A 57,671-nucleotide genomic window follows, 5' to 3' on the forward strand; every position below is an offset into this window, starting at 1 on the left:
GTATAACCTGCTTTAAGCATTGTAAATGCACTTCCTGCGAAAAATCTTCATCGCCTCAAATCTGTCCATCGATCTTCCTCGCCCCTAAGAATTGATTTCTCATGTCGAAAGTCCTCAAACTCCTATTTATCCGCCACGCTCAATCGATCGGGAACATCGAAAAACGGATGCAAGGTCACGGCGATTACGAACTCTCTCCGCTGGGTCGGCAACAGTCAGAGAGCCTTGCCAAGACTCTTCGGACTGAATCGTGGCGACCTTCGCACGTTTATACCAGTCCGCTCAAACGGGCAGTGCAAACGACGGAAATTTTACTCTCCTATTTTCAAGTGCCGCATCTACCCGCAGCGGTGAGCGATTTGATCGATCCAGATAGCGAAACCCCAATCGAAGCAGACGAGCCGAGTCCAAAAACAATTCCAGTCGAACACGCAGAAGAATTAAAAGAATTTCAGAACGGAATTTTTCAAGGGTTAACTTGGGCAGAAGCACAGACTCGGTATCCGGATTTGTGTCGAAAACTGGAAAGTTCGCCAGATTGGATTCCGATTCCAGAAGCAGAAACGCTATACGATGCCCGCGATCGCGCGAAACGATTTCTCGATCGAATTATGCAGCGTCATCGCGACGGGGATCAACTTTGGATTGTTAGCCATAGCTGGATTTTGCAACACTTAATCGCTCAATTACTAGGAAGCGATAGATCTTGGCGATTACGGGCGCACAATACTGCCCTGTTTGAGTTTTGGATTGATCGATCGCGATGGGAACTGCAAAATCAGAATCGCTTCAATACAGACTTATGGCAAATTCGTCGGTTTAATGATTCGCGTCATTTACATTAGAAATACTGACGTAAGATATCGGTCAGAATTGCGTTTTTTAGACAAAAAAATGTCCTTTTTGAAAGTTATGCTTGCTCTAATTACCAAAACACGAGATATATTATCGTAGAGCCTTCCGAGTCAGGGTTATTCGTTTACTTACTAATAAATCCTCATGATTGTAAGTCCGGTCAACGATATCTACAGGCAAGCTCATCAAGGGAGCGTTGCAGCGATCATTCAAGTTCTGAATGATAAGCTTTCAGATTCAGGCGTCAGAACTCGTGCGATTTTCGCAAACGGGGTTTTGCAACTGCTCTGTGAAGCGGCGACTGCGGAACAGCTCGATCGAGCCGCCCTTACCGAGCGCATTCGCAAGATTCTCGAGTCGATTTCGCCGCGCAATGTGCGACGAGTCAATATCAACTGTCGAATTGTGCGCGAGCAGCAGTTGCTTTGGTTTGAGGAAATCAATCGCGATCCCGATGGGCAGTTGCTTTGGGCACAAGAGATTGCGCTGCGACGACCGAACCCAATTAAAGGGATGTTTCAAGATTTACGAGAGACGTTCAGTGAGCGCGATGATCTGCCCCGAACGCTTTCTCCCCAAGCTGTACGCGAGAAACGGCAATTCAATCGCGGGATTTTGGGTGGAGTGGTGTTGACGGCAGGCTTGATGTTGGCGGGACTCGGGGTTTATGCCATGACCGGCGGCAAGATTCTGCCGGGGCAGCCTCCACAAGCAGCAGATTCTCCTCAAGCAACCTGGAAAAGCAGTATTAAGCAAGATGGTGACTCCTTTGCAACCGCAGTCCGAGTTGCAGAACGAGCAGCCAAAGCGAGTAAAGATGCCAAAACCCCGGCTCAGTGGCAAGAAGTAGCGGATATGTGGGGAACGGCTTCACGGTTGATGTCTGAAGTTCCGAACAATCATGCTCGTGCGGATGTCGCTAAAAATCGAACTCAGGCTTACCGTAAAAACCAGGAAGTTGCTCTGCGGAACTTAAAATAATTTTGTGTTCGCAATTTATGTGAGGCTGTTGACAATTGCAACAATTGCATACAGTGCCATTTTTGATTGAGATGCTTTGCTCAAGCAATGTTGCGATCGCACTCAATCATTCTTGAGCCAGAGTCTTAATGTAATCTTCCAGGCTACTCTAAGTGCGATCGAGTTACCGTTGAAGGAACGATTGCTTCTGGCTGTTACAGAGTTAGCAGAGAATTTTTATGGCACAAAGTTTTGGTGTAATTGGTCTTGCCGTGATGGGCGAGAACCTCGCGCTCAACGTTGAGCGGAACGGATTCCCAGTTTCGGTCTATAATCGCAGCCGCGAAAAAACCGATGCCTTCATGGCACAGCGGGCAGGCGGCAAGAATGTTCAGGCGACTTATACGATCGAAGAGTTTGTCGCTTCATTAGAACGTCCGCGTAAGATTTTGATCATGGTGAAAGCGGGTGCGCCTGTGGATGCGATGATCGAGCAGTTGAAGCCGCTATTGGATGAAGGAGATATCCTCATCGATGGCGGTAATTCTTTATTTAGCGATACGGCGCGTCGAGCACGCGAACTCGAAGCGGCTAAGTTCACCTTCATCGGGATGGGCGTAAGCGGCGGTGAAGAAGGCGCGTTAAATGGGCCGAGCTTGATGCCAGGTGGAACAAAAACGGCTTATGAATATCTAGAGCCGATTTTGACGAAGATTGCGGCTCAGGTGGATGATGGGGCTTGTGTGACTTACATCGGGCCAGGTGGCGCGGGTCACTACGTCAAAATGGTGCACAACGGCATTGAGTATGGCGATATGCAGTTGATTGCAGAAGCCTATGATTTGCTGAAAAATGTGGGCGGATTGACTCAGGACGAGTTGCATCAGGTCTTCATGGAGTGGAATGAGACTCCTGAGTTGAATTCGTATTTGATTGAAATTACCGCAGATATTTTCAAAGTCTTTGATCCCGATACTCAGAAGCCTTTGGTTGAGTTGATTCTGGATGCTGCCGGGCAGAAGGGAACGGGTCGCTGGACGGTGACGGATGCGTTGGAATTGGGGGTTGCGATTCCGACGATTATTGCTGCGGTGAATGCGCGGATTATGTCGTCTTATAAGACGGAGCGGATGGAAGCTTCGCAGCAGTTGAGCTATGAGAGTCCGAAGTTTGAGGGCGATCGCAAAACGTTTATTGATGCAGTGCGAGATGCGCTGTATTGCTCGAAGATTTGTTCTTACGCGCAAGGGATGGCGTTGCTGAATGTTGCGTCGCAAAACTATGGCTATGAGTTGAATTTGGCGGAATGTGCGCGGATTTGGAAGGGCGGCTGTATTATTCGGGCGGGCTTCCTGGGTAAGATTCAACACGCATTTATCGAAAATCCGACATTGCCGAATTTGCTGTTGGCTCCGGAGTTTAGGCAGACGATTCTCGATCGTCAATCGGCTTGGCGTGAGGTGATTATGGCGGCGGCACGGCATGGAATTGCGGTTCCGGCATTTAGTGCGTCGCTGGATTATTTCGATAGTTATCGTCGCGATCGCTTGCCACAAAATTTAACGCAGGCGCAACGCGATTATTTTGGGGCGCATACTTATCTGCGGACGGACAAAGAAGGCGTATTCCACACGGAATGGACGGCTTTGGCGCAGGAGTCGGCTTCGAGTTTTTCGACTCCGCAGAAGTTGGTTGCGGATCAGCCACGTCCAAGTGCGGATGATGTTGAGATAAAAGAAGTGCAGACTAATCGTTAGTCAGTTACACTGAGTCATCTAGCTTGGGAACGTCTGCAAAAAAGGGTCGATCGAGGTTTCTCGATCGACCTTTTGTTTAGATCATCGGAATTCTTCAAATTCTTCTTCGGTAATTCCAAGCTGTTCAAGAATCTCGTGGAAGAGCCAACCGCCAATTTCGCTGTTTCCATGAACTGGAATGGTGGTTGCTCTACCGTCTGGATGTTTCCAGCGGGCATGGCTTCCTTTCTGCCTAGCCTTTTCAAATCCTAATTTCTTCGCAGCTTTAGCGAGTTCGCTGGCTCTAGCTGGGATGAGCAACAACCAATTTCACATCAGGGGGCAGCACTTTTCCTTCTTCTAGGTATTCTTCTTGAATCATGTCAAATACGCTGATAAGCTCGGCTCTTGCTTCTTCTGAGGTTTGTCCCCAGGCATGACAACCTGAAATTGCAGGAACATAAGCTACAAAAGTCCCGTTGTCTTCGGGGCGGATAACGATCGTATAGTCTTGCAAGTTTTTCATCATACGTTCGCGGTTCTTGCTGAAGTTTGGAAGGAGGTTGGGAGAGGTTCGTAGGGCAGGAATGTGAGAACTTGTTATAAGTGGAGATCGTATACGGGCTATTTAAGTAGGTGTAGATTGATCATACTGGCGAAATTTGCGATCGCGGTTTTGAAAAGAGCGATCGCTGATTTACTTTCTGCGTGGCGCTCTAATGTAAGGTGGAATTCTGCGAGATTGCTCACAGATTGGCAAAGCGGTTTAATCAAGCAATCGGCTCAGTTGTTTATAGACTTCATCATCGTTGCGTTTGCCGACTAAGATCACTTCGACGAGATCTGATTCTGGATCAAAGCGGTAAACAATTCTGTATTCACCGGGGTCTACTCGATAATAACCCTCGTAACCCTTGAGAGCTTTGCTATCCACAGGTAAGGGTTCGAGATTTAACATAAGAACTTTTTTGGAAATTTGAGCCGCGATTTTGGGCTGAAGTCCTTTGATGAATTCGAGAACGGATTCTAGACCATCCAGTTTTGCCATATTTGCTACTGGTTGAGATCGTCTAAGTTCGCAAGTTGCTGAAGTTCGGTGATAAATGCCTCGGTTCCGATCAGGGATGAGTTTTGGAGTGCAGTTTCAGCCTGTTTGCCGAGTGCGCGATCTTCTAGTTCGGTTAATCGATCGATGAGCTGTTGATAATTTTGAACGGATAGCACGACGTAACTGGGTCGAGATTGATTGACTAAAATGACTGGTTCGCTGGTTGCGGAGTCTAGGACATCTTGAGATCGCTCTCGCATTTCTTCGATCGAATATTGCTGCATGGTGCCAAATGATTCACGGCAGATGGGACTATTTTAGGCGATTTGTTGAGGATGGCGGCAAGGGTCAAGGGTTCTCAGACGCTTCTAGACAATCGTTCTTCTCAAATCGTCGATCGCTGCTTCACGTTCTGCGAATCTTCCGGGGAGCGAGGCAACCGTTCTTTATTCTGATGCGCTTTGCAGTTGTTGAAGGAGCGATCGTGTCATCGGATCATCCGAGAGTTCGGAAGCTCGTTCGCTTTGTAGCACTTGAACTAAAAAACCGATAAATCCTTGCCAAGCCTGTTGAGTGTAAGGATGTGCTTCTCCGAGTCGATCGTAGAAGATAGCGATCGCTTGGAGATACAATGGCTCTGCTTCTGCGTAGCGCTCTAGTGTTGTGTAGAGTCCTGCGAGATTGCTCAAGTCAATTGCAAAATCGGGATGCTCTTGCCCTAATGCTTGTTGGTCAATTTGAAACGCTTGAATATAAAGCGGTTCGGCTAGCTCATAGCGTCCTTGCGACTCGTACAACAATGCCAAATTGTTCAAACTCGTTGCCACAGCAGGATGCTGTTCTCCCAGGAGCGATCGTCTTAATTCCAGTGCTTGAATGTAGAGCGGTTCGGCTTCCTCATAGCGTCCTTGCGACTTGTACAACAATGCCAAATTGTTCAAACTCGTTGCCACAGCAGGATGCTGTTCTCCCAGGAGCGTTCGCATTAATTCCAGTGCTTGAATGTAGAGCGGTTCGGCTTCCTCATAGCGTCCTTGCGACCGATACAATCCTGCCACATTGTTCAAACTCGTTGCCACAGCAGGATGCTGTTCTCCCAGGAGCGTTCGCGCCACTGTTAACCCCGCATCAAACCAAGGCTCAGCATCGGCATAGAGTCCTTGTCCCTGATAAAATCGTCCAATTCCAATACATACCCAAGTCAGATCATCATCGTCTGCAATCCCGCATTCTTCCCGACTTTTCAACTTCATCAGGTCTTCTGCCACCGCTTGCAGATGTGGAATTGCTGGAGTAACCGCGCCAATCATTTCCAGCGTCGGACTTTGCGGAATTTGTTTCGCAATGCCGATCATCACCTGCGCCACTGCGCTCTGAATCTGCTTTCGCTCCTCCCGCGTCATCTTCTGAGCAAAAAACTCCCGTAACAACGGATGTACCTGATGCTGTCTCTCTCCAACTCGCTGAAGCAAACTCAATTCGATCAGCCGTCTCCGTCCGAGATCGATCGCTTTTGGCTCTAACAATAAACACCACTGCTGCGGAACCTGCGATCGTGCTTTCCAAAACTTCAAGCGCTCCCATCCTCGCTGTTCCGGAGCCTTCACCCGACAAAACTCGATCGCACCTTCAACCCAACTCCACTGCATCGGAGCCGCCGCAAACGTCCCCAACAGCATCGCCAATTGTCGTTCTGCCTCGCTCAGTTTCTCCCAACTCAACTCAAATACAAGCTCGATGCTTTCACCGCGCTTCGCGTTCGCGCTTAGCCCATCGTGTTTCAGCGCTTCCGCTTCTAGTTCCGCCCACAGTTCCGCCAGCGACAAATCTGGTTCCAGTTTGAGAAACTTTGCCACCAGTTGAATCCCTAGCGGCAAATATCCCAACCACTCACACAGTTTTTCTGCGATCGTTTGCCCTTCCAACAGCCGCCGATCGTCGTTGACAGTTTGATAGAGCAACTGATACGCCGCCAACGGGTTCAGCGTCTCGATCGATAACCGTTCGACCCCGGCTTGATCGATCTGCGATCGCGTCGTAATCAAAACTTTGAACCGTGACTCATCCGGCGGCAAAAACGCTGCGATCTCCTGATAGTCCTGCACATTATCAAACACAATCAGACTTTCATCGGCGGGAAACTGTCGCCAACACCAACCCACCAAACTTTCTGAGTCTGGAAATTCTGGCGGCGTGAGATCCAGACATACTCGCGTAAATCTGACAATCTCGATATCAACTCCTTTCCGCGCATTCAACCAACAAATTGCCCCGCGATCTCTCCCTGTCTTCCAATACTGCAACGCATACCGCAACGCCAATTCCGTCTTGCCAATGCCGCCCATCCCCAACACTGCACAAATCGCCAGCCTCTGTCCTGCCTGAAATCGCTTGTGAATGTCGCTGAGTGCCTCCGCTCGTCCCACAAAGAAATCCGTCGTCGATCGCGGTAAGTTATCCGGTGTATTGTTTTGCAGTTCCCCACCGATAGGAACATCAGGCTTTTTTCCAGTAATAATCCCCCGCACTCGTTGCGCTACCCGCAGCAAAATCGCATCCTGTTCATGCTCCGGAAGCCCTTTCAACGGACGCTTCATATCATTTGATGCCTGAAAATCATTCAGCGATCGCTTCTTTTCTTCCCCATTGCGATCGACATATCGAAACTGCGATTCTGCAACTAGACAAGGACTCAACATGATCGGCAACAATGTTGTCTGCCCCTTATCCTGCTGTTCCAAAATCATCGGCACTTCTTTCGCCCGAATATAAGACGACGCAAAAAACGCCGGACTCAGAAGCGCGATCGCGACTTTTGCCGATTGCAAGTTCGCCAGAATCTCCGGATTCCACTCATCTCCAATCTGCAACGCTCGATCGCACCAAATCAGCACATCATGATCAAACTGTAGTGGCGCTAGATGCATTAAAAGCAGATCGAGACAGCGTTTGCGAACCTCTGCATCGTCATTATCTTTGTGAGCATAGCAAATGAAGATGACAGGTCGAGATGGAGTAGTCTGCGTTTCGTCTGGCATGTTCAACTTTTTAACCGGAAGCTACTTCTTTTATACTCACCAAAGCAAAGTTTTTCCGTAACCCGTCACAGTTCTATTAAAAAGACAGACCAATCAGAGAAAAAGCGCGGTAGCTTCGCTTCACAAAGTGATCGTTCTCACTTTTAGATAAAAATTTCTAATCTGAACCTAAAACGTTCTATCTGGCAGACGGAGCGATCGCTCTTTTAGATAAAAATTTCCGTCTCAATTACTCAACGTTCTATGTCAGAGATAAAACATTCTCACTTTTAGATAAAAATTTCCGTCTCAATTACTCAACGTTCTATCTCGCAGTGAGAACCATGACTGAATTTTATCCAATCGCGACCAAATTCAATGAATTGGGCACGATAACTCTATATTCAGTCATGAGGAGAGTCTCAATGTCCAAACGAATCAGTGCAAAACTGACCTACACCGATCGAGCAGAAATCCTCGAAGCGATTAACTTGATCAAAACCAAAATGCCCTTCCTCACCAACATGACCGCCGAGGAACGCAAAAGCCTAAACAAAATGGGCGATCGTTCACAAGCCTTTGTCACCAAAGCCCTCGAAGTCGCCAGACAAAACCCCGATATCCTCCCCCGCTCATTTGATCTCGAAGAAATGCGCCTCGATATCGAACTGTTTGAAGCCTTATATCCGATCGTTGCTGCCTTCGCCCAACTCGAAGGAATGCTCGACGATACTTATAAACTTGTCGGCAGTGAAGCCTATACTGCCGCACTTAAAGTCTACAACTATGCCAAAGCAAGCGGCGACGAAGCTGGACTCGCACCCGCGATCGAAGAACTCGGACAACGTTTTGCTCGCAGACAGAAAAAAGAAAAACCTCAACCCGCAGCAGTTTAGTGTGATTTGCCAGTCTTGCCCCCTGACTGGCTTTGTTGGGTTGGTTGGGTTCCCGTTTTTGGTCGCGTTGAGCGATCGCACCTCAATTTAATGGGAGTTGCAATGGTTGAAGCAGCAAACGCTTCGTAGAGCAGAGCTACCGCGTTGCTAGACGATCGAAGAGTTTGGTGGGGCGATGCGGTTGGGTGGTTTTTGGGAGGAGCGATGGGTGGTTTTCGCTGCGGTGTGAGTCCGCCCGTGATTGAAAATCCGGGCTTGTATATTGAGGGAGGACTGAATGGTCGATCGCTGTTCCTAAATCGTCGATCGCTCTCCAAATTCTCTAGATCGTTCTACTTTACTCAACGATCGCGCAAAATAATTAAGCTGCATAGCGGACGATTTCAACTTCTGTTCCGTTGCGAACTGCTGCTTCTGCTCGATCGAGGACTTCTCCTGTTACAGATTCACTGAGATAGTATTCTCCACAGTTTTCGCACACTTCAGCAGGTACGCCTTTCAGGATAACAATGCAATTTTCGCGTTCTAGCGTGACAGTTACAATTCCAGGATGGGTCTGCCCATGTTTACAGATCACACATTGCATAAAATTACCTCTTGGTTCTAAAGTCAGGCTGCCAAATATTCGGATCAGGAATATAGGTGGTGACTACATATCCGGTATCGGTTTCTTGATCATAGGAAAAGACGACATGAATCGGTCTGCCTTCAATAAAATCAAGTAACAAATAGCTTGGAAAAGGTTGGTCGTCTGGATATTCTTGAATGATTTCACCCTGAGCGATCGCAGTTTTTACTTCTTCTTGGCTAATTTGTCTCAGGAACATCCTTTGAATGGCATGACTTGAAAAGATAAGGGTCTGATATTTCACACCTTGCCCCGCACGATTGCTCTTAGCGTATTATTCTCCAATTTTTCAATCGCGATCGAAGATTTTCTATCGGTGTTAGATGGGCACTCAATTCTGAATCACGATCGCTCTTTTCAAAACCGCGATCGCGGATGCTCGATCGTGCTTCTAACCCATCTCTTTTCGCACATCTTCCAACCAATCCTGCGCCCCAATGGTATGCGGATGCTGATTTCCCAATCGTTGCTGAAAGACTTCTATGGCTTGAACTAACAATCGCTCTGCTTCAGGCAATCGCCCTTGATTGGCGTAAAGGGCTGCCAAATTCCATCGGCTCACTGCCACATCAGGATGCTGCTCTCCCAACAGCGTTCGATACAATTCCAACGCTTGCAGGTAGAGCGGTTCCGCTGCCTCATACCGTCCTTGCGACTGATACAAGTTTGCCAAATTGTTCAGACTCTGAGCCACAGCAGGATGCTGCTCTCCCAACAGCGTTCGCCTTAATTCCAACGCTTGCACGTACAGCGGTTCCGCTGCCTCATACCGTCCTTGCGACCGATACAATCCTGCCAAATTGTTCAGACTCTGAGCCACAGCAGGATGCTGCTCTCCCAACAGCGTTCGCCTTAATTCCAACGCTTGCACGTACAGCGGTTCCGCTGCCTCATACCGTCCTTGCAACCGATACAATCCTGCCAAATTGTTCAGACTCGTTGCCACAGCAGGATGCTGCTCTCCCAACAGCGTTCGTGCCACTGTTAACCCCGCAGCATACCAAGGCTCAGCATCGGCATAAAGTCCTTGCCCCTCATAAAATCGTCCAATTCCAACAAATACCCAAATTAGATCTTCATCCTCTGCAATGCCGCATTCTTCCCGACTTTTCAACTTCTTCAGGTCTTCTGCCACCGCTTGCAGATGAGGAATCGCCGCAGTCACCGAGCCAATCATCTCCAGCGTCGGACTTTGCGGAATTTGTTTCGCAATGCCAATCATCACCATCGCTACTGCCGTTGTGATCCATCGCTGTTCCTCCTGCGTCATCTTGCTTCTAAAAAACTCCCGCAAGAGCGGATGAATTTGATACTGGTCTTCTCCCGATCGCTGAAGCAAACTCAACTCAATTAACTTTCTCCGTCCTCGCCGCAACGCCTTTGGCTCCAGCAACAACCACGCCGTTTCCTCTCGACAAAATTCCACCGATCGATCGACCAACTCCCAAGCGATCGCTGCTTTCCCAAACGTCCCCAACAGCATCGCCAACTGTCGTTCTGCCGCGTTCAGCCTCTCCCAACTCAACTCAAAGACTGTTTCGATCTGACTAATACCATCCTGCTTCAACCGCTCTGTTTTTAGCTCCGCAAGCAGTTCCGCGATCGACAAATCCGGCTCGACTTTCAGAAACTTCCCGACTAACTTGATCCCCAGTGGCAAATCTCCCACCCATTCACACAGTTCAGCAGCTTGTATTTGCTCTCGCTCAAACCGACGCTCATCCTTAACCGTTTCATATAGCAATCGATACGCCTGCAACGGCAGCAAAGTCTCGATCGACAACACCGAAACCGACTCGCTTTCAATCCGCGATCGCGTCGTCAGCAGCACCTTAAACCGTTCCTCAACAGGCGGCAAAAAATTCTCAATCTCCGCATAGTCCAGCACATTATCAAATACCACCAGACTCGACTCCGTTGGAAAATGTCCCCAACACCAAGCCACCAACTCACTCGAATCCGAAAACTCCGGCAACTGCAACCCCAAACACGATCGAGCAAACCCCAAAATCTGCGACCCAATCTCCTGTTGAGCATTCACCCAACACACCGCCCCCAAATAAATCCCCGCATTGCGATACCGCATTGCATACTGCAACACCAATTCCGTCTTGCCAATGCCCCCCATCCCCGACACCGCAAAAATCGCCAACCGACTTTCATCTTGCACACGATCGTGAATCTCTCGCAGTTCCACCTCCCGCCCCACAAATGTCTCCGTCTGCGATCGCGGTAAATTACTCGGTGTATGTTTTCCCCGTTCCCCACCGATGGGAACCTCAGACTTTTTTCCGCTCACAATCTCCCGCGCCCGTTGTGCCACCCGCAGCAACACCGCATCCTGTTCATGCTCCGGCAAACCGATCAGCGGCTTCTCCATCCCATTCGCCGCCTGAAAATCAATCAGCGATCGCACCTTTTCCTTACCCTGAGCATCCGAGTAGTAAAACTCAGCCGATCCCAAATCAAACGGACTCAACAAAATCGGCAGTAATATCGTCTGCCCTGCATCGACCTGCTGAAAAATCTTCGGCATCTCTTTCTCGCAAATGTAATCCGACGCAAAAAACGAAGGACTCATTAACGCGATCGCCACCTTTGCCGAACTCAGTGCCGTATGAATCTCGTCATCCCACTGCGTTCCCAGATCGATCTTCTTATCACACCAAATCCTCGCCTTTCTCTGACGTTCCAATGGCTTTAAATGGTCGAGAAGTCGATCTAGCGATCGGCGTTTGAAGGCATCATCTTGATTATCTTTGCGAGCATAGCAAATGAAAATCAACGGCGGAGAATCAAGCACAGTCGTCTCATTCTGCATAATCAAACATCCAACCGGGAGACCTCTCTTTTATACTCACAGAATGAAACAATTTCCGCAAAGCAAAGCCGAGCCAATCTCCTGACTCCACCAGTTCAGAAGTACGATAAAAGAACCCTCTTTCTTGCACCAATCTTTGGACTGCAATATGGAACTCACGTCTCCCCTCAAACTCGATTTCAACCATGTTCATCTCACCGACGAGCAGTTTTACCAACTCTGCCTCCACAATCCCGAATGGAACATCGAACAGAATGCAGAAGGAGTCTTAATCGTTATGTCACCCGTCGGCGGAGAAAGCGGTAAACGAGAAGCGGACTATATCATCGATCTCGGCATCTGGAATCGTCAAACCCGACTCGGAGAAATCTTTAGCTCCTCAACGATTTTCAAACTTCCAAAAGGCGGGAAACGCTCTCCCGATGCAGCCTGGGTCGAATCATCTCGATGGCAAGCCCTCACTCCAGACCAACGCAAAAAATTTCCCCCGATCGCGCCCGATTTTGTAATCGAATTACGCTCCGCCACTGATGATCTGAAGACGCTGCAAGAAAAAATGCAGGAATATCTAGAAAGTGGAGTCCGCCTCGGTTGGTTACTCAATCCGCAAGATCAACAAGTCGAAATCTATCGCCAAGGACAAGAGAAAGAAGTGCAACCACTCCCCACAACTCTCTCAGGCGAAGATGTTCTCCCAGGATTTGAATTAAACGTCGATCGCTTCACAGACGACTAACCCACCCCCAATCCCCCAAATCTGCAACAATCGAATCACGATCGCCCCTCTCGCCCCATAACGAGTCACCTTTTCGATCGAGCAAATCGCGCTTAGAGTCCCCACTCCCCACTTCCCCACTCCCCACTGATCGCACCAGATCTCCGTAGAATCCGGGCATCGTGAATCAGAACTGCGCCGTCAAAAAAGTTCGTGAGTATAATTCCAAACACGTAGTACGACCGGAATCGAAGATTTTACTCGAAAAACCGATCGTGAAACCCACGATCGCGGCAAAAAATCGCCTACTGAAAATCGATCCCATTGTTCTGGTTTCCAGAAAGTCCACATATCCGCCCTTGCACTCAAAGCTATGCCTCAAAACATCAGCGGCGCACTCGTTGCAACTCAACCCTCGATTCAAGTCGATGCCTACGCCGATCGACTTATGGATGATTTGTTTGAGGATGTGGAAGATCTCCTCTCCGGCAGCGTTCCCCCACCTGAACCCATTCGGGCGCAACCGCAGAAATCACCCGAAATCGTCATGCCTCCCGCACTTTCCTCGATCGTGCCGCGTTCCACAGCATCCCTGCCCCGCTTACCTCAATGGAATTCGGCAGGTTCCATGCCCGAAATGGATGAACTGATCGCAGCAGAACCGCTCAAGCCTCACAGCAATCGACTTCTGAAATTTCTGACGATCGCATTCGGCTTAACGGCAATCGCTGCCGCTTCAGCGTGGCTGATTCAACGAGGAACAATTCAGCGATGGTTCACAATCGCGACCCAAGAACCCTCTGCGATCGCAACCTCTACCACCATCAAACCACCCGCCAAAGATACAAACGCCCAATTTGCAAAATACATGCAGCGATCGCTTGAAGCCATCGATCGCAAAGCTGCAAATAAGCCGACAAATCTCACACCCCTTAAAAATAGTCTTCCTCCGGTTGCAGTTGCAGGAAATCCCACTGCATCCAAACTCAATTCGCCAGTCGTGATCAATGTTCCTTCTGTTTCCAGTCCGATGCCCGTTGGCACAGCCGTCAGTAAAAATCCGCAAGAACTCAACCAAGTTCTCTCTCGGCTTTCTTCTGCGCTAGAGCGTTTATCGATCAATCCAGCCAGTAATCCCTTAGCAACCAAACCAAACGCTCCAGTGGCTCCAGTCATCCTGCCGAGTCAAGCTCCAGCAGCAGAACCTCAGCGATTATTACGCGGCATCGCGATCGCCACTGACCCCACCCAATCTGCAATTTTATTTGAAATGAATGGTGTGACTCAGCGCTATTACATTGGTGAGAGCATTGGGTCGAGCGGATGGAGCGTCGTCGATATTGACAATAATTACGTCACGGTGCGACGGAATGGCGAGGTTCGATCGCTCTCGATCGGACAAAAACTTTAGAATAGGGCAGGGGAGAATTCTTCCTCTGTCCCTTTCTCTTGGAGCAGTTTATGGGTTTGTTCGACGATCTTGGGCGTTTTCTAGAAACTCGCATCGATGAGTTTTTGAAGAACAATCCGCAGCTTGAATTACAAGCACTCGAAGAGAAGCTGTATGAACAAGAACAGGAAACGCGCCGATTGTTAGCAGATTTGCGGTTGCGAGAAAAACAAGTCGAAGCAGAAATTTTGACGACAGCGCAAGAAATTCAGCGCTGGCATGTGCGAATTGAGAAAGCAAGAACAGCAGGACGCAAGGATTTAGCCGAACCCGCCGAGGCACATGAAGCTTCTCTCTTACGCGAAGGGAATCAGAAATGGGGACAAATGCAAGTTCTCAAAGAACGAATTCAGCAGACAGAAGAGTTACAGAAAAAAATTCAGATTCGCCGACAAGAGTTGCAAGCTGAGATTAAACAGGTAAAAGCAACCCAAGCCGCTCAAGCGTCACAACGCTGGGCCGTCGATGGTTGGAATCAGAGTGCCAGTAAGATCGATGACCCATTAGAACAGAAGTTTCAGCAGTGGGAAACGCAGGAAGAGTTGGAGGAGATGAAGCGGAAGATGGGAAGGTAGGGAATGGGGGAATATACTTCCCCACTCCCCTACTTTCCTACTTCATCGTAGAGTAATGCTAATAGACTTTTACTCTACCCGTATGACCTATTGCCTTGGAATTCTTACAAAAGAAGGGCTAGTAATGGCGGCAGACTCTCGAACGAATGCGGGAGTCGATTACATTTCGACCTATCGAAAACTGTTTGACTTCTCGATCGACAACGATCGCACCATCTTGCTCTGCACATCTGGCAATTTGTCGATCACGCAGTCCGCTTTGACTTTAATGCAGCAAGACATCACCGCAAAAGCAGAAGTCAGCCTGCACACATTGCCGAGCATGTTTGAAATTGCGCGGTATATCGGCAACATGATTCGTCAAGTTCAGGAACAAAATCGCCCCTGGCTTGAGAAAGATGGCATTGATTACAACTGCACCGTGCTCCTCGGCGGACAGATTCGCGGTTCAGAGCCAGAACTATTCATGATTTATAGTCAAGGCAATTTCATTCAAGCCTCGAAAGAAAAGCCTTTTTTGCAGATTGGCGAGGCGAAATATGGCAAACCGATTCTCGATCGTGTCTTGTCCTTTGAAACCTCGATCGAATCAGCTGCGAAATGTGCGCTGTTATCGATCGATTCGACCATGATTTCTAACATCTCCGTCGGCCCGCCCATCAACTTAGTCATGTATGAGGCGAATAGTTTCAAAGTTCGATATCGCCTGAGCTTAAACATTGATGCGCCTTACTTAACTCAGATTCGCCAACAATGGGGAAAATGTCTCAACGAAGCGTTTGAGCAGATGCCGAACATTGATTGGCAGCATTACTTGAACGGGGACACATAATTAGTGTTACTGTGAATTTCTGAAATTCTTTGGTTCTCTATGTCTCAACCTAAACTTACTAAGCGCGTTTCCACTGCTCTCGTCAATGCTCTGAGTGCAGGAGTTGTGCCACGTGTCGGTTTAGAGCATATTGCAGTCGGACGAGAAAAAGAGATTGCAGCCATTCGGCAGGATTTTGAGCATGTGGCAAATGGCGGAGCCGCATTTCGATTTGTGATTGGACGATATGGAGCCGGGAAAAGCTTTACCCTGCAATTGATTCGCAATCTCGCAATGGAACAGGGATTTGTTGTTGCAGATGCAGATATCACGCCTGATCGACGGTTAGTTGGCAGTCAAGGCGCAGGCGTTGCAACTTACCGCGAATTGATGCGAAATTTGGCAACGAAAAGCCGACCTGAAGGCGGCGCGCTCACCCTCATTCTAGAACGCTGGATTGCAGCGATTCAGGCACAGGTAGCTCAGGACACAGGCATGAAGCCGAGTGACGAAGGCTTCGATCAACAGGTAGAAGCTCAGATTCGCTTAGTGACACAAGATGTTGCAGATTTAGTCAATGGATTTGATTTTGCAACGGTGATCATTGCCTACTGGACAGGCTATCGATCGAATGATGAAGCCAAAAAAGAAGCCGCAATGCGATGGTTACGCGGTGAGTTTTCCACTAAGACCGAAGCTAAAGCAGCTTTGGGAGTCAGAGTCATTATTGATGATGATTCTTGGTATGACTATGTGAAGCTGATCGCTCGATTTGCAGCAGACATTGACTATAAAGGATTGATCATCATTTTGGATGAAGTGATCCACTTGTCGAAGATTTCAACCGCGATCGCGCGTCAAAACAACTATGACAAGCTTTTAGCAATGTTCAATGATGCGATGCAAGGGAAAGTCAGCCATCTTGGAACCTTGATCGGAGGAACCCCTCAATTTCTCGAAGATCCCAGACGCGGATTGTATAGTGATCCAGCTTGGCAACGTCGCACCGCTGAAAGTCGCGTGATTCAATCCGATGAAGCAGATACCAGTGCGCCTGTGATTCGATTAGAGGCATTAAGCGAACCAGAATTACAGTTACTTTTGCAGCGAATCTCGATCGTATTTTTCAATCATTACGAGATGCGGAAGCAACTCACTTCTACTGAAATTTCAACTTTTATCAGTGCAGTCCGCGGCGGGAAAGTCGGCTCTGAGACGCGCCTCACTCCAGGTGAAATTATTCGCGATTTCATGACTGCTTTGAACTTAATCCAGCAGAATCCGAATTTGACCTTGAGCGAATTGATTCAAACTCAGAAGTATCAAACTCCGCCAACGTCAACCGAACAGGATGAGTTTGCTGAGTTCACACTTTAAGCTACAGAACGCGCTGTATCAGGAACCGTCATAAGCTTTCAACTGCCCTAAGACAGAGGGCTTATGACGATTTCATTAGGACTGTAAAGCGAGGTCACATCAGAACGAAGTTGCCGATCGCCTATGGTATTGTCTGAGTGATTCTAGGAATAGAGAGGTTCTCATGCAAGCGATTTTCAGACGCATCCTCATCCTTTTCGTCGGTTTGCTAGTTCCATTGTTTTTTGCTTGTCAGTCTAATAGCCAAGTCGATGCGGCTCCCTCAGCAGCGCCACAACTGAGTGCTTCCCCTGCAAAACTTGATCCATTGCCTTACGATTATGCTGCCCTAGAGCCTTACATTGATGCTCAAACGATGCGACTTCACCACGATAAGCATCATGCAACTTATGTGAATAACATTAATGAGACTCTAAAGGCTTATCCAGACCTTCAGAAGCAGAGCGTTGATAGTTTAATTCAGAATCTCAACCAGGTTCCGGAGGCAATTCGGACGAAGATTCGCAACAACGGCGGCGGACATGTCAATCATACGATGTTCTGGCAGATTATGGCTCCAAAAGCTGGAGGCACGCCGACTGGGGCTGTCGCAAAAGCAATTGATCAAACCTTCGGAAGTTTTGATGCATTTAAACAACAGTTCAATAAAGCTGGAGCCGATCGCTTTGGCAGTGGATGGGCGTGGCTCGTCAGCGATCGCCAAGGAAAGCTCAGCATCACTTCAACCGCAAACCAAGATAATCCCCTGATGAGCAATCCTAATGCCTATCCGATTTTAGGCAATGATGTTTGGGAACATGCTTACTACCTGAAGTATCAGAATCGTCGCGCAGAATATCTAACCAACTGGTGGAATGTTGTGAATTGGCAAGCAGTCAATCAACGCTACGCGCAAGCGCAGAGAAAGTAATCATCGGTTTAAGCATCCGGCGGGAAAGCCAAGCAATATTGCTGAACCAGCCGGATGAGTTCCAAAGGATCAACGGGCTTAGTCAGGTAGTCATTAAATCCGGATCTGAGCGCAGCCTGGCGGTCTTCTTCACGCGCATAAGCAGTCAGCGCGATCGCAGGAAGCGTTTCACCTTTGGGGAGTTCGCGCACCCGCCCGATTAGCTCAAAGCCGTCCATTTCAGGCATCGCAACGTCACTGACTAATAGCTTTGGAAGTTCTCTTTCAAGTAGGGATAATGCTTCCTTCGCGTTGGGCGCAACGGTAACGATCGCACCTTCATCTTCAAGCATGAATCGAAGCAAATCCCTGGTATCGGGATCATCATCGACGACTAAAATATCCATCTGCGCCAGGGTTTGCATGTATGGTCAACCTACGGAAAATGGGCTTCAGAGGGACTCCCGATCTGAAGACAATCTCTAACCTATGCCTTACGATAGTTCATCGCTTCTATCTCTAGACTGAAAACAAGTTAGCTCTCTCCCAAGCTAGAGCCTCTGTCTAAATAATTTTTCTAAACTTGATTTTATCTACTCTCCTCTCTATATAAACATTTGATTATCGATATTTGATCAGTAGTCAAAAGCCTTCCCTGAGTCAAATTTGACTCAGGGTTTTGTTTGTTTACGCAAGAAATCGTCTAGGGTCGCTCGATCGCTCAGTGAGGATTGCGCGCCAGATTTTGTCGTTGACAAGGCTCCCGATGCCGCTCCCCATCGCACTGCTTCCCACATTGGATGCCCCTCAGCTAATGCGACTGCTAACCCCGCATTAAATGCATCTCCAGCCGCAACCGTGTCAATTGCTACAACCGAAAAAACTGGCATAAAGAAGCGATCGTCTTCGGTTGCACAATAGACACCTTGAGCGCCCATTTTGATAATCACGGTCTTCGTTCCTCGCTGTTGCAGAATTTCGGCGGCTCGTTCGGCATCCGCTTGAGTCTGAATCGGAAATCCGACAAGCTGTTCTGTTTCAGTGGCATTCGGGGTAATGATGTCGATCTCACCGTACAATTCATCGGGAAAAACGGCAGGAGCAGGAGCAGGATCAAGAATGACAGTTGCCCCAATTGCTTTAGCAGAACGTGCCGCAGCTTGAACGATCTCGAACGGAATTTCAAGTTGGAGTAATAAAATCGACGAATCCGTCAGCACTAAGCGATCGAGGTCAGATTGATCGACGTTTCCATTCGCACCGGGAATCACGATGATGTGATTTTCGCTCCGGTCATCTACCGCGATCATGGCAACTCCAGACGAGGTTGAACGATCGATGAAAATGCGATCGCTTTGCACTCCAGCCGCTTTTAAACTCGCTAACAATTCTTGTCCAAACGCATCATCACCAACTCGCCCAACCATCTGACTGGAGCCACCCAGTTTTGCAACTGCAACCGCTTGATTTGCGCCTTTCCCACCCGGAACAGTTGAGAATGAATACCCAGTTAGGGTTTCTCCAGGCTTGGGTAATTTTGGAACTCGGGCGACGAGATCCATGTTGATACTACCGAAGGTGAAAATAGGTCGAGACATAATTGCGCCTGCTGAATTCTGAAGCGTTCTAAAAAGTCACTTTATGCAACTGAAATAGCTCTCCGGGGAGCGTTTTGACAATCTTGCCTCCTTCGGACTGGATCAGCTTCTTCCAATCCGCGAGCGATTCCAAAAAGACCTCTGTACCCAGATAAGTCTCCAAAATTGCCCAACTCTCAGCCAAAGCGGCATCCGGATCGAGCACATCAAACACAAACACTCCGCCCGGTTTGAGCACTCGTTTCACTTCCGTCACAACCGACTGCCAGTAATCCACATCTGAATAGCAACTTACCCCAGTCGAAACCACCAGATCAAACTGAGCCGCATCATACTCTAACTGATGCGCCGCCCCAAGTTTCACGCCTCGAAACAGCTTTGAGTTTAACTGGGGGGCACGAGTATTCATCGCGTCACAGGCGACCTTACTCACGTCTTGTCCCGCGTAGTAAGCATTCCAGTCGCGCCAGTTATAGACAAAAAAACCAACGCCGCAGCCGATATCTAAGCAGCGTTGATTTTTTTGCGGCTGAGCAAGTTGCCAAAATGGAGAAGTCACTTTTGCTTGTAGCGTTCCCGCGACTCGATCGCGAAAAATCGGCATCGCTTCAACTTCGGCGGGCAAATTAAACGCCTCTCCTCGATACTCGCGATTAAAGCGTTCGGCGATCGCGACAATTCGTGGACTCCAATCCTGTACGCTCAATGTTTTTAACCTTTCAATGCACGGGTGAAATTTTGACGATAAGACCGATTAAACACTAAGGCGGGCCACAGCAGTGCTAAATAAATTTTGCCTTGGCTAAAGTTGGTGCGGCGAAATCCCTTCCAAAAGCGATAGACACCGACGACATAAACCGCTAAGGCGACAAATAGGAATAGCTTTACCATACCGGAATCCTTCAAATTCGTGATGTCAAGATTCTAGCAAGTGGAGTGGGGAGTGGGGAGACAGGTTTCTAGTCCCTACTCCCTACCTTCTTCCAATTGCTAATAATTGTGAGGGAGGTTGCCCGAAAAAAGCTAGCACTGTCAAATTAGGTAAAGATGCGATCGATTACTTTAAGGAGATTCTATGCGAGCGGTGCTAATGGCAGGCGGATCGGGAACTCGACTCAGACCGCTCACCTGTGATCTGCCAAAACCGATGGTTCCAATTTTGAATCGTCCGATCGCTGAGCACATTATTGACTTGCTAAAGCGACATCAGATCCGAGAAATAATCGCGACACTCCACTATCTGCCAGATGTGATGCGCGATTATTTTCAAGATGGCAGCGAGTTTGGTGTGCAGATGACCTATGCGGTCGAAGAAGATCAACCCCTTGGAACAGCAGGCTGTGTCAAAAATATTGCAGAGTTACTGGATGATACTTTTTTAGTCATTAGCGGCGATAGTATTACCGATTTTGATCTCACTGCTGCGATCGAATTTCATTACCGGAAAGGATCAAAAGCAACGTTGATTTTGACTCGGGTGCCCAATCCGATCGAATTTGGCGTGGTAATCACCGATGAAAATGCGAGTATTAAACGCTTCCTCGAAAAGCCGTCGAGTAGTGAAATCTTCTCAGATACCGTCAATACGGGGATTTACATTCTTGAACCAGAAGTTCTGCAATATCTACCAGAAAATGAAGAGGCGGATTTTTCAAAGGATCTGTTTCCACTGTTGCTCGACAAGGGCGAACCGATGTATGGCTACGTCGCAGACGGGTACTGGTGCGATGTCGGGCATTTAGACGCGTATCGGGAAGCGCAATATGCTGGACTTTCCCGCCGAGTGAAATTAGAGTTCGCCTATGTTGAGCGATCGCCCGGACTATGGGTTGGAGAGAATACTTATCTTGATCCCACTGCCAAAATTGAAACTCCCGTGATTATTGGCAACAACTGCCGCATCGGGTCGCGTGTCACCATCGAAGCCGGAACCGCGATCGGGGATAACGTGACGATCGGGAATGAAGCAGATCTGAAGCGCCCGATCATTTGGAATGGTGCAATGATTGGCGATGAGGTGCATCTCAGGGCTTGTGTGATTGCACGCGGGGCGAGAATTGATCGACGATCGCATGTGTTAGAAGGCGCAGTGGTCGGCCCGCTCTCATCTGTGGGAGAAGAAGCGCTGATTAGTCCCAATGTCCGGGTGTGGCCGAGTAAGAGCGTTGAAGCTGGGGCGACGCTGAATACGAATTTGATTTGGGGATATACCGCACATCGGAATCTATTCGGACAGCGAGGCGTTTCGGGCTTAGCAAATGTCGATGTGATTCCAGAATTTGCCGTGAAGTTAGGAGCGGCATACGGTTCGACGTTGAAGCCGGGATCACAAGTCACCGTTTCGCGGGATCAAAGAACCATTTCGCGCATGGTGTCTCGATCGATGATTGCCGGATTAATGTCCGTCGGGATCAATATCCAAAATCTTGAAGCTACAGCAATCCCAGTTGCGCGATCAGTAGTTCCAACCTTAGGAGTCGCGGGAGGATTGCATATTCGGATTCATCCTGATAAGTCAGATCATATTGTGATTGAGTTCTTCGATCGCAATGGGATCAACGTCTCGAAAGCGATCGAGAAAAAGATCGAAGGAGCATTTTTCAAAGAAGATTTTCGTCGTGCTCCGATTCATGAAATTGGCGGCGTTGTGAATGTGCATCAAGCGCTCGATATCTATAGCCGAGGATTTGAGCGACATTTGAATATTCAAGCCATCCAGACCAGCAGTTCAAAAGTGATCATCGATTATGCCTATGCGGTTTCGGGTGCCGTCTTACCGCAATTATTGGCAAAATTTGGCTGTGATGCGGTGGTCTTAAATGCAAGTCTGACGCAAACTGCGCCATCTTTGAACGATCGAGAAACGCTGCTCAATCAATTAGGTCACGTTGTCGAAGCGTTGAAAGCAACCTTTGGAGTACAAGTTTCAGCCAACGGTGAGCAATTCATCTTAGTCGATGAAACGGGCAGTCCCATCCGAGGAGAAACGCTTACGGCTTTGATGGTCGATATGATTTTGACCGCCCATCCCCGTGGAACAGTGGTTGTTCCCGTTCATGCATCGAGTGCGATCGAGCAAATTGCCCGTCGTCACGATGGCAAAGTAGTTCGCACTAAAGCGAACCCGACTGCGTTAATGGAAGCGTGTCATGCCCATTCCAGCACGGTCTTAGGCGGAAGTGGCGAGATGGGCTTTATCTTCCCGCAATTACATCCTGGCTTTGATGCAATGTTCTGCATTGCGAAACTGATCGAGATGTTAACGTTGCAGGATCGCACGTTGGCACAGATTCGATCAGAATGTCCGCGAGTGTCCCATAAAACCTATTCGGTACGCTGTCCCTGGACAGTCAAAGGCGCATTAATGCGGCATTTAGTCGAAAGCCATCCCGCAGAAATGTTAGAGACGTTCGACGGGGTAAAGATTTTCAACCCAGAACGCAGTGATAGCTGGGTGCTAATTTTACCGGATGCAACAGAGCCATTAATTCACGTCTATGCCAATAGCCCAAATCGCGGTTGGGTCGATGAAACACTGCGAGAATATCGCTTACGAGTTCAGGAATTTGTCTATCAAGAACAAGGGATTGAGGAGGCAAGGGTAGAGCATGTGTACTAAAATGTAGGGAGTGGGAAAGTAGGGGTTAGGGAGATAAAACGAAACACATCTTCCCACTCCCCACTCCCCACCTCCCAAAATCGATTCGTAAGAACTCAGCGATCGACTGTAGAATAACGTTCACTCACTTTCTCACAGGTCTATGAACAGCATCATTCTGTTGGCGGACATTGTTCAAGAACCGCAACTGCGATACACCTCAGATAATCAAACCGCGATCGCTGAGATGCGTATCGAATTTTCTGGCTTGCGTCCTGAAGATCCGCCCACCAAATTGAAAGCGGTCGGTTGGGGAAATTTAGCCCAGGAAATTCAGGCAAATTATCACGAAGGCGATCGCGTGATTCTTGAAGGTCGGTTGACCATGAATACCGTTGATCGTCCTGAAGGATTTAAAGAAAAGCAGGCTGAATTAACGATTCAGAAAATTTATGCATTGAATGGGGCTTCAGTCTCCAGTTCTGTGACAGCGGCAGCGCCAGTTGCAACGCCGAGCGCACCTGCTCCCGTGGCAAGCGCGGCTCCGAAACGTGCGGCAAAAGCTCCAGCGGCTCCAGCATTAGAATCACAGCCTGAATTAGACGACATTCCGTTCTAAGATAAAAGGCGGATTTTTAGGAGACACAGTATGGAGCGCGATTTTCGGCAACTAGCAGACCTGTACAAAACTGCGCTCCTCGATAACGTCCTGCCATTTTGGGAACAGTACTCGATCGATACTAAATGCGGTGGCTACTTTACTTGTCTCGATCGCACTGGCAAGGTTTATGACACCGATAAATTTATCTGGCTGCAAAATCGCCAAGTGTGGACATTCTCCATGCTCTGTAATCGTCTAGAAAAGCGCTCCAGTTGGCTCGACATTGCAGAACATGGAGCAAAATTTTTAGCCAATCACGGGCGAGATCCGGAGGGAAATTGGTATTTCTCATTGAATCGATCAGGTCAACCTCTGATTCAGCCCTACAACATTTTTTCAGATTGCTTTGCGGCAATGGCGTTTAGTCAGTTCGCACTCGCATCGGGTCAGGATTGGGCGCGCGAGGTCGCACTTCAGGCATATCAAAATGTGTTGCGCCGTCAAAATAATCCAAAAGGAAGTTACAACAAAGCTTATCCAGGAACGCGATCGCTCAAAGGCTTATCTGTTCCGATGATTCTCGCGAACCTCACCTTGGAAATGGAGTGGCTCCTTCCAAAAGAAACGCTCGATCAAGTCCTCGAAGCCACAGTTCAAGAGGTCATGACCGACTTTTTAGATGAGAATCTCCTCTATGAAAACGTTGCTCCAGATGGTTCCCATGTCGATTGCTTTGAAGGTCGCGTGATTAATCCTGGGCATGGGATTGAAGCAATGTGGTTCATGATGGATATTGCCCATCGCAGTAATAATCTCGAACTGATCAATCAATGCATTGATGTTGTCATCAACACTCTCAATTTTGCCTGGGATCAAAAGTACGGCGGAATCTACTACTTTCTGGATGTAAAAGGTCATCCACCTCAGCAATTAGAGTGGGATCAGAAACTTTGGTGGGTTCATGTTGAGACACTCGTTGCGTTAGTCATGGGATACCGCTTGACTGGGCGTTCTGACTGTTGGAAGTGGTATCAGAAAGTCCATGACTATAGTTGGTCACACTTTGCCGATGCAGAGTATGGAGAATGGTTTGGCTATCTCGATCGACGAGGTGAAGTCTTACTCAATCTCAAAGGTGGCAAGTGGAAAGGGTGTTTTCATATTCCACGATCGATGTATCTGTGCTGGCAAGAATTTGAAGCTTTGGATCAAGCTGAAAAATCCTCCTAGGTTTGGAGAATTTTTCAGCTTGGCTACAGCGGCTCAATCTGCAGACTATCAACTCTTCGCCTTCTTCACCCAAAGCGATCGCGGGAGCAGATTGTGAATTGTTCTTGCACCCGGTTCAAGTCGCCCGATTCGCGTGTCCATTGCTAGGCTTGCCAAGGCATAGCTATCAATTAAAGACAGCTTTTTCAGCTCTGCGATCCGTTCAATCATTTGCATTGCTGAACTATTCATCGCCGCCATTGCATCCGCATTCGTCGCTGTCGTCACATAGCTATCGCGAGTATCTTTCACCGCAGCAGGCGCAACTTTCGGAGTGGGCTGCTTGGGCAACATACAGTAAGTTCCTTTCACCTGATTCACGACTTCAGCCACATGACACATGCCATAATCCTGCATGTACTGCCGTGCTTCCTTGCTGCTCAAGCGCTTCCACTCAGAGACAAATTTCACGGTCTCTTCTTCGAGTTTGTCGATCGCTTTGTTTAAATCGCGATCGTAGCCCATTGTGATCCAATGCGTCGGTGTCTCAATGCGAGGAAAACTCAACGGCATTTTTTTCATCACTTCAACCGTGATATTCAATTCACTAAAAGCCGTCTCGATCGCCGTTAAATTAATCTCTCCATTGCCTTGCGCTGCGTGAGAATCGCCCGACCATAACAATGCGCCATCGACAAATACAGGCAGATAAATCGTCGTGCCTTGCACAAGCTCTCGACAGTCTAAATTTCCCCCATAAGCACCCGGTGGAACCGTACTATATTGACCACTCTCAGCCCGTGCCACGCCAATAATTCCAGGAAATGGGCGGACTGGAAGTTCAATACCTGGAAGGAATTCAGTCATTCCACGACCCAAATCGAGATAGAAATGTTTGACTTGAGCTTGAGTAAACTTATCTGGAAATTGACCGAGTTTTAAATTGCCCGGTAAGTTCCAATTTGCCCCGTAGCTGCGAGGAACAATGCGGTTGATTTTAATCTTCAAAACATCGCCCGGCATTGCACCTTCAACGAAAATCGGCCCCGTAACCGAGTGAGGGCCTCGACCCGGAAAATCGACCCGAAGTTTGGTAATCGCTTCGATCGAACTCCCTGGCAAAACCTGATTCAACGATGCCATCATCGTCTCCAGCACCACCGTATCCCCGGATTTGATGCGGGCACGAGGCGGTTCTGCATTGTTAAACCAACCCCATTGCACCGTTTCAGAAGTTGCTGGAAGCAGATAAACACCGCCTTGATACTGACCCACATAGCCCTGTTGTAGAGCGTTGATTTCAGGGCGTTTAGAAGATTGAGCATTCACGTGAGGAAACATCGATACAGCAGTTGCAGTTGCAGCACTACCTAACAAAAAATCGCGACGCTTTGGCATATCCAGCAATAAATCGTAGAGAAATCCGCTTTACATTATTTCCAGGATTAAGACAGAAAAAATGTATTAATAATTACTGCAACCGAGGACACAATTTCATCTTACAGACAGGCGAGCCTTTTCCAGTTCCTCCAACAGCCTAGCTCGATGTTTCTCGCTGATAGGGCGGGCATCCGTCCTGTCCAGGTTTCATGCAGAGGAACCAGATTTGCTAGACTTACAGAAGAAAAGACACGTGAATTGAGACAGCATTGTGAACACTCAAAACAACTCATTTGAGATCAACAAAACGGAAGAAGAATGGAAGGCTTCTCTGACTCCAGAGCAGTTTCGGGTGTTGAGAAAGCATGGCACAGAACGAGCAGGAACCAGTCCTTTAGATAAGGAATACGGCAAAGGAACTTTTAAGTGCGCGGGCTGTGGAACGCCGCTATTTTCGTCTGAAACTAAGTTTAATAGTGGAACGGGCTGGCCTAGCTTTTATGCGCCGCTCGAAAACGCGATCGAGGTGAGCATTGATCGATCGCTATTTATGACTCGTGTTGAGGTACATTGTGCAAAATGTGGCGGACATTTAGGACATGTATTTGAAGATGGTCCGCGCCCGACCGGACAGCGCTACTGTATGAACGGTGTCGCACTAGAATTTGTGCCAGAAGGCGAATCTTGATGTAAGAAGTTGGAGTTTTTCAAACGCTCCAACTTCTAAATTTCTCTATCCCAGGCTAGATGCATCAACTTGAGTCATACTTGACAATTAACCAGCTTGCTCGGAAACAATTGCAATGTTGAACCGTTTGAGAATTGGGACAAAGATCGGCGCGACATTTGGGATTGGGCTAGCAATTTTTGCAGCGATCGGAATTGTCTCATATAGTGGAACCCGACAACTGATTGACACTTCAGAATCAGTGACGAAGACCTATCAAGTTTTGACTGCCTTAGATGAAGTTTTTTCCTTGGTCAAAGATGCAGAAAGCGCAGTCCGAGGATATTTGCTCAGACCTGAACAGGAATCCCTAGAACCCTACAATCTGGCTCGTTCAACGATCGAGAATCGCATCGAATCGCTTCGCCAACTGTCCTCAGATAATCCCGCTCATCAGCAGAGCCTCGATCGATTGGAGCCGCTGATTGAGCGTCGCTTAGCGATCATGGAAAAGCGAATTGAAATCCGAAGAAGCCAAGGGCTGGAGACAGCCTTACGACCTGACGTAGTTCCAAGTGCGATTCCTGTAATGCAACAGATTCAGACTGTGATTACAGACATGAAAAAGCGGGAGCAAGTTTTGCTCGATCGCCGATCGACAGCCGCAAATCTTGCTGGACAAAATACATTGAATAGCATTGCATATGGAATTCCGCTTGGATTTGCACTACTAGGTGTTCTGGGCTTTTTACTCAACCGCAATATCTCCAAACCGCTGACGCACGTTTCCCGCACAGCAGAGAAAATTGCAGATGGAGATTTATCGATTCAATTGCACCCATTACCGCGAGCGGATGAAGTTGGGGTTTTAATCCGCACGTTTAATCAGATGGTAGAAAATCTGAAAGCGAGCTTGGAAAAGAGCGATCGCCAAACCTGGCTACAGTCGAATCTGGCAGAATTTGGGCATTTGATTCAAGGCGAGCGAGACTTAGAAACCGTTTCGCGAATGATGCTCTCTTACATTGCTCCCTTAGTTGAGGCTCAGCAGGGCGCATTTTATGTCATGGATTCAGAACACCATGTTCTGAGATTGCTCAGTAGCTATGCTTATCACGACCGCAAGCATCTTTCTAATCAGTTTCATTTGGGAGAAGGGCTCGTTGGGCAATGTGCGCTAGAAAAACAGCGAATCTTACTCACTCAAGTGCCGAGCGATTATATTCAGATTCGGTCGGGATTAGGAGAAAGCACTCCAACGAATCTGATTGTCTTGCCCATCTTATTTGAGCAGCAGGTCGTATCCGTGCTTGAACTTGCTTCCATTCACGAATTTAGTGAGCTACATCTCACCTTACTCGATCGATTGGCCCAGACGATTGGTGTCGTGTTGAGAGCGATCGAGGCAGATGCACAAACGCAGCGCTTGCTAATTGAATCGCAAGCATTAGCCGAAGAACTCAGAGTTCGACAGCAAGAGCTTCAGCATAGTAATGAAGTTCTGCAAGAGCAAGCAACGGCTTTAGAAGAGTCAGAACTGAAACTGCAAGAGCAACGAGAGGAACTCAAAGTCTCGAATGAAGAATTACAGCAGCTCAATGAAGAACTAGAAGAAAAAGCAGAATTACTGGCAGTCCAAAAGCGTCAAGTCGAGCAGAAAAACGGCGAAATCGATCAAGCCCTACTAGCACTGCAAGAAAAAGCAGAGCAGTTAGAAATTTCCTCGAAATACAAGTCTGAGTTTCTCGCCAATATGTCGCATGAGTTGAGAACCCCGCTCAATAGTTTGCTGATTTTGGCGAAGATTCTGAGTGACAATGCAGACCAAAATTTAACTGATCGACAAGTTGAATATAGCCGTACCATCTATGCTGCGGGGAATGACTTACTCACACTGATTAATGATATTTTGGATCTTGCTAAGATCGAATCGGGTACCGTTGCGCTCGAAGTTGAACCTGTAAACTTAGCTGAGATTCAGGCAACACTCGATCGCTCATTTCGGCAAATTGCGACCAGTAAAGGCTTAGATTTTGCGATCGAGCTACAAAATCCAGAAGTGATCCACACCGATAGTAAACGCCTTCAGCAAATTCTCAAAAATCTGCTCGCAAATGCCTTTAAATTCACTGAACAAGGCAGCGTGAAAGTCCAAATCGGACTCACGCCAAATTCTCAGGTCTTCTTTGCGGTCAGGGATACCGGGATTGGAATTCCCCCTGAGAAGCAACAGCTTATTTTTGAAGCCTTTCAGCAAGTTGATGGCACAACTAGCCGAAAATATGGCGGGACAGGTTTAGGGCTTTCCATCAGTCGGGAACTCGCACATCGCTTAGGTGGCTCAATTCATCTCAGCAGCCAATTGGGGCAGGGCAGTACTTTTACCTTGACTCTGCCTTGCTCATTCAATCAAGAGCCTCAGCCGATTACATTGCCGACTCCCAAGCCTGTCCCCCTTGCTACACCCGCTCCGTATGCTGAGATAGAAGACGATCGTGCGGTCATTCATCCCAACGATCGCATTCTCTTAATCATCGAAGACGATGCAAACTTTGCCAAAATTCTAATCGACATGGCTAGGCAGCAGGGTTTCAAAGTGCTCTGTGCTTTGAGAAGCCAGCCAGGACTTGTACTCGCACAGCAATTCAAACCTCATGCCATTCTGCTCGATTTACATCTCCCTGATTTAGATGGCTGGACAGTCCTCGATCGCTTAAAACATGAGCCAGAACTACGCCATATTCCGGTTCACATTTTATCGAGCGATGATCAGCGACAACGAGGCCTACAGCTCGGCGCGATCGCTTACTTACAAAAGCCTGTGTCCTCTGAAGAGTTAGACACCCTGTTTAACGAGATTCAAGTGTTTATTGAGCGGCGCGTCAAGAATTTGCTCGTGATTGAAGATGATCAAGTTCAAGCCCAAAGCATCATGGATCTGATTGGGAATGGAGATGTCAAAAGTATTGCTGCATCCACCGCTCAAGAAGCTCTCGCCATATTACAGGCGCAGCAAATTGACTGTATTGTGATGGATTTGGGCTTGCCGGATATGAGCGGGTTTGATTTGATTGAGCAGATCAAGCATGACGAAGCTTTGTCTAAAATTCCCATCATCGTCTACACCGGAAAAGAACTGTCTCGCCAGCAGGAAACTCAACTCAAACGCCTAGCTGAAACGATTATTATCAAAGATGTGCGATCGCCAGAACGGCTACTCGATGAGACCGCATTGTTCTTACACCGAGTTCAAGCGAACTTACCTAAGCCGAAGCGTCAGATCCTCGAAGAGCTATATCAAGCCGATCCCGTCTTAGGGGGTAAGAAAATTTTGATTGTCGATGACGATGTGCGTAATATTTTCGCGCTCACCAGTCTGCTCGAACAGCATCAAATGGAAGTTCTGTATGCTGAAAACGGACGCGAAGGTGTTGAGACTCTGCAAGCGAATCCAGAAATCGATATTGTGCTCATGGACATCATGATGCCAGAAATGGACGGATACGAGACGACTCGCGTGATTCGAGAGCAATCAGAGTTTCGATCGCTGCCAATTATTGCGTTAACCGCAAAAGCAATGCAGGGCGATCGAGAAAAATGCATCGAAGCAGGAGCATCAGACTATATTACTAAGCCTGTCGATACTGAACAGTTGCTTTCTTTGTTGCGGGTTTGGTTGTATCGGTAGTTGTTCATTTTGGGAAATGGGGAATCGTCCTATTGATACCCCGCTGCCTGAATTGCAAACAGATGGGCATATCGTCCGCCTAATTCAATCAACTGTTCATGGCTTCCTTGTTCCAGCACTGTTCCAGCAGACATGACGAGAATTCGATCCGCCATGCGAACCGTTGAAAATCGGTGCGAGATCAAGATTGCCATTTGATCGGGAGTCATTTCTCGAAAGCGATCGAAGATTTGCACCTCTGATTCGGCATCCATTGCGGAGGTTGGCTCATCGAGAACAAGCAAATCAGCACTCGATCGCATAAATGCCCGTGACAATGCAATCCGCTGCCATTGTCCACCCGATAGCTCTCGTCCTGTTTTAAACCATCGACCCAATCGAGTATCAAAGGATTCGGGCAGATCTTTAATAAATGAAATCGCATTGCCTTTATCAGAAGCGACTTGCCAGCGATCGCGATCGTCTAAATTCAGCACATCGCCTACGCCAATATTTTCGCCAACGCTGAATTGATATTTCATGAAATTCTGGAAGATCACCCCAATTCGACGTTGCAGGGCTTCGAGATCCCAAGCTTGTAAATCTAACCCATCAAGTAAAATCCGACCTTCAGTTGGCGTATACAATCGCGTCAGCAATTTGATCAGCGTGGTTTTTCCAGAGCCATTTTCACCGACAATTGCTAACTTTTCTCCGGGCTGTAAATGGAATGAAACGTCTTTTAGTGCAGGCTTATCAGCTTCGGGATAGTAGAACGTCACATGCTCAAATCGTAAGCCATCACCCGGCAAACTTCCGCGAGTGGCACTGCCGAGCGATCGCGGAATTTCCTGACCGAGAAACTCATACAGATTCGACAAATACAGCGAATCCTCATACATTCCACCAATTGAACTGAGAATCGAAGCAAACGCACTCTGTCCTTGTCGGAAGACCACGAGATACATGGTTAGCTCACCCAACGAGATCTGACCTGCGATCGTTTCCCAAACAATCCAAACATACGCCCCATAGAATGCAGCCGAACTGACTAAACCCAGTCCATAGCTCCAAAGTCCGCGCCGAATCGTTAAATCGCGATCCTCAGCATACAGCCGATGAAAGATCGCCCGATAGCGATCGAGCAACATGCCTCCTAACTGATACAGCCGAATCTCCATTGCCGGGGACTCATTGCCGATCAACCATTCTAGATAGTTCTGTTCTCGCGTCTCTGGAGTTCTCCAGCGGAACAATCGGAATGCTTCTCCGGCAAAGCGGGTTTCTGCCACAAAAGCTGGAACAGCTGCAATCATCAACATCACAACTGCCCAAGCCGAGAATTGAATCAACAGCCCGCCATAGGTAATCAAGGTCAGCGAATCCTGGACTAATCCAAATGTTCGACCGACTAAGCTCAAGGGGCGAGTCGAAGCTTCCCGCCGAGCGCGCGTCATCTTGTCATAAAATTCAGAATCTTCAAAATGTGCCAGATTCAGTGTGAGTGCCTTGCCGAGAATTAGTTCATTGACTTTCTGCCCAAGTAAGACTCTGAGCAACGACTGAGAAAGCACTAAGCCTTGTTTACTACCCGATTGAATCGCAACCATAACCGCTTCAAATCCGAGATAGCCGATCGCTGCCATACGATCGCTTTCCAGTCTAGTCTGAGAGGCTAAAACAACGGCATCAACAATCAATTTGCCTACATATGCCACCACCGCAGGCACAAGCCCACCGACTAGAGTAAACAAGGCGAGTCCGATCGTTAAACGGCGATTCGTTGTCCAAACGAGTGCGATCGCTCGCCCACAATAGCGGAAAATAGATAAAAATTGGGAGATGCTTCCAATGAAGCGTTGAAATCGTCTAGTTTGCATTCTTCTACAATAGCGTTTGATGAAAAAATCGAGACTGGTCATTGAAGCAGGGCAAACTGAAAAGCAATATTGGCGGGACTTGTGGCAGTATCGTGAACTGTTCTATTTCTTATCCTGGCGAGATATCCTAGTTCGCTATAAGCAAACCGCGATCGGGATTGCTTGGGCACTGATTCGCCCGTTTCTGACGATGATTGTGTTCACGGTTCTGTTTAGCAATCTGGCGAACTTGCCGACACAAGAAGATACGCCTTATCCGATTTTGGTTTTAGCTGCCTTACTGCCTTGGCAATTTTTTGCAGCGTCCTTGGGACAGACGAGCCAGAGTTTGGTCAGTAATGCGAATTTGATCTCGAAGATTTACTTTCCGCGATTGCTGGTTCCAGCGAGTGCGATCGCAGTGAATTTCGTTGATCTCTTAGTGTCTGGAATGTTGCTATTGGGAGTGATGATTTGGTATCAATACATTCCAACTTGGCGAATTTTAACCCTGCCATTTTTTGTCTCGATCGCAGCATTGGCGGCGTTTGGAGTTGGCTTGTGGTTTGCTGCAATTTATGTCCGGTTTCGCGATGTAGCGCAGGTGATTCCGTTTCTGATTCAGCTTGGGCAGTATGTTTCTCCGGTTGGTTATAGTGTTGAAATTATTCCGGCACAATGGCGATTGTTGTATTCACTCAATCCGATGGTTGGTGTGATTGATGGCTTTCGCTGGGCAATTCTCAAGGGTGAATCGTCGTTTTATTTGCCGGGGTTTGTTTTAGCCTTGGGGGTAGTGGTACTGTTGGTGTGGACGGGAATTCGCTATTTCCGAAGTGTTGAGCGAACCTTTGCGGACATTATCTAGGAGTGTGATGTGTCAAATTTAGTACTTCAGGTTGAGAATCTGAGTAAGTGCTATCAGATTGCACATCAGTCGAATGCGCCTAATTTCTTGCTCAGAGATGTGATTGCAAGTTCCGTCAAATCGTTGTTCAATCGGAACGCTCAGAAGCGATCGACCGAAGATTTTTTGGCATTAGATAACGTTTCGTTTTCGCTGCAAGCAGGCGATCGTTTAGGAGTAATTGGGCGAAATGGAGCAGGAAAATCGACGCTCTTGAAGTTGCTGAGTCGAATCACCGAGCCGACTCAAGGCAGAATTGAGATGATAGGCAGAGTTACAAGTTTACTAGAAGTTGGAACTGGCTTTCATCCTGAGCTAACCGGACGGGAGAATGTGTATCTCAATGGCGCGATTTTGGGAATGAGTCGATCGGAGATTGCGCGCAAGTTTGATCAGATTGTTGATTTTGCTGAGGTTGAGCGGTTTTTAGATACGCCTGTCAAACGGTATTCTTCGGGGATGTATGTGCGCTTAGCATTTGCAGTAGCAGCACATCTAGAGCCAGAAATTTTGATTGTGGATGAGGTTTTAGCCGTCGGAGATACCCAGTTTCAGCAGAAGTGTCTGAATAAGATGGAAGAGGTGGGAAGAGAGGGGCGAACTGTTTTGTTTGTCAGCCACAATATGCAGACGATTAGCGCTTTATGCAATCAGGCGATCGTGCTGGAGGCAGGACAGGTTGCGTTTCATGGAGAAGTACAAGCCGCGATCGACGTTTATTTAGAAAACTCTTATCAGTTGATGAGCCGGATTCCTTTGCTGGAAAGACGCGATCGTACGGGTTCAGGAAGAGTGAAAGTCTCTAGCTTTCGCGTCTTAGATGCACAAGGACAAGCTGTTGAAATTCTTCAATCTGGCTTAGATTATGAGTTTGAGTTTGGCTATGTCAACTACTCAGGTCAAGCTTTAGAGAGTGTGATTGTTAGCTTTGCCGTTTCAGACGATAAAGGGCAAACTATCCTATTGCTCAGAACGAGTTTTACAGATAGTAACGTTGTTTTGAATGCGAATTCAGGCGTTGTGAGATGTCGATTAAATCAGCTACCGTTAGCAAACGGCACTTATCGCTTACCTATCTTCTTCTCTTATCGCGAATCTGAAGTACTAGATTATCTACAAGATGCAGTTTCGATTGTGGTAGAAGGCGGGGATTTCTTTGGGACTGGAAGTGCAGGATTGCCTCAGAAGTGTAAGATTTTGACAAAAGCAGAATGGCGGAGTTTTTAACCTATGGGAATTCGGTCAAAAATTCGGCAATTTCTGAAAAAAAGGTGTCCCTGGAAATTTGTGCGATCGCCTTTTTTAAGGTATTTTGCATTCCAAGATCCAATTGATTGCATTTTCTATGCTCTCTCGCTAACTCAGCAGCCATTTTTTATTCAAGTTGGAGCCAATGATGGAATTAATGGCGATCCAATTTATCCGTTTATTTTGAAGTGGAATTGGTCGGGAGTTAAAGTTGAGCCTGTTCGTTATATTTTTCAGGAATTAGAGAAGAACTTTAAAGATTTCTCCAATATTATTTTGGAAAATAGCGCGATCGCTCATACAAATAATTCCCAAAAATTCTACTATTTAAAGCAAGACAATAATGCACCTGAATGGTATAGCCAGCTTGGTTCATTCTCGCTTCCAACGATTCTAAAACATGCTCAATGGATTCCAGATTTAGAAGAGCGATTAATGACAAGCGATGTTCCTTGTCTAACCTTTGAAGAACTTTGTGATAAACATCATATCCATCATATTGATGTTATCCATATTGATACAGAAGGATATGATTTTGAAATTATTAAACTGATTGACTTTGAAAAATTTAGACCTGAGATCTTGCTTTATGAACACAAGCATCTAAACGTATCAGATCAGAACTTATGCCGTCAGCACCTTAAAAGTTTCGGTTATCAGTTTATTGCAACTTCAAGAGATACATTAGCCGTTTTAGAATCGCCTCAACTTCACAAAGCTTGGAATATCGTAATAGGTACAAGATGAGTATTCGAGTTTTTATTGGTTCTGGAGAAGCCAGTTTAGTCGAGCGCAAGGTTTTAATCTATTCCTTACGGAAACACGCGCAGCAAGATTTAGATATTTACGTTTTGAACGGGACTCATAATGCGATCGAGCGAAATGATCAAGAACCGGTTCCTGCGCCGATGTCGCTCAAAATTAAATATCAAAATGTCACTGAATTTAGTTTGTATCGCTACCTTATCCCAAAAATTTGTAATTATCAGGGCAAGGCAATTTATCTCGACTCAGATACAGTTTGCCTCACCGATATTTCAGAGTTATATGAGATCGATTTAGGCATTCACCACTTTCTTGCTAAACAAGAATATGGTGGAAATTGGGGATTAAGCGTAATGCTGATAGATTGTGAAAAGTGCTATTTTGATCTCGATAGGTATTTTCTTGATATCGAAAAGCAGCGCTATACTTACACAGATTTTAATCGAATGAGTTCAGCCTTTCTGAAGCATCATCCTTTCGCGATCGCTGAGCTTGACCCCAACTGGAACGTATTCGATTTTCACAATTCGGAAACGAAATTGATTCACTATACCAATCTATTTACTCAACCTTGGAAAGCTTACAATCACCCCTACGGCGAATTGTGGTTTCAATACTTTCATGAAGCGATAGATGCAGGGATTTTGACAGAACGGGATATTGAGTTAAGCGTTTTACGATCGTATATTCGCCCCGATATTCGAGAAGGAAACTTTTCTAGAAAATCTTTACTGAGCCGAATACTGCGATGAAAACTTCTGTTTTAATCAATAACTATAATTATCAGACCTATGTGATTGATGCGATCGAGAGCGTTCTCAATCAATCAGCCCAAGCCGATGAAATCATTATTGTAGATGATTGCTCAACCGATCAATCTGCCCAAGTCTTACAAGATTTTCTAAATTCAAAGTCCCCCATTCTGGGAGATTTAGGGGGCACGATTCCCTCTAATCGAAGCCCAAATATCAATCTCATCTTAAAAAAGAAAAACGAAGGACAACTTGCAGCATTTCAAGACGGATTCAACGCTGCCACAGGTGAGCTTATTTTCTTCTTAGACGCAGACGACTTATACCAAGAAACCTATATCGAAACCGTTCTAAACTTCTACCAAAATCATCCAGCTTGTGACTTTCTATTTACCAGTTCAGAACTTTTTGGTAACGAAGAAAGAATTGCAACTTGTTACACCCACACTCGTGATCTTGGCTATTCAAAAATCAGCACCCTATATCGAAGAACTTGGATTGGACATCGCACTTCCACCCTTTCGATGAAGCGGCATGTTCTCGAAGCAATCTTTCCCATTCCTTACTTAGAAGATTGGCGAATTCGAGCCGATGACTGTGTAACTTATGGAACATCGATCGCGAATGCCCACAAATTTTACCTCAATCAACCCCTCGTAAAATATCGAGTTCATGGCAATAATGGGTACTACGGACGCTTAAAAACACGATCGCCCGAATATTTTCAACAGTATGAACAAGCGATCGAGCGTTTGTTCAAATTCTGGATTAAAAAATTCAATTACTCCGAAGACATTGATCAATTTGCAGGTGAGGAGTTCCGTTCAATTCCTCACCCAACTCAACAGGAATTTGATACGTTTCAATCCATTATTCGGTGTACAAACCTGCCTAAAATTCGCAAGGGATTCATGTTAGTGTTGGCGTATCTCTATTTCCTTCGTCACCGCAATCCTTCCGAATGTTCACCCCAAAGGAACTGATACTGCGCCCGAAACCCGCTTCACTCTCAGATTTCGACTTTACTCAGCCCTCAACTCGCATCATCGCGTGTCCTGATCCTCCCATCGAAGCTGTTCGAGCAGGTCACGCGATCGCAATTCCTGACAACACTTTCAACATTCGTCCCCTCCTCAAACAGCTTCCATTCCAACCTGATCTCGTCAGTCTGTCTGCCCGTGTCATGACTTTTCTGCCGCGCGGACTCCACACGTTGAACTGTCCAACTGTAATGAAATTGGGAGACACTTTTCACTTAGGCGATGGTGGGTTGAGTCGAATGGTGAGCTATTGCAAGCATCTCAATTGTGATTACCACTGGACATATCAAAGCCCTCAGCATCTTCACTTCTTTACTGAGGCAGGACTAAGAAATGTATTTTGGTTGCCTGGGTCGATCGTCATTGATCCATATATTCCTCAACTCTCAGAGAAGAAGTACGCCGTTATTTTTCGCGGTTCTGAATCAGAATTACACCAGTATCGAACCCATATTTTGAATGTAGTCCGAACATCTGGAATTGACATAGATGTATGCCAAAAAGACTACACTAGCTCTCTAGAAGACTATGCAAAAGCACGGATTGTTATCAATAGTAGTTTGAATGGAGATCTGAATCGGCGTGTGTTTGAAGTGCTGATGGCAGGAGGTTTTTTACTCACCGATCGCATTCGTCCGCAGTCTGGACTCTTTGAACTCTTTGAAGAAGGCAAGCATTTTGAATGCTACGGCAATGAGACAGAACTCATCGAGAAAATTCAGTTCTATCTTACTCATCCTCAAAAAGCGAACCAAATTGCCAAAGCTGGACATGAGCATTTTCTCACTCATTACTCTCAACCAACAGTCCAGCAACAACTATATCGATCGATTTTCAACAAGCTCGAATTTCCCAAACACGATCGACGATCGCACACCTCAACCCGGCTTCAAACTCGTCTCAAACTCTACGAACTCATTCAAGAACTTCATCGCATCTATCCTAAACTCAAGATTCTGTGTTGGCGAACTTGCTCAACGATCGTCGCAGACCTTGCAGACTTACCTCGTGCTGAACTGACTCACATTGTTGACTCTGAGCAACTCGTACAGACCCAAACAGACTATCTACAGGCAGGGCTGCAAGTCAATGTACAAGATCTGCAGCCTGATCCAGGTGGAGAATTTCAAATTGTAGTCATGAGTGGAGTGGATCGTGCCTTAGAGCAGCAGATTCAACAGAGTACAAATCTTCTTTGCGATCGCGGTTTTTTCATCATTGTTCAGCCCTTTCACTTCTTTGCAATCCCACAATTGAATCAATGGATGAGAAATCAGAACTGTATTCCAATTCAGTTATCCATTCGCTTGTTTGATCAGAACTATGATCTAGCACTTGAACAGCGTGGACTACTTTATCAAAAACTTTCTGCTCAAGCTGATTCAGCAAGGTTGCAGGACAAAGCAGACTTAGTAATAACTGAGATTCGAGCCAGTAAAATAATAAAAACTCAGATCAAAACGGCTCCAATCATTCGTTGCATTCTATCTCTAATTCGGAAGCTGCGATCGCGCTTTCGCTAGTTCTGAAGTCATCGTCACACCTGTCAATGAACATAAAATCGATCCAACCCTTTAGGCTTCTCGTTGTGATCCTATTGCTGCTTGGTATTTTTTTCCGATTTGCGTCCCTCGGAGAACGACCTTACTGGCATGATGAGGCACATACGTTACTGAGATCATCGGGCTATACGCTCACAGAAATTACAACTCAAATTTTTAATGCTCAAATCCTCGATCGTGATCAGGTGCTCAAATTTCAACAGCTTTCATCTGAGAAAACTGAATTTGATGTTGTACGCTCTTTAGCAACTGAAGAACCGCATCGCGCACCTCTGTTTTATACACTTTTACATTATTGGATGCGATGGTTTGGCAACGATCTCACTTCACTCAGAATATTACCAAGCCTGCTAAGCTTGCTCGTTTTTCCAGCGATCTACTGGCTCTGTCTTGAGTTATTTGGGTTGCCATCTACTGGATGGATCGCGATCGCACTGGTCAGTGTTTCGCCATTTCAGGTTTACTATGCTCAAGAAGTCAGAGAATATTCTCTATGGGCGGCAACGACTTTGTTTACTTCCGCTGCATATCTTCATGCAATGCGATCTCCAAAAAAATTAGCTTGGAGCCTATATAGCGTTTCAATCATTTTATCGCTATATACGTCTCTGTTATCGCTTCTGATTTGGGTAGGTCATTGCATTCATGCGATCGCATCTCAGAAAGTGAAACTGACGAAACCTATGAGTGCTTTTCTCAAAGCTTCATTCCTTGGATTCCTTGGATATTTACCTTGGCTATTCTTTGTAGCCGTGAACCTGTCACAGGTCGAAAGAAGCAATGCTTGGATGTTTCAACCGACTCCGCTCCACACGTTGCTAGAGAGTTGGGTGACGAATTATCAATTTATCTTTCTGAAACGCAGTCTAGCGGGTTCTTGGAGCTTTTTATTTACAACTGCGATCGGGCTTCTCACCTTTCTTTCCGCCCGATCGCTGATTCTCCGTACCCGAAAAGCAACCTGGGTATTGATTGCACTTTTAGTTTTACCGTTACTTATTACTTTTGTTGTTCCTGACTTGATCTGGGGTGGATTACGATCGACGAATGGGCGCTACTTTGTCCCGTGCTATTTAGGGATTCAGCTTGCAGTTGCACATCTGTTTGCAACTCAGCTAAAAAATGGCTCAAATCTTCTACAAAAAGCATTTTGGCGGTTCGCATTGGTCAGTATTCTTACCGCAGGTGTGCTTTCATGTACGGTGCAGATGTTTCAAAATCGCCTGAGTGAAGATTTAGCGATCGCATCGATGATCAATCAAGCTGAAAATGCGATCGTCGTTAGTGCAGAAGAGTCTTATCAGGGAGGCGGCACGATCGGCGATATCCTAACATTAAGCCATCTCGTTCAGCCGAGTACAAAATTCCAGCTTGCGATTCGACATCAAGTTCCATCGCTTCCCAATCAACCGAATTTATATCTCTATAAACCTCTTACCTACCTAAAACAGAACCTCCAGCAAACCTATACACTCCAACCTATCTACAAAGATAAGCTCTTTCAACTTCTTCCCAAATGAAGCGAATTATCACCTGCCAAGGAAGTATCCAACTCATTGCTGCATTATCAGCGCTCTTGCATCGAGGGCAGTTGAGAGACTCCCAAAATTACCTCGTCATCTATGAGCTTTATGCTCCTGAACAGCAGCATTATGAGTTTGCAACCTTTATCGAGCAGATGGCGAGATCGATTTGTGAATGGGAGGCGATCGTCTATCTCACCCCTGATCAACTGAATGCAATTGGTCACAAACTCGACTCGACTCGACCCGCTCAAATTTATAGCCAAGTTCATCGCTGGCTCGGACTCGATCGAGCCGATGAAATCTATCTCTGTCGCAACTGGCAATTGACGAATCAGCTTTTACTCAATGCCTATCCATCTGCTTATCGAGTCTGCTACGGTGACGGCATCGGGCTTTATTTCTCAGAGCATTCCGCCGTCGTTCGTCGCCCGTTTACGCCGCCTCCAACCCGTGATCAAATTTTCGATTGGACTTGGTGGAAACTACGATCGCTCTGGCATCGAATTCGTGAACGCCTGAAGTTAAAAACAAAGCTCTACTCTCTGCCTTTCGATATTGGCTACTTTGTGCTGCCTGACATTTTTGGAGAAACGCCACCCATGCCAAGCGTCAAGCTTGCGCCAGTGCAGCTCCTCAACTTGTTTGAGCAATTCACCTCATTTGTCGATGACGATCGCGTAGCTGAAATTCAATCCATCATTCAAGATTCGCCAGTTTCAATTCTACTCACTTCCAACTTTTCAGAAGGAGAACGCTTACCTCAAGCTCGTGAAATTCACGCCTACTATGAATTTCTTAGCTCACACAGCATTCCATCCGATAGTGTCTTGATCATCAAACCTCATCCTAGAGATGATCCCAATAAGATTAAAGAATTGCAGAAACTATGTTCTCACTTATATCGTGAAGTCATTCTCCTGACTGATTCAAATCTGTTCTTTTTACCCTTTGAAATTTTCTTTCTCAAAGCTTTTACTCAAAAAAAGCAGAACATTCGTATCTTTGCCGTCAGTTCTGCTTTTTTGTCCTTACAGCTTCTCTTTGATCTACCAAGCTTCATTGGATTCGGAGCAGATTTAACTACACAATCGTTTTATCCAGACTTTGTGGATGCCCGCTTAGAGCATGAACAAACCTTACATGAAGCTTGCTATCGTTTACAGTCCGCTTTGAATTCTCAACAAGACGTGCTATGAATCGAACACCAGGTTTTGTGCGATCGCTATGATTAGTATTGTGACTCCTGTTTACAATGGAGAGCAGTTCATTGAGTCCTGTCTTCAAACTGTCATTGCTCAAGAGTGCGACGAAATTGAGCATCTCATTATTGATGGCGGTTCAACAGATAGCACAGTTAGTATCATTCAAAAATATGCGAACTGCTATTCTCACATTCGCTGGATCTCTGAACCGGATCGAGGTCAATCCGATGCCATGAACAAAGGCATTCAACTTGCAAAAGGCAATGTGCTGACGTTTCTCAATGTTGATGACTACTATGAGCTAGATACTCTAAATCAAGTTAATCAGCGCTTCAAAACGCTACCTGAACCGAGCTTTATCGTGGGAAACTGTCGAATCTGGAACGATCACGGAGAAGTGATTGATATCAATAAGCCTTCTAAGTTGCGCTTGTTTGATCTCGTTCTCGGGTTGAATATCAATCCCTATCCTTGTAATCCTTGCGCTTATTTTTATCATCGATCGCTGCATGAGCGAGTTGGAAATTATGCGATCGAGGATCACTATTCGATGGATCTAGATTTTATCCTCCGCGTGATTCAAGTGGCTCACGTTTACTATGTTGATGAAATCTGGGGGAACTATCGCAGAATTGCAGGAACGAAAACGTTTATTGATATGGAAAGTGGAGAGTGCGATCGCCGAGTTCGACAAATTCTAAGAAAATATCGACGGTATCTAACTCCAGTTGAGCAATTTCAGTGGCTGCTCTGGAAAATTTGGCATCAATGCCGCACGACTGTCTTTTCAGCTTTAAGACTCTGTTTTAGAACGATTAAACGGTTCTTTCGTAGATAAATAGAAAATCCCCCATTGCTTCTGAGCCGAATGCAATGGGGGATTTTTGAAAAAATGCCTGAGCTATTCTCGCGCTGCCAGTAAGCCAAGACCTAGCGACAATAAAGCATTCACGCCGAGATAGCCCCGTGCGATCGCGCTGCTTCCTAGCCATTGCATTTCGGGTAGAAAGACTGCACTCACGGCTAAGCAAGCTGCAACTCCGAAAGTACACCCGATCGCAAACCATTTCAACGAAGGATGTCCTAACAAACCAGCAAGCAGCAAGAAAGGAATCAGAACACTTGCAGAGATTGGATTCAGCAGATTGGAATTGAGAATCGTGCCAACCAACTCAGGAATCGAGCTACCTGCTAAGCGGAGTGGAAACTGAGGCAGATTCGTGATAAAGATGCCTCGCAAGAAGAACAATCCGCAACTTCCGAGCACCAAGCCCCAATATAGCGAAGTGCGATTTCGAGGCATCTGAGCAATAAATACTTGCGAGAATGCGATCGCAATCCCCAACATGAGAACCTTCAGACCGAGGTTGAAGGAACTGCCATCAAACCAAATACGACTGAAGAAACCACTCCAAAGCTTCGGAGATAGCCACCAGAAGAAAGGACGGTCTTTCAAGGCTAAATCGACGGCTCCTTTTGCATCTAGTCTGCCTGCGCCATAGAAATTTTGCGGATCATCTTGAACTGCGATCGCGCTCTTTTTCAAAATTCCTTCAATCCGATCTGGGTCTTGTGTACCAAGCGAATGCACTAACGCTGCAACGCCTGCTACGTGAGGAGCAGCCATACTGGTTCCTTGAAAGTATTCCAACACAGATTCCCCTGTAGCTGGATTAATCGTGTTCTGCAAAATTCCACCACTCTTATTTGCAGAAGATTGAATCGAACCTCCTGGTGCAGCAATATCAATTCCCGTGCCATAGTTCGAGTAGGGCGCTTTCTTCGTTGTCGAATCGTAGGCTGAAACAGCGATTACGTGAGGATACCGGGCTGGAAACTCAGCAACACTCCGTCTCGAATTGCCTGCCGCCGCAACGATCGTCACTTTTTTGCTATGAGCGTACTCGATCGCTTCTCGCATCAGTTGGCTTTCTCCCCCACCGCCTAAGCTCATATTAATGACATGTGCCCCGTGATCGGCTGCCCAACGAATCGCTTCTGCAATATCTGCTGTTGTTCCTCCACCCCAGGCTGCCAGGACTTTCAAAGGCATAATGCTCGCTTCGTAAGCAACACCTGCTACCCCATAGCGATTGTTTGTAGACTGAGCGATCGTGCCTGCAACATGCGTCCCATGACCATTATCATCAGAAGCATCTGAGCGATCGTTGACGAAATCATATCCTTCAACGAATTGAGTTTCTTTTAAGTCAAGAACTTGGCTCACCCCAGTATCAATCACAGCAACGACGGTTCCCTTGCCTCGCGTATGTTTCCAGCTTTCTTCAATATTGATGCTTTGAAAGTTCCACTGTTTGTCATAGTCGGGATCGTTCGGCTTGCCCGTCGTTTTGTAGATGTAGTTCGGCTCCACAAATTCTGTATACTTGCCGATGTCGGAGTTTTTGAGTTTCCGAAGCAGCGCTGCATCGCCTTTCATCACAAAGACGTGATCAGCTTGAGAAAATTCACTGTTTAAGCGAATGTCGCTACTGTAGCCAGATTTCAGTTCGCTGAGTTCGCTAGAGAGTTCGTCACTGGTCAGCGACTCACGGAAGTCGAGAATAATTGAATCAAAAGTCCCAGGTTCAGTTGCAAAGGCTTGGAAAGATAAAACAGATAGCAAAAAGCTGAATACGCATAACCCGATCAGCAGTAAACGTCGCATAATACTGGTTGGTGGGAAAGAGAGTCTCTCTCAAGATTCCCGTTGAAACGCTTGAAATTATCCTCGATTCGGTTTGAGGTATTGCATTAAGGCTTCGGTATAGCGAGTCGTTCCGTGTTCAGTGGTTGGGGCAAGTTTTCGCGATCGTGCTAAACAAGCCTGTACCTCTTTGAGATTGTGCATCATCGCAAATGTCCAGGCTAATTCTGCGTAAATTTCGGCGCTGAGAGCCGGATTGTGTTTTACCAATTTCAGCACATGTCGATAGAGATCGATCGCAGTCGTAAAGTCTCCCTTGCATTGCAGCAAATCAGCATGGCGGCAATGAGTTTTTACAGCAAGTAAGATCTCATCATCAGGAGGAGTCTCGAACTCTGCGATCGCATCTGCTAGGCTTCCGCGCCATTGATTATACAAAATTAGGGTATAGCGCTCATTGCCTGTAGTTTGATCAGATGGGCATGGGGTTCCATACATTGCGATCGCTTGTGTGAAATTGTCTTCTTGAAGCGCGATCGCGAAATTGGTTCTCGCTGCCCAATAGCTCGGAGCAATTTGTAATGCTTTCTGAAAAAAATCTGCTGATGTGGAATGCTGGTTTAGACGATGCTGAATTACACCTAAATTGTTATACGCTTCTGCACTAGCAGCATCGAAGATCAAAATTGCATGAAATAGTGTTTCAGCTTGAGCGAGTTGATCGCTCTGATAACACCTAATTGCGCGTTGAAATAGGGCATCTAAAGTCGCGAGTTTATTATCTTGAATTTGCTCGAATCTTTCTTTGGCTCTTTGTTTTGCTGCTTGAATGAAGGTTTGAAGTTCATGAACGAGCCACCGTTGTTCAGTGGGTGAGAGGTATTGACCAAACTGATATACTTCTTGGGTGCGCATTCTGATGACACCGACACTCTCTCCTTTACGAGTTTTTTCGAGATGAATGTCTTCAATGTCCTCAAGAATGAATGAGATCTTTTGGTAGAACTCGAAGCGTTTTAGCATTCCTGCCAGTATGAGCGTGTAATCATTAACGCTCAAAACTGTGGGTTTGATTAAAGTCTGGAGATCTCTCGCAAAGCAGATTCCGGCTAGGGCTGTGACACAAGGGAAGGTAACTAAGATTAAACCGTAGTAGCCAACTTCTGACATGTTTAATCGACTGACAGCAACGATCCGAAAGAGAATGAATGCTGTGAGTAAGTACAGAAGAACAAGTCCGATTCTGATCCGGATTTTATCGGCTTTGCTCGATTGAAAGCTTTGCCCTGAAAAGTGGATGTGTAAGGCGCGATCGCTTTTAATCAACGAGACTTTTGTATTTCGCGGACGTTGCGGAGTCTGAGTGGGTACTAATTCTTTCGGATTGCGACCTTGCAAAGCGGACAGTGCTAAAGCAGCAGAATGAAATCGGTCTTCCTCTGCTGCTTCAATACAACGTTTTAACCAACGACTAAACTCAGCAGAAATTCTCAAATTCGGCGGAATTTGTAACTGGAGATCATCTGATGTTTGCAAATGATTGGGGTCTTTACCTGTGAGTAAATAAAGCAGGGTGGTTCCCAAAGCATAAAGGTCTGTCGCGCAGGTTGCTTTGCCGCGAAACTGTTCAGGAGCCATGTAGCCCAGTGTGCCGACAACCGTGCTGCCCCCGGTTACAGTTTGGCGATAGGTATCTTGAACGGCTCCAAAATCAACAAGATAGATATTGCCTTCTCGATCGCGCAAAATATTCTGGGGTTTGATATCTCGATGGAGAATGGGCGGCAGAAAAGTTTGCAGATAAACCAGAATATCGAGTAACTGAAATGCGATCGCTTTCGTTGTGTCTTCGTCTGGTCGCCAACCTTTTTGAATCCATTGGGCTAGTGTTTTCCCAGGTGCGAGAGCTTGCACAATGCAGAATAAACGATCGTCTTCGGTATCAATTTCAAACGAATCGATATAGCGAGGAATGGCAGGATGATTCAGTTGCTTGAGAACTTTCACTTCTCGCTCAAACAAATCGAGTGTTTTCCAATCCGACGTTTGACGCAGTGAAACAACTTTCAGTGCAACATACTGCTGAGTGTGCAGATCCTCAGCTTTATAGGTCGTTCCAATGCCGCCTTGACCTAATGTTTCTAAGATTTTGTAGTGCGAATGAATGATATCCATAGGTTTAACGGTTTCGATTGTACTCACTGTTTCGCTGACTCGGTGCTGAGCCAATGCCCATGAGTTTGTTGCTTAGTTCTGAATCATCGCGAGGCTGACGAGGATATGCATTTTCGCTTTGCCAGTTTCTCTCAGCTTGTTCTTGCTGCCGAATCCTTTCTTCTTCTCTTCGTCGGGATGGGTTAACGCCCGCTCGTTCATTGAATGCCAGCCGGATTGCTTCTCGCATGGGTCGATTCTTGCCACCCATGCTCGCTCGTTTCAAAGGAGTGATCCCTTGTAAATTCGACTGATGAATGTTAGCTCCAACCTGTAACAATTTCCAAATCGTCTGTACGTCTTGATCAGACTCCACTCGGTCTACCAGAAAATTCAGTAAGGTATTGCCACCGCGATCGAGGGCATCCGCATAGGGCAGGAGTTCCAAAATTTCTTCAGGAGTTAGAAACTTGAGTTCATGGAAATGGATTTGATTGAGCATGTCTGGAGTGAGCTTTTGCTGTTTCGCAATCATTGAGCGAAACACACCTGCATCTGAATTTGCCACAGCTCTCTGAAAGACTTCTGAGAGATTGACATAAGTACTAACATCTCCTTCTGTAAGGCTCTGCACCAAATTGAGCCAGCCTCGTTGGCTTGCAGTTTGAATCAGAGTTTCGATGAGTTGTTGCTTCTGATCTTTAATCTGCGATCTCCGACTGATGTGTTCTACAAACAGTTGAGCATTGGCTTCAGAATTGATGTAATCGATCGCGGTTTTGCCTTTTTTATCTTTCAGGCTGATATCGATCTGATCCAGCGCGAGAATTGCTTTCAGCGCTTCTGGCTTGCGTTGTGCAGCCTCATGAAGGGGAGTTTGACCTTGATGATCGCGATACTGCAAGTTGCCGCCTTTTGCGACGATTTGTTGGATTGAGTCAGCTTCTCCTAAAGCGATCGCTTGATAGATCAAAGTTCTTCCTTCAATGTCTGTCGCATTTGGGTCTCCACCTTTACTTAAATACTCTTTGATGGATAAATCTCGATGATCGATAGAGGTATAAGCAGATTGAGTCAGTCCAACTTTATTGATAATTGCGTAGCGATAGTGATCGGTAACGACTAAAGCAATGAGTGTTAAGGCACTCATTGCCCCGATTCCGATGGAGAGCTTTGAAGATTGTTTGGGTGGAGGTTGGAGTTGAGCAATCGCGATTTCTGCTGATGCAAACCGATCTTTCGGCGCGGGTTCTAAAATCTTTTCTAGCCAATCTGCGAAGTGCGGTGAGAGTTGAAGTTGCGATCGAAACTCAATTCTCAACTTTTGAACAGGTAAATCGGCAGGCGATCGACGAGTTAGTAAAAAGAGTAATGTTGTGCCTAAACCGTATAAATCAGTTGCCGCAACGACTTGACCACGAAACTGTTCAGGAGCCATATAGCCGTAAGTTCCGACGACTGTACTACCCTGCATGAATGTATTGTGATACGTACTTCCAACTGAGCCAAAATCAACTAGAAAAATTTGACCATCAGCGCGACGAATTAGATTTTGCGGCTTGATATCGCGATGAAAGACAGGTGGATTCAGGGTGTGGAGATAATTGAGAATCTCTAAGACTTGTAGCGCGATCGCTCGAATCTCTGCTTCTGTCCCGTGCCAACCTTGCTGTACCCAATCAAAAAGAGATTTGCCCTTGGCGAGTTCTTGAACGATGTAGAAATTGCGGTCACGCTCAGTCTCGACGACGAAATACTCTAAATATTTGGGAATGTTCGGATGATTGAACTGCTGAAGAATCTCAGCTTCACGTTCAAATAATTCGATGGTTTTCCAGTTAACGGCTTGTCGTAAAACAAGCGTTTTTAAGGCAACTTGTTTCTGTGTCGTCTGATCCTTTGCCAGATAGGTGATACCTGTGTTGCCTTCACCCAAGCGTCCCAAGATTTGATAACGCCGCTGAATAATATCACCAGACTGATGAACCATAGCAGAAAATTCTGGAGCATGATGTGAAATGTCACTCTCCAGAATTCCCGATTTTGCTGCTATTTACCCAATACAGAGGTCATAGCGCGTCCGATATTTTGCGGTTGCATCGCGTCGATCGCAGCCGTTGGCTCATATCCGCAGTGCACCATACAGTCTGCACAATTTGGATTGCCGCTCTTGCGACCGTACTGGCTCCAGTCCGTCTTATCCAATAGCTCTTGGAAGGTTTTGTAATAGCCATCATTCAAGAGATAGCAAGGCTTCTGCCAACCCAAAACGCTATAGCTCGGACTGCCCCAAGGCGTGCATTCATAATCCTTCTCGCCCATGAGAAAGTCTAGGAACAGTGGATTATGGCTAAAGTTCCACTTTTTCCCTTTTTTCATCGGTGCCAGGATTTGACGGAACAGAATATGCGTCTGTTCACGCTTCAAGAAATGGTCTTGATCAGGTGCCCATTCGTAGCTGTAGCCTGGAGAAATCTGCATTCCATCGACTCCCAGTTCGGTGAGAAAATCGAAGAATTCGTGCATTTCTTCAGGATTGGCACCCTCGAAGATGGTGGTGTTGGTATTGACCTGGAAGCCGCGTGCCTTCGCCGCTTTAATCGCTTTGACAGCCGTATCGAATACGCCTTTGCGATCGACGCATTGATCATGCCAATCGCGCATCCCATCGAGATGCACCATAAAGGTGAAATAGGGCGAGGGCTTGAACTTGTCGAGGCTCTTTTCGAGTAGGATGCCGTTGGTGCAGAGATAAATGAATTTTTTACGATCGATTAATCCCTGAACAATTTCCCCAATTTGAGGATGCAGAAGCGGTTCACCACCTGGGATCGAAACCACAGGCGCGCCACATTCTTCCGCTGCTCGGAAACAGTCTTCCGGGGAAAGATTTTGTTTGAGAATTTCAACGGGATGCTGAATTTTTCCACAGCCCGTGCAAGCGAGATTGCACCGGAACAATGGCTCTAGCATCAAAACCAAGGGAAATCGTTTTCGACCTAGTAAACGTTGTTTGACTAGGTAAGAGCCGATTCCGACGACTTGCTGTATTGGGACTCCCATCGCTATCTCCTCACTCGGTTTGAATTAAATTCTCTTGAAACCAGTCTACGGCATCTTTCAAAGCGATGTGAATGTGCGTTTGGGGAAGTCCCAATTCACGAATTGCTTTACTTGCATCGTAGTACATTGGCTGTTTGGACATTCTCACTCCATCGACTGGGATTGAAGGTTTTTTCCCAAATTTCGTGAGAATCGTTTCGTCAATCCAGGCGACAGACAGCGGAATCCAGACCGGAATCGATCGAGCCGGGGCACTCAGTCCGGTAATCTGACTTAATTCATCAAGCAATTGTTTCAAACTCAGATTTTGATTGCCGAGAATATACCGTTCTCCAGATTTGCCTTTCTGCAAGGCGAGCAAATGCCCCCAAGCGACATCTTGCACATGCACAAAGTTGAGTCCTGTTTCGACATAAGTTGGCATTCGACGCTCTAAAAATCTCACGACAATATCGCCTGTCGGAGTTGGTTTGATGTCATAAGCCCCGATCGGAGTACTAGGATTCACAATCACAATATCTTGACCCGATCGTGCTGCTTTGACGGCTTCTTGTTCTGCCCAATACTTCGATTGTTTGTAATGTCCAATCAGTCTCTCAACCGGAGATTGATACTGTTCAGTCGTCGGTTGACCACTCGGATCAATGCCGATCGCGGCGACAGAACTGGTATAAACCGATCGCTCAATTCCCGCTGCTTTTGCTGCGGCTAGAACATTTCGAGTGCCCAGGACATTACTTTGATAAAGCAAATCGCGATCGCGCTGCCACAGTGAGTAATGCGCTGCCACATGAAATAAACAATCGCACCCTTGCATCGATCGAGCTAAATCTGGATCGTTCAAGTCTCCTGATATGAGTTCAATCTCCAAGCCGTTGAGGTTATCTAATCGGGCATTCGGGCGAGCAAGTGCTTTGACCTCGTAGCCTTGTTGCAGCAGTAATCGGACAAGATTTGCGCCGACAAAGCCTGTGCCTCCAGTGACAAATGCTTTCATCGTTTTTTAGGTTTGAGATCATCGAGCAGAGTGTACACGACGGGTACAACGAACAAACTGAGTAATGTGGATGTAACTAAGCCACCCGCGATCGCAACTGCCATGGGAGAGCGGAGTTCTGATCCGGCACCAAGTCCAAGCGCGATCGGAACCATACCTAAAATCGTTGATGCAGTTGTCATCATGATCGGTCGCAGTCGAATCGGACCAGCTTCGAGAATTGCACTACTGCGATCGAGTCCTTGTCGCCGCAATTGATTGATGTAATCGACGATCAAGATGGCATTTTTATTCGTGATGCCGAGCAGAAACACAAAGCCAATCAGCGAGATCATGCCAAAATCGCTTTGAGTGATGAGCAGCGCGAGCATTGCGCCAACGAGTGCGAGGGGCAGAGAAAGCGTAACGACGATTGGGTCGATCAAGCTTTTGAACAGTAATACGAGAACAACTGCAATACAGAGTGCTGAGAGTCCCAACGTTCTACCAAAACTATTAAAGATCTCACGACTACTTGCCGAATCTCCCCCTAAGTCGAGTGTGACATTTGCAGGTAAAACAGTTTTAGATTCATTGACTAATTTTTCGGTTGCATCACCCAAGGATAGACCTTTACCCAAGTTTGCACTGACATAAACGACTCGCTGTCCATCGCGTCTGTCGATCTGCTGAATGCCGTTGCGATTGCTACTCCCGCTGAGCGTCACATCTGCAATGCCTGGAATGGTCTGTACGCGATTTTTCAAGTCGTTTCCAGCTTTCTCTAGCGTTGCTAAATCTTCCCCTTTAAGAGAGGCTTGCAGTGGCTTCTGGCTGCCTGCTTCGACAAAGGGAATGTCTTCAACGCTGGTAGTTACTCCGGAAATTTCCGGCAAGCGCGATCGCAGTTGATCCTGAAGCGTCGCGGTTGGCGTAGAGTGTCCGGGTTTTAGCTTGACGTAGATCAAGCCTTTATTCGGTTCGCCTTCACGCGATCCCACGGTTGTAAATACAGTTTGAACCTCGGGAGCAGTTCTCACGGAGTCTTCAAGCTGTTTTGCAACATTGAGCGAATCTTGCAATGGATTAATTTGTGGAATCTGTCCACCTGCTGCTAAGGTTGCTGCAATCTCTTCTTGAGAGGGGATTTTGGGCAAGGGAGCCGTATATCGAACGTTGAATTCTCCGCGATCAAGCTTCGGAATAAATCCTTGCGGAATCATCGGAATGATGGCAATCCCTGCTGCAAAACTGGCAACCGCAATCCCCACGACGATCGCTCGATGGCGTAATGACCACTGGAGTAATTTGCGGTAGTTATCAGTAAACCAAAACCCAACTCTGTCAAACCGTCCCGAATGCTGGCGATTTGATTTTCTCAGCATGTAAATCGACATCACAGGCGATAATGTCCGTGCGACCAACAGCGACATGATCATCGCGGCTGAAACTGTGATTCCGAAGGGTTTAAAGAACTGCCCAATCACACCTTCCATGAATCCAATCGGCAGAAACACGGCGACGGCTGTAAACGTGGCAGCGGTCACAGTTAAACCGACTTCACTGGTTGCTTTGAGGGCTGCTTGTCTGGGAGATTCCCCCTCTTCGATATGTCGGCTGATGTTTTCGACATCGACGATCGCATCATCGACGACACTCCCAATCACAAGCGCCAATGCCAGCAGGGTGATGGTTTCGAGATTAAATCCAAAAAATGCCATCACGATCGCAGTACCGAGAAGTGAAATCGGAATGGCAAGGGCTGAAATTAAGGTTGCCTGCCAACTCCGAAGAAATGGATAAATTACAATCACCGATAAGGCGATCGCTTCAATCAATGCCTCGATCGTTGAATGGGTTGCGTTCTGAATGTATTCAGCTTGCGTGGATGCCAGTGTAATTTTCACATTGCTGAGATTTTTTCGCAGTGTGTCAATTTCTTTCTCAACTGTGTTTACGACTTCGAGCGTGTTTGCGTCTCCGCGTTTCACCACTTGAATCGCGATCGCATCTTTGCCGTTAAATCGCGTCAAGGTTGCTCCACGTTCGTTGCCGCCTGCACCGAGCGTATTTACTTTCAGCACACCCGCGATTTTTTCTAAGGGCGGAACGATCTGGCTGGTTGTCAGTTGAGTCAGGTCTTGGAGATTTCGCGAATCGCTTTCGATCGCATAGCTGATCGCTGCGGTTTCATTCAAATTCAAGGCGATGACTTTGAATTGAGTTTCTTTCGGCAGCGTTACCGATTTTATTGTGTCTTCAACCGTTTGACGCGCCTGGTCTAAACTCGTCCCCACTTCAAACGATAAGCTGACAGCCGTTTGATTGGGAAACGTTGAAGATCGCAGATCATTCACGCCTTTCAGCGATTGCATGGCTTGTTCGATCGGTTGTGTGACTTGCCGCTCGGTTTCGGAAGTTGCCGTTAATGGAGCTTCTGCACTGACCACAACGACGGGAAAGGTGATGTCGGGAAAGAGCGCATATTTTAATGAACTCAGGGCAAAAAATCCGGCGACTGTGATGGTCAGCCAGAAGGAGATGCTTAACCACGGCATCGCGATCGCGATCCGGGAAATGTTGAAACGCTCCCGTGAAGTCGGTTTGGGCAAATTCATAAACTAGGTAAGGCTAAAAAGAACGTTGAGGGGATGTTAAGGTTGCTTGAGTAAATTCATCCAGTTTTTCAATGGTTCCGGTGATTCTCGTCCCCCAAGGTGCTGAATATCAGGCTGTGTCTCAAGGCGCAAGCGATGCGATTCAAGTTGTTGCAATCCCGGCTGGAATTGCGGTTGCTGATTTTCTCGATCGCACTTTGATTCCAGATCATGCGGCACTCCTCGTCATGGGTTTATGTGGCAGTTTATCCTCTCAAGTTGGAATTGGCGAACTGGCACTTTATCATTCTTGTGTCAACTTCTCAGGAGAAGAAATCGCGTGCGATCGCTCACTGACCCAACGACTGCAAAATCATTTTAGATTTGCCTCTGCGCGGGGATTAACGAGCGATCGTGTAATTTGCTCTGTGGCAGAAAAGCGAGCGTTAGGCGAGAAGTATCAAGCGGATGTGGTCGATATGGAAGGATTCGCGATCGCGCAACGTTATTCAGTGGCGATGTTGCGAGTGGTCAGTGATGATCTGCAATTTGATATGCCGGATTTGAGTGATGCGATCGTGGATGGCAAAATTCAAGGATTGCGGATGGCAAGGGCAATGGTGAAAAAGCCGATCGCGGCGAGTCGATTGATTCAGGGATCGCTGGCGGCATTGAAGCGATTGCGGCAAATTGCGGCTGAATTGCCGATGTGAAACGGGCGATTCAGAAATCAAATCGTCCAATCTTCAAAGCGTAAATTGGGCACTAACGAGAAGTCTCGTTGATTTCGAGTCACCACGATCGCATCGATTGAGAGTGCGACTTCGGCTCATCGGTTCGGCTCAATCTAATCGATCTCAATTTCTTCGTCATTTTCGACTTGGCGCTTTGCCCAAAGCTCATCTGCAATTTCTGCAAAGTAAGGATCGTCTTTGAACATGCCTAGAAAGGGTTTCCAAGAGGGCGCTGAAGTAGACGAGATATTTGCACGGTCTGAGACCTGTACAGGGAGAACTTCAACTGTGGATAATCTCTCTAACAGAAGTTGCTGAATTGCTTCTATTGCTTCTTTTTTGGTTGCCTGCTCTACTGAGCAATTTGGCAAAGTCGGCACAGTTGCCCAAAAATGACCATTTGCTTGCTGCTCTAATAGAATGTGCAGAGTGATGTCAGATGAAGATTGGGAAGTGACATGTAGATTCATAGAGCAGTTCCAATTTCATAGTTTGATTTTAGCTGACGGCGTGGCAGTTTCTTAAGCTTGAACCGCAAACTGTGACGATCGACTTTTTGTTTATCCGCTTCCCCCGGTTGAGCAAATTCTCAGCTTCTTCGTTTGGATGATGCGAAATGGCGGTTAAGTGCGATCGACATTAGCGTTTCAGCAATGAGATCGTGACAGATTATTCTTCGATCGCGACGACATAGGGAGATCGAATATCAATCACCCAATTCTCGTCAATGATTTCTAAACTGTCGTCTAGGACTAAAAGTAGCTCTCCAACGGTTGCAACTGAAGGAATTTTCAGCGCGTATCTCAATTGCAGCCAGTAATTATCTTTTTCTTGGCTTTGAGTAACACCGATGGAACTAGTAATTAATTCTGGGATAGGAGGTTGCTTGAAACGGATCGTTTCATAGGGTTGGTCATTCTCGTCCCAGTAACCATGAATCTCATACTGACAATCTTGCAAATGTTGAAGTGCGATTTGATCTGGCTCAATTTGTGCGAGAGCCTGTGAGAGGTTTTGCCAGATTGGGTGCGCTCTGAGAGTGGTTGTCACAGTTTACATCCTGTTAATGAGTGGTCATTTTGCCTGGGAAATGTAGAATTCCTGCTACTATTTTGGCGTGAAATCGACGATCGCCACCTTTCCCTAAGATTTTAGACTTGAAATCGTAATCTGGCTGCTCTGAAGGTACAAGTCCATTACTTCCTTTTGAAGGTACGATTCCCTTATTGATGGCTCTAAGATGTTTGCCGATCGCATCATAAAGAACTCCGAGTTCAATCTGAGCTTGACTGAATGAAACGAGCCGATCTTCATTTGAGCGATAGATTTCGCCAGCCTCGATCGCTTGCCAACGATTCGGAAGTTCAGGATAGTCTGGCACGTCTTCGCTCATTTGAGAGGATGTGAGGTGAGTCGTCAAAATTTTAGCAGTGAGAAACGCGATCGCAGGAGTTTTTTACAGGCGCGATCGTGTAATAGTCTGTCAGGTCAACTCATCTGATCTCACGCCTCAGAATACAAATCAGCTTGCAGGAATCTCAATTCGCAGTAAGCTAGGGCGTGGTTGTTATGTTTCTCGCAGGAAGGGGATGATGTCTCTAACGGCTTCTGGGATAGGGATTGCTCTAAAAATTGTTGCACCTGCACTTGCTAAGACGTTAGTGGACAATCTTGGAATTGGCGATAAGTTTACAAATAAGCTACTTGAACAATCGATCGATACCATCACAGATGGGTTCTCTGAAGCAGAAAAGCGTCAGGTATTAGCAGATCAGGCTAAGAAGTTAGCGCGACAGTTGCGGGAAGAGATGAAGCCTCTGTTTGAAAGGGAAGCAGCAGGGTTGGATCAAGGTAGCCAAGAAGCTATCTTTTTGGCGGTGGCGGAGACGCTATTAAGAGGCAGTATTAAAATCGAAGACTTGCTCAGTACGGCTTTGGATGCGGAACGTCTTACAAATAAGCTGTTGGAGAGGTATCCAAGAGCAACAGTTGCATTCTCAGAAAATGAAAAGTCACTTTATCGGCAAGCGATCGCATTTGCGAGTGCGAGTTTGATTGAAACTGCGCCTCAGTTGGAGGGCTTTCAGTTAAACGTGACGCAAACCATGTTGCAGCAGCAAGAAGAACTGATCAGCCTTGTACGATCTCAGAAAGAATTGGCGATCCAGCAGCGAGATCGGTTTTTGGCTCGGTATCGAGAAATGCTGGCACGAGATTTGGATAAGCCAGATAAATTTGGAGTCCCACTGCTGAAAAATTTGTTGAGTCAGCAGCGACTCTCTGAGGCTTATGTACAACTTACGATTTCAGAAACCGACATCGAAGAATCGCGGTTGAAAATGTTTGATGGAGCGGATGAGTTTCTGCAAGGACGGGAAACGGTTGGGGCAACGATAGATCCGCGTTTTCGGTTGGGGCAGAGATCGCAAAATGTTGAGCAGGTCTTAGGAATGGGTCGCCGATTCGTGATTCGAGGAGGGGCTGGGGCTGGAAAAACTTCTCTGCTGCATTGGTTGGGCGTTCATGCGGCGCGGCAGGATTTTGAGGCTCCGTTGCAGCATTGGAATAGCTTTGTCCCGTTCTTTATCCGGTTACGGAACTGGGTGGGTAAAGGGTTTCCAGGGGTGAAGGATTTTGTGATGCCGATCGCGAAAAATATTGTCGATGAGATGCCTGTCGGCTGGGTGCGCCAACAGCTTGATAGCGGTTGTGCTTTGGTGCTGATTGATGGGGTGGATGAGTTGCCTCGTGGAGAGCGACAGGCTTTTTTTGAAGCGTTGCAAAAATTGGTGGAGGAGTTTCCTCATTCGACTTATATTACAACGTCGCGTCCGACTGCTTTAAAGGATGAAAACGGTGAGGAGTGGGTGGAATGGGAAAATTGGGTGAAGATGGAGCGATTTAGCAATTGCGTCATGGAGCCGATGACGCTGCCGAAGATTCAACAGTTTGTGACTTGTTGGCATCGTGCTTTGCCTCAACCTCATCGTCAGGAAGATAAAGATCCGGAGAAAATTGCGGCGGATTTGATGCGTCAACTGCGGCAGCGACCTGAGATTCGACAATTAGCAGCAACGCCGCTCCTTTGTACGATGATCTGCGCTTTGCATTATGAGAATGAAGGGACTCTGCCCGGTACTCGCATCCGGTTATATGACAAGTGCATTGAGATGCTGCTGGAGGAACGGGATAAGCAGCGAGAAATTATTTCAGATGTCAATCTGAATGCAGAGCAGAAAGAAGGGTTCCTGATGGAATTCGCTTACTGGCTGATGAAAAATAACTATTCTGATGCAGAGGTAGAGGAAGCAGATCGCCAGTTTGAAAAGTATCTTCGAGGGTATAACTTACCTAATCTAACAGGGCTGAAGATTCGAGACTTTTTACTGGAGCGATCAGGGTTGCTGAGAGAGCCATTAATGGGGCGAATTGATTTTGTGCATCGCACCTTTCAGGAATATTTGGTAGCAAAGGCAGTTTTAGATCATGAGGATTTAGGACTCCTTCTTGATCATGCTGATGATGATCAATGGCGGGAAGCCATCATTGTTACCATTGGGAAAGGATCGCGCAAGCAGCGTGAGAAATTGCTCAGTGAACTGATTAAGTTAGGTGATAAAGATTCTGAAAAACGTCATTATCTTCACTTTCTGGCGTTAGCTTGTTTGGAGACAGGAACATCGATCGACTCAGAGTTGAGAGCGAAAATTGAAGCGCGAGCTAGGGGTTTGTTGCCTCCTAAGAATGAAGAAGAAGTGGCTACGATCGTGAGAGCAGGAGAAGAGATTGTGCCGTTACTGGCATATAGTGGCACTCTTTCCGCAGATGAAGCAGTCTGTTGTATAAATGCTCTCATCAAAATAGGCAGTCTGGCAGCAATGGAGCAACTCATTCCCTATGCTAAGGCAAGGTTTGAGGGTGATGGGTATGAAGATTGGTCGATCGCGCGTGCCTTAGGACAAGGATTAGAAGAGTTTGAACAGAATTTTTACATTTCACAAGTTCTTTGTCATACAAATTATTTGGTTTTAATCAATACTCAGGTACAAGACCTTACACCGTTAGCTAGACTGAGTGGATTGCAAACTTTGGTTTTAATCAATACTCAGATACAAGACCTTACACTGTTAGCTGGACTGGG

51 protein-coding genes (1 of these 51 running past the window's edge) are annotated in these 57,671 nt (G+C 46.7%); 27 read left to right on the forward strand and 24 right to left on the reverse strand.

Annotated features, from left to right (window positions below; translation table 11 throughout):
- Positions 1-101: 101 nt before the first annotated feature.
- The 3 genes from J0L70_RS09900 (at position 102) to gnd (ending at position 3,572) form a co-directional block, all read left to right on the forward strand.
- Positions 102-845, forward strand: coding sequence for a histidine phosphatase family protein (locus tag J0L70_RS09900; protein WP_017286293.1), 744 nt, complete (start codon positions 102-104; stop codon positions 843-845).
- Positions 846-999: 154 nt separating this feature from the next.
- Entirely contained in the window at positions 1,000-1,836 is an 837-nt protein-coding gene (locus tag J0L70_RS09905; RefSeq protein WP_017286294.1) for a hypothetical protein, read from the forward strand.
- A gap of 218 nt (positions 1,837-2,054) precedes the next feature.
- Complete coding sequence (gene gnd / locus J0L70_RS09910; protein ID WP_287454300.1) at positions 2,055-3,572, forward strand: NADP-dependent phosphogluconate dehydrogenase; 1,518 nt, start codon at positions 2,055-2,057, stop codon at positions 3,570-3,572.
- A gap of 81 nt (positions 3,573-3,653) precedes the next feature.
- On the opposite strand, the gene J0L70_RS09915 is transcribed toward gnd, so the two are convergent.
- From J0L70_RS09915 to J0L70_RS09935, 5 genes are all read right to left on the reverse strand, one after another.
- A complete protein-coding gene (locus J0L70_RS09915; protein WP_287454302.1) occupies positions 3,654-3,872 on the reverse strand; it encodes a type II toxin-antitoxin system HicA family toxin in 219 nt (72 codons plus the stop codon).
- Positions 3,856-4,080 carry a type II toxin-antitoxin system HicB family antitoxin gene (locus J0L70_RS09920; RefSeq protein ID WP_287454304.1) on the reverse strand — a complete coding sequence of 75 codons (225 nt, stop codon included), beginning with the start codon at positions 4,078-4,080 and terminating at the stop codon, positions 3,856-3,858. Before J0L70_RS09920 ends, J0L70_RS09915 begins: the two co-directional genes overlap by 17 nt.
- Before the next feature lie 237 nt (positions 4,081-4,317).
- Complete coding sequence (locus J0L70_RS09925; protein ID WP_287454306.1) at positions 4,318-4,599, reverse strand: type II toxin-antitoxin system RelE family toxin; 282 nt, start codon at positions 4,597-4,599, stop codon at positions 4,318-4,320.
- A 5-nt stretch (positions 4,600-4,604) separates the two neighbouring features.
- On the reverse strand, positions 4,605-4,883 hold the full coding sequence (locus J0L70_RS09930) for a type II toxin-antitoxin system prevent-host-death family antitoxin (protein WP_287454308.1): 279 nt from the start codon (positions 4,881-4,883) through the stop codon (positions 4,605-4,607).
- Between the two features lie 162 nt (positions 4,884-5,045).
- Positions 5,046-7,637 (reverse strand): tetratricopeptide repeat protein, encoded by a 2,592-nt coding sequence (locus tag J0L70_RS09935; protein WP_287454310.1) that lies wholly within the window; start codon positions 7,635-7,637, stop codon positions 5,046-5,048.
- A 404-nt stretch (positions 7,638-8,041) separates the two neighbouring features.
- Here J0L70_RS09935 and J0L70_RS09940 point away from each other — a divergent pair, with 404 nt between their 5' ends.
- Both J0L70_RS09940 and J0L70_RS09945 read left to right on the forward strand, forming a co-directional pair.
- Complete coding sequence (locus J0L70_RS09940) at positions 8,042-8,512, forward strand: hypothetical protein (protein ID WP_287454312.1); 471 nt, start codon at positions 8,042-8,044, stop codon at positions 8,510-8,512.
- A gap of 6 nt (positions 8,513-8,518) precedes the next feature.
- Positions 8,519-8,641, forward strand: coding sequence for a hypothetical protein (locus tag J0L70_RS09945; RefSeq protein WP_287454314.1), 123 nt, complete (start codon positions 8,519-8,521; stop codon positions 8,639-8,641).
- A gap of 232 nt (positions 8,642-8,873) precedes the next feature.
- Here the strand turns inward: J0L70_RS09945 and J0L70_RS09950 are convergent, their stop codons facing one another.
- The 3 genes from J0L70_RS09950 to J0L70_RS09960 form a co-directional block, all read right to left on the reverse strand.
- Entirely contained in the window at positions 8,874-9,098 is a 225-nt protein-coding gene (locus J0L70_RS09950; protein WP_287454316.1) for a type II toxin-antitoxin system MqsA family antitoxin, read from the reverse strand.
- A 4-nt stretch (positions 9,099-9,102) separates the two neighbouring features.
- Complete coding sequence (locus J0L70_RS09955) at positions 9,103-9,384, reverse strand: DUF4258 domain-containing protein (RefSeq protein WP_287454318.1); 282 nt, start codon at positions 9,382-9,384, stop codon at positions 9,103-9,105.
- A 147-nt stretch (positions 9,385-9,531) separates the two neighbouring features.
- Positions 9,532-11,961 carry a tetratricopeptide repeat protein gene (locus J0L70_RS09960; RefSeq protein WP_287454319.1) on the reverse strand — a complete coding sequence of 810 codons (2,430 nt, stop codon included), beginning with the start codon at positions 11,959-11,961 and terminating at the stop codon, positions 9,532-9,534.
- 148 nt (positions 11,962-12,109) lie between these two features.
- Here J0L70_RS09960 and J0L70_RS09965 point away from each other — a divergent pair, with 148 nt between their 5' ends.
- Complete coding sequence (locus tag J0L70_RS09965) at positions 12,110-12,697, forward strand: Uma2 family endonuclease (RefSeq protein ID WP_287454320.1); 588 nt, start codon at positions 12,110-12,112, stop codon at positions 12,695-12,697.
- On the opposite strand, the gene J0L70_RS09970 is transcribed toward J0L70_RS09965, so the two are convergent.
- On the reverse strand, positions 12,668-12,802 hold the full coding sequence (locus tag J0L70_RS09970; protein WP_287454321.1) for a hypothetical protein: 135 nt from the start codon (positions 12,800-12,802) through the stop codon (positions 12,668-12,670). The genes J0L70_RS09965 and J0L70_RS09970 overlap by 30 nt on opposite strands.
- 247 nt (positions 12,803-13,049) lie before the next feature.
- On the opposite strand from J0L70_RS09970, the gene J0L70_RS09975 reads away from it, so the two are divergent.
- From J0L70_RS09975 to J0L70_RS09995, 5 genes are all read left to right on the forward strand, one after another.
- Positions 13,050-14,087: a type II secretion system protein N gene (locus J0L70_RS09975; protein ID WP_287454322.1), complete on the forward strand. Its 1,038-nt coding sequence runs from the start codon at positions 13,050-13,052 to the stop codon at positions 14,085-14,087.
- A 50-nt stretch (positions 14,088-14,137) separates the two neighbouring features.
- Positions 14,138-14,701, forward strand: coding sequence for a TIGR04376 family protein (locus J0L70_RS09980; protein WP_287454323.1), 564 nt, complete (start codon positions 14,138-14,140; stop codon positions 14,699-14,701).
- 82 nt (positions 14,702-14,783) lie between these two features.
- A complete protein-coding gene (locus J0L70_RS09985; protein ID WP_026148415.1) occupies positions 14,784-15,533 on the forward strand; it encodes a proteasome-type protease in 750 nt (249 codons plus the stop codon).
- Positions 15,534-15,572: 39 nt separating this feature from the next.
- On the forward strand, positions 15,573-16,889 hold the full coding sequence (locus J0L70_RS09990; RefSeq protein ID WP_287454324.1) for an ATP-binding protein: 1,317 nt from the start codon (positions 15,573-15,575) through the stop codon (positions 16,887-16,889).
- Positions 16,890-17,052: 163 nt separating this feature from the next.
- Positions 17,053-17,799, forward strand: coding sequence for a superoxide dismutase (locus J0L70_RS09995; protein WP_287454326.1), 747 nt, complete (start codon positions 17,053-17,055; stop codon positions 17,797-17,799).
- An 8-nt stretch (positions 17,800-17,807) separates the two neighbouring features.
- Here the strand turns inward: J0L70_RS09995 and J0L70_RS10000 are convergent, their stop codons facing one another.
- From J0L70_RS10000 to J0L70_RS10015, 4 genes are all read right to left on the reverse strand, one after another.
- Positions 17,808-18,203 carry a response regulator gene (locus J0L70_RS10000; protein WP_017286307.1) on the reverse strand — a complete coding sequence of 132 codons (396 nt, stop codon included), beginning with the start codon at positions 18,201-18,203 and terminating at the stop codon, positions 17,808-17,810.
- Between the two features lie 246 nt (positions 18,204-18,449).
- Positions 18,450-19,376 (reverse strand): ribokinase, encoded by a 927-nt coding sequence (rbsK, locus tag J0L70_RS10005; RefSeq protein ID WP_287454327.1) that lies wholly within the window; start codon positions 19,374-19,376, stop codon positions 18,450-18,452.
- 28 nt (positions 19,377-19,404) lie between these two features.
- On the reverse strand, positions 19,405-20,082 hold the full coding sequence (locus tag J0L70_RS10010) for a class I SAM-dependent methyltransferase (protein ID WP_287454328.1): 678 nt from the start codon (positions 20,080-20,082) through the stop codon (positions 19,405-19,407).
- Between the two features lie 5 nt (positions 20,083-20,087).
- Entirely contained in the window at positions 20,088-20,267 is a 180-nt protein-coding gene (locus tag J0L70_RS10015) for a hypothetical protein (protein ID WP_017286310.1), read from the reverse strand.
- 184 nt (positions 20,268-20,451) lie between these two features.
- On the opposite strand from J0L70_RS10015, the gene J0L70_RS10020 reads away from it, so the two are divergent.
- The 3 genes from J0L70_RS10020 to J0L70_RS10030 all read left to right on the forward strand — a co-directional run bounded on the left by J0L70_RS10020 (position 20,452) and on the right by J0L70_RS10030 (position 24,805).
- Positions 20,452-22,995, forward strand: coding sequence for a mannose-1-phosphate guanyltransferase (locus J0L70_RS10020; protein ID WP_086371047.1), 2,544 nt, complete (start codon positions 20,452-20,454; stop codon positions 22,993-22,995).
- A 142-nt stretch (positions 22,996-23,137) separates the two neighbouring features.
- A complete protein-coding gene (locus J0L70_RS10025) occupies positions 23,138-23,593 on the forward strand; it encodes a single-stranded DNA-binding protein (protein WP_190647108.1) in 456 nt (151 codons plus the stop codon).
- Positions 23,594-23,623: 30 nt separating this feature from the next.
- On the forward strand, positions 23,624-24,805 hold the full coding sequence (locus J0L70_RS10030) for a n-acyl-d-glucosamine 2-epimerase (protein WP_287454330.1): 1,182 nt from the start codon (positions 23,624-23,626) through the stop codon (positions 24,803-24,805).
- 48 nt (positions 24,806-24,853) lie between these two features.
- On the opposite strand, the gene J0L70_RS10035 is transcribed toward J0L70_RS10030, so the two are convergent.
- Positions 24,854-26,182, reverse strand: a complete 1,329-nt coding sequence (locus tag J0L70_RS10035; protein ID WP_287454332.1) for an acetamidase/formamidase family protein — start codon at positions 26,180-26,182, stop codon at positions 24,854-24,856.
- Positions 26,183-26,435: 253 nt separating this feature from the next.
- Here J0L70_RS10035 and msrB point away from each other — a divergent pair, with 253 nt between their 5' ends.
- Both msrB and J0L70_RS10045 read left to right on the forward strand, forming a co-directional pair.
- Positions 26,436-26,852 (forward strand): peptide-methionine (R)-S-oxide reductase MsrB, encoded by a 417-nt coding sequence (gene msrB / locus J0L70_RS10040; RefSeq protein ID WP_017286317.1) that lies wholly within the window; start codon positions 26,436-26,438, stop codon positions 26,850-26,852.
- A 115-nt stretch (positions 26,853-26,967) separates the two neighbouring features.
- Positions 26,968-30,519: a response regulator gene (locus tag J0L70_RS10045; RefSeq protein WP_287454334.1), complete on the forward strand. Its 3,552-nt coding sequence runs from the start codon at positions 26,968-26,970 to the stop codon at positions 30,517-30,519.
- Between the two features lie 29 nt (positions 30,520-30,548).
- On the opposite strand, the gene J0L70_RS10050 is transcribed toward J0L70_RS10045, so the two are convergent.
- A complete protein-coding gene (locus J0L70_RS10050; protein WP_017286320.1) occupies positions 30,549-32,378 on the reverse strand; it encodes an ABC transporter ATP-binding protein in 1,830 nt (609 codons plus the stop codon).
- 19 nt (positions 32,379-32,397) lie between these two features.
- Between J0L70_RS10050 and J0L70_RS10055 the strand changes: the two genes are divergently transcribed.
- Genes J0L70_RS10055 through J0L70_RS10095 form a run of 9 tightly spaced genes read left to right on the forward strand, consistent with a single transcriptional unit; the run spans position 32,398 to position 42,197 of the window.
- Positions 32,398-33,225 carry an ABC transporter permease gene (locus tag J0L70_RS10055; RefSeq protein ID WP_287454336.1) on the forward strand — a complete coding sequence of 276 codons (828 nt, stop codon included), beginning with the start codon at positions 32,398-32,400 and terminating at the stop codon, positions 33,223-33,225.
- 9 nt (positions 33,226-33,234) lie between these two features.
- On the forward strand, positions 33,235-34,491 hold the full coding sequence (locus J0L70_RS10060; protein ID WP_287454338.1) for an ABC transporter ATP-binding protein: 1,257 nt from the start codon (positions 33,235-33,237) through the stop codon (positions 34,489-34,491).
- Positions 34,492-34,551: 60 nt separating this feature from the next.
- Entirely contained in the window at positions 34,552-35,259 is a 708-nt protein-coding gene (locus J0L70_RS10065; RefSeq protein ID WP_287454339.1) for an FkbM family methyltransferase, read from the forward strand.
- Positions 35,256-36,029 carry a glycosyltransferase gene (locus J0L70_RS10070; RefSeq protein ID WP_287454340.1) on the forward strand — a complete coding sequence of 258 codons (774 nt, stop codon included), beginning with the start codon at positions 35,256-35,258 and terminating at the stop codon, positions 36,027-36,029. The genes J0L70_RS10065 and J0L70_RS10070 overlap by 4 nt, the downstream gene beginning before the upstream one ends.
- Positions 36,026-37,012 carry a glycosyltransferase family 2 protein gene (locus tag J0L70_RS10075; RefSeq protein WP_287454342.1) on the forward strand — a complete coding sequence of 329 codons (987 nt, stop codon included), beginning with the start codon at positions 36,026-36,028 and terminating at the stop codon, positions 37,010-37,012. Before J0L70_RS10070 ends, J0L70_RS10075 begins: the two co-directional genes overlap by 4 nt.
- Entirely contained in the window at positions 36,991-38,592 is a 1,602-nt protein-coding gene (locus J0L70_RS10080) for a glycosyltransferase (RefSeq protein WP_287454344.1), read from the forward strand. Before J0L70_RS10075 ends, J0L70_RS10080 begins: the two co-directional genes overlap by 22 nt.
- Positions 38,593-38,618: 26 nt before the next feature.
- A complete protein-coding gene (locus tag J0L70_RS10085) occupies positions 38,619-40,151 on the forward strand; it encodes a glycosyltransferase family 39 protein (RefSeq protein ID WP_287454346.1) in 1,533 nt (510 codons plus the stop codon).
- Entirely contained in the window at positions 40,148-41,353 is a 1,206-nt protein-coding gene (locus tag J0L70_RS10090) for a polysialyltransferase family glycosyltransferase (RefSeq protein WP_287454348.1), read from the forward strand. The genes J0L70_RS10085 and J0L70_RS10090 overlap by 4 nt, the downstream gene beginning before the upstream one ends.
- Positions 41,354-41,381: 28 nt before the next feature.
- On the forward strand, positions 41,382-42,197 hold the full coding sequence (locus tag J0L70_RS10095; RefSeq protein WP_287454349.1) for a glycosyltransferase family 2 protein: 816 nt from the start codon (positions 41,382-41,384) through the stop codon (positions 42,195-42,197).
- Between the two features lie 63 nt (positions 42,198-42,260).
- Here J0L70_RS10095 and J0L70_RS10100 read toward each other — a convergent pair whose 3' ends face one another.
- Genes J0L70_RS10100 through J0L70_RS10125 form a run of 6 tightly spaced genes read right to left on the reverse strand, consistent with a single transcriptional unit; the run spans position 42,261 to position 52,817 of the window.
- On the reverse strand, positions 42,261-44,027 hold the full coding sequence (locus J0L70_RS10100) for a S8 family serine peptidase (protein WP_287454350.1): 1,767 nt from the start codon (positions 44,025-44,027) through the stop codon (positions 42,261-42,263).
- A gap of 57 nt (positions 44,028-44,084) precedes the next feature.
- Positions 44,085-46,181 (reverse strand): protein kinase domain-containing protein, encoded by a 2,097-nt coding sequence (locus J0L70_RS10105; RefSeq protein WP_287454352.1) that lies wholly within the window; start codon positions 46,179-46,181, stop codon positions 44,085-44,087.
- Between the two features lie 4 nt (positions 46,182-46,185).
- The gene (locus tag J0L70_RS10110; protein WP_287454353.1) at positions 46,186-48,150 is read right to left on the reverse strand and encodes a protein kinase domain-containing protein; all 1,965 of its coding nucleotides are present in this window, start codon (positions 48,148-48,150) and stop codon (positions 46,186-46,188) included.
- A 59-nt stretch (positions 48,151-48,209) separates the two neighbouring features.
- The gene (gene hpnH, locus J0L70_RS10115; RefSeq protein WP_287454355.1) at positions 48,210-49,223 is read right to left on the reverse strand and encodes an adenosyl-hopene transferase HpnH; all 1,014 of its coding nucleotides are present in this window, start codon (positions 49,221-49,223) and stop codon (positions 48,210-48,212) included.
- A 10-nt stretch (positions 49,224-49,233) separates the two neighbouring features.
- Positions 49,234-50,220: a hopanoid-associated sugar epimerase gene (gene hpnA / locus J0L70_RS10120; RefSeq protein ID WP_287454356.1), complete on the reverse strand. Its 987-nt coding sequence runs from the start codon at positions 50,218-50,220 to the stop codon at positions 49,234-49,236.
- On the reverse strand, positions 50,217-52,817 hold the full coding sequence (locus J0L70_RS10125; RefSeq protein ID WP_287454357.1) for an efflux RND transporter permease subunit: 2,601 nt from the start codon (positions 52,815-52,817) through the stop codon (positions 50,217-50,219). Before J0L70_RS10125 ends, hpnA begins: the two co-directional genes overlap by 4 nt.
- A 71-nt stretch (positions 52,818-52,888) precedes the next feature.
- Here J0L70_RS10125 and J0L70_RS10130 point away from each other — a divergent pair, with 71 nt between their 5' ends.
- The gene (locus tag J0L70_RS10130; RefSeq protein ID WP_287454358.1) at positions 52,889-53,509 is read left to right on the forward strand and encodes a 5'-methylthioadenosine/S-adenosylhomocysteine nucleosidase family protein; all 621 of its coding nucleotides are present in this window, start codon (positions 52,889-52,891) and stop codon (positions 53,507-53,509) included.
- Between the two features lie 134 nt (positions 53,510-53,643).
- On the opposite strand, the gene J0L70_RS10135 is transcribed toward J0L70_RS10130, so the two are convergent.
- From J0L70_RS10135 to J0L70_RS10145, 3 genes are all read right to left on the reverse strand, one after another.
- Positions 53,644-54,000 carry a type II toxin-antitoxin system HicB family antitoxin gene (locus tag J0L70_RS10135; protein ID WP_287454359.1) on the reverse strand — a complete coding sequence of 119 codons (357 nt, stop codon included), beginning with the start codon at positions 53,998-54,000 and terminating at the stop codon, positions 53,644-53,646.
- 199 nt (positions 54,001-54,199) lie between these two features.
- Entirely contained in the window at positions 54,200-54,580 is a 381-nt protein-coding gene (locus tag J0L70_RS10140; RefSeq protein ID WP_287454361.1) for a hypothetical protein, read from the reverse strand.
- A 13-nt stretch (positions 54,581-54,593) separates the two neighbouring features.
- On the reverse strand, positions 54,594-54,923 hold the full coding sequence (locus J0L70_RS10145) for a hypothetical protein (protein ID WP_287454362.1): 330 nt from the start codon (positions 54,921-54,923) through the stop codon (positions 54,594-54,596).
- A gap of 199 nt (positions 54,924-55,122) precedes the next feature.
- Between J0L70_RS10145 and J0L70_RS10150 the strand changes: the two genes are divergently transcribed.
- Positions 55,123-57,671: the 5' portion of an NACHT domain-containing protein gene (locus J0L70_RS10150; RefSeq protein WP_287454363.1), read on the forward strand. The gene runs 685 nt beyond the window's last position; 2,549 of the gene's 3,234 nt are visible here — the first part of the coding sequence; it begins with the start codon at positions 55,123-55,125; the stop codon falls past the right edge of the window.

It is taken from the genome of Leptolyngbya sp. UWPOB_LEPTO1 (genome assembly GCF_017302695.1).
Lineage (GTDB): Bacteria > Cyanobacteriota > Cyanobacteriia > Leptolyngbyales > Leptolyngbyaceae > Leptolyngbya > Leptolyngbya boryana.

What these genes read in the sequence shown, in the direction of transcription:
- J0L70_RS10085 (WP_287454346.1), top strand. Translation starts at nt 38,619, where the DNA reads ATGAACATAAAATCGATCCAACCCTTTAGGCTTCTCGTTGTGATCCTA.
- J0L70_RS09930 (WP_287454308.1), bottom strand. Translation starts at nt 4,883, where the DNA reads ATGCAGCAATATTCGATCGAAGAAATGCGAGAGCGATCTCAAGATGTC.
- hpnA (WP_287454356.1), bottom strand. Translation starts at nt 50,220, where the DNA reads ATGAAAGCATTTGTCACTGGAGGCACAGGCTTTGTCGGCGCAAATCTT.
- J0L70_RS09985 (WP_026148415.1), top strand. Translation starts at nt 14,784, where the DNA reads ATGACCTATTGCCTTGGAATTCTTACAAAAGAAGGGCTAGTAATGGCG.
- J0L70_RS10030 (WP_287454330.1), top strand. Translation starts at nt 23,624, where the DNA reads ATGGAGCGCGATTTTCGGCAACTAGCAGACCTGTACAAAACTGCGCTC.
- J0L70_RS10055 (WP_287454336.1), top strand. Translation starts at nt 32,398, where the DNA reads ATGAAAAAATCGAGACTGGTCATTGAAGCAGGGCAAACTGAAAAGCAA.
- J0L70_RS09965 (WP_287454320.1), top strand. Translation starts at nt 12,110, where the DNA reads ATGGAACTCACGTCTCCCCTCAAACTCGATTTCAACCATGTTCATCTC.
- J0L70_RS10015 (WP_017286310.1), bottom strand. Translation starts at nt 20,267, where the DNA reads ATGGTAAAGCTATTCCTATTTGTCGCCTTAGCGGTTTATGTCGTCGGT.
- J0L70_RS10050 (WP_017286320.1), bottom strand. Translation starts at nt 32,378, where the DNA reads ATGCAAACTAGACGATTTCAACGCTTCATTGGAAGCATCTCCCAATTT.
- J0L70_RS10100 (WP_287454350.1), bottom strand. Translation starts at nt 44,027, where the DNA reads ATGCGACGTTTACTGCTGATCGGGTTATGCGTATTCAGCTTTTTGCTA.
- J0L70_RS09960 (WP_287454319.1), bottom strand. Translation starts at nt 11,961, where the DNA reads ATGCAGAATGAGACGACTGTGCTTGATTCTCCGCCGTTGATTTTCATT.
- hpnH (WP_287454355.1), bottom strand. Translation starts at nt 49,223, where the DNA reads ATGGGAGTCCCAATACAGCAAGTCGTCGGAATCGGCTCTTACCTAGTC.
- gnd (WP_287454300.1), top strand. Translation starts at nt 2,055, where the DNA reads ATGGCACAAAGTTTTGGTGTAATTGGTCTTGCCGTGATGGGCGAGAAC.
- J0L70_RS10075 (WP_287454342.1), top strand. Translation starts at nt 36,026, where the DNA reads ATGAAAACTTCTGTTTTAATCAATAACTATAATTATCAGACCTATGTG.
- J0L70_RS09920 (WP_287454304.1), bottom strand. Translation starts at nt 4,080, where the DNA reads ATGATGAAAAACTTGCAAGACTATACGATCGTTATCCGCCCCGAAGAC.
- J0L70_RS10105 (WP_287454352.1), bottom strand. Translation starts at nt 46,181, where the DNA reads ATGGATATCATTCATTCGCACTACAAAATCTTAGAAACATTAGGTCAA.
- J0L70_RS09935 (WP_287454310.1), bottom strand. Translation starts at nt 7,637, where the DNA reads ATGCCAGACGAAACGCAGACTACTCCATCTCGACCTGTCATCTTCATT.
- J0L70_RS10090 (WP_287454348.1), top strand. Translation starts at nt 40,148, where the DNA reads ATGAAGCGAATTATCACCTGCCAAGGAAGTATCCAACTCATTGCTGCA.
- J0L70_RS10130 (WP_287454358.1), top strand. Translation starts at nt 52,889, where the DNA reads ATGGTTCCGGTGATTCTCGTCCCCCAAGGTGCTGAATATCAGGCTGTG.
- J0L70_RS09990 (WP_287454324.1), top strand. Translation starts at nt 15,573, where the DNA reads ATGTCTCAACCTAAACTTACTAAGCGCGTTTCCACTGCTCTCGTCAAT.
- J0L70_RS10020 (WP_086371047.1), top strand. Translation starts at nt 20,452, where the DNA reads ATGCGAGCGGTGCTAATGGCAGGCGGATCGGGAACTCGACTCAGACCG.
- J0L70_RS10070 (WP_287454340.1), top strand. Translation starts at nt 35,256, where the DNA reads ATGAGTATTCGAGTTTTTATTGGTTCTGGAGAAGCCAGTTTAGTCGAG.
- J0L70_RS09900 (WP_017286293.1), top strand. Translation starts at nt 102, where the DNA reads ATGTCGAAAGTCCTCAAACTCCTATTTATCCGCCACGCTCAATCGATC.
- J0L70_RS10035 (WP_287454332.1), bottom strand. Translation starts at nt 26,182, where the DNA reads ATGCCAAAGCGTCGCGATTTTTTGTTAGGTAGTGCTGCAACTGCAACT.
- J0L70_RS09995 (WP_287454326.1), top strand. Translation starts at nt 17,053, where the DNA reads ATGCAAGCGATTTTCAGACGCATCCTCATCCTTTTCGTCGGTTTGCTA.
- J0L70_RS10080 (WP_287454344.1), top strand. Translation starts at nt 36,991, where the DNA reads ATGTTCACCCCAAAGGAACTGATACTGCGCCCGAAACCCGCTTCACTC.
- J0L70_RS10110 (WP_287454353.1), bottom strand. Translation starts at nt 48,150, where the DNA reads ATGGTTCATCAGTCTGGTGATATTATTCAGCGGCGTTATCAAATCTTG.
- J0L70_RS09950 (WP_287454316.1), bottom strand. Translation starts at nt 9,098, where the DNA reads ATGCAATGTGTGATCTGTAAACATGGGCAGACCCATCCTGGAATTGTA.
- J0L70_RS10095 (WP_287454349.1), top strand. Translation starts at nt 41,382, where the DNA reads ATGATTAGTATTGTGACTCCTGTTTACAATGGAGAGCAGTTCATTGAG.
- J0L70_RS09925 (WP_287454306.1), bottom strand. Translation starts at nt 4,599, where the DNA reads ATGGCAAAACTGGATGGTCTAGAATCCGTTCTCGAATTCATCAAAGGA.
- J0L70_RS10025 (WP_190647108.1), top strand. Translation starts at nt 23,138, where the DNA reads ATGAACAGCATCATTCTGTTGGCGGACATTGTTCAAGAACCGCAACTG.
- J0L70_RS09905 (WP_017286294.1), top strand. Translation starts at nt 1,000, where the DNA reads ATGATTGTAAGTCCGGTCAACGATATCTACAGGCAAGCTCATCAAGGG.
- J0L70_RS10000 (WP_017286307.1), bottom strand. Translation starts at nt 18,203, where the DNA reads ATGCAAACCCTGGCGCAGATGGATATTTTAGTCGTCGATGATGATCCC.
- J0L70_RS09940 (WP_287454312.1), top strand. Translation starts at nt 8,042, where the DNA reads ATGTCCAAACGAATCAGTGCAAAACTGACCTACACCGATCGAGCAGAA.
- J0L70_RS09980 (WP_287454323.1), top strand. Translation starts at nt 14,138, where the DNA reads ATGGGTTTGTTCGACGATCTTGGGCGTTTTCTAGAAACTCGCATCGAT.
- J0L70_RS10045 (WP_287454334.1), top strand. Translation starts at nt 26,968, where the DNA reads ATGTTGAACCGTTTGAGAATTGGGACAAAGATCGGCGCGACATTTGGG.
- J0L70_RS10135 (WP_287454359.1), bottom strand. Translation starts at nt 54,000, where the DNA reads ATGAATCTACATGTCACTTCCCAATCTTCATCTGACATCACTCTGCAC.
- J0L70_RS10145 (WP_287454362.1), bottom strand. Translation starts at nt 54,923, where the DNA reads ATGAGCGAAGACGTGCCAGACTATCCTGAACTTCCGAATCGTTGGCAA.
- J0L70_RS10125 (WP_287454357.1), bottom strand. Translation starts at nt 52,817, where the DNA reads ATGAATTTGCCCAAACCGACTTCACGGGAGCGTTTCAACATTTCCCGG.
- rbsK (WP_287454327.1), bottom strand. Translation starts at nt 19,376, where the DNA reads ATGTCTCGACCTATTTTCACCTTCGGTAGTATCAACATGGATCTCGTC.
- J0L70_RS09975 (WP_287454322.1), top strand. Translation starts at nt 13,050, where the DNA reads ATGCCTCAAAACATCAGCGGCGCACTCGTTGCAACTCAACCCTCGATT.